This window comes from Paraburkholderia sp. J7 (genome assembly GCF_905220155.1).
GTDB lineage: Bacteria > Pseudomonadota > Gammaproteobacteria > Burkholderiales > Burkholderiaceae > Paraburkholderia.
This window is the reverse complement of record NZ_CAJMYZ010000014.1, coordinates 1-55,758: the sequence shown is the minus strand read 5'-3', so window position 1 is coordinate 55,758 and position 55,758 is coordinate 1. Positions and strand designations below refer to the sequence as shown.

Genomic DNA, 55,758 nt, shown 5'->3' with positions numbered 1-55,758 from the left:
CTGCCTGCTGATGTGGCGGCGTACGTGGGTGGGTAGCGCCGTTGCCACGGCTGTCGAGCTTTGGCATCCGTCTTCGCGTTTTCATCTGGTCGGCAAGGTCTCGACATAACGCCGGGGGTCCCGCGCAGCCATCGTCGCCGCGTTGCACAACGTTTAGAATCTCTTCCGATCGGAAACCGTTGGAGCACACGGATGAAACTGCACCAGTTGCGCGTTTTGCTCGCGCTCGCGCAGCACGGCAGCATGCACGAGGCGTCGCGCAGCCTGCACATCTCGCAGCCCGCGCTTTCCAAGGCGATTGCGGAGCTGGAGCGCGAACTGGGCGTGACGCTCATGTCGCGCTCGGTGCGCGGCGTCAGCCTCACGAATTACGGGCGCGCGCTCGCGAAGCGCGCGAGCGTGGTCGAACAGGAATTACGCCACGCGCTCGAAGATATCGAAGGCATGCGCGGCCATGCCGAAGCGCAACTGAACATCGGCTTTTCCGCCGTGGCGTCGAGCGGGCCGCTGCCCGAATCCATCGCGGCGTTTCGCGTGCGCTTTCCGGGCGTGGAGGTGCACGCCTATGAAATGCGGCCGCAACAGATACTCGAAGGGCTGCGCGAAGGCCGCCTCGACCTCGCGCTCATCTCGACGAACAGCGGCCCCAGCACGAGCGCGTTTCAGTGGGAGCCGCTGTTCTCCGTGGGCATGGTGCTCGCCGCGCGCCCCGGCCATCCGCTTGCAGACACGACGCGCCTGCGCGATCTGCTCGAGGCCGACTGGCTCACGCTCGATCCGCTGGACGATCCCGGCAGCCCGCTTGCGAGCCTCATGCGCGTCAACCGCCTCGACATGCCCAAGCGCATCGTGCACAGCGTGTCGAACCTGCTTGGCCTGCAGCTCGCGACCTGCACGGATGTGATCAGCATGTGGTCGGACTTCGTGTTCTACGGCATGAGCGGGCCGCTCGTCCTCAGGCGCGATGCATTGCACACGCTGCCCATTCGCGACGAGTTGCCCGACTTCCATGTGTTCATGGTGTACCGGTCCAAGGACCTGATGACCCAGGCGTGCACCGAGTTCAGCAAGGAAATTCGCCATCGCTGTCGCACGATGGTCCCGCCGCGCGCCGCCGCGCTCGGCACAGCGCGTGCGCGCAAAACGGCGGGCAGCGCAGCGAAGTCGCGCCTGGAACCGTGACGTTGCGCACTGCGCGGCTTAGCCTGCTGAGGCTTAACCTGCTTTAGCCCTGGCTCGCGCCCGCCTCGCGCGCTCGCGCGAGCACGTCGAGATTGCCCTCGCCGAAACCGTGGTGGCCGCTGCGCTGCACGACTTCAAAAAAGATCTCGCCGGGATGGCGTTTTGCAAACGTCTGGAAAAAGAGCCGCGGCACGCCGTCGTCGCCAATCTCGCCGTCGATCAGCACGTGACGCTTGCGCAATGCCGCCAGGTCCACGCCGTGGCCGGGCAAACGCGCGTCCACGGTGTCGTAGTAAGCGGGCGGCGGCTCGACGAATTCCACGCCATTGGCCATGAGCGCGTCGACGCTCGCGAGGATGTCGTTGCTCGCCAGCGCGATGTGCTGCACGCCTTCGCCGGGATGCTCGGGCAGATAGTCGTGCAATAGCTGCGTGCGCCGCGTGCCTTCCTCGTACACCGGAATGCGCAGCTCGCCATCGGGCGACACCATCACGCGCGACTCCTCGGACACATGCCAGTTCGCGTTGATCTCGTGAATCTCGCGGAAATGCAGCAGGTCGCGATAGAAGTCGAGCCATTCCCCAATGCGCCCCTCGCCCACCGTTTGCGTGAGGTGATCGACGCGCGTGAGGCCCGTGCCGCCGTGATCGAGATCGGTATGCGCCGTGGCGACGTCGATGGGCCGGAAGTCGATGTCGAAGATCGAAATGTCGCCCACGCCGCCGCGCTGGCCGCCGCGTCCGCGCCAGCGGTCGATGAAATAGAGGTGCGAATCGCCAATGCCCTGGATCGCGGGAATGTGCAGCTCCGCGGGCCCGAGGCGCTCGCCTTCGAACGCCCACGCGCCGAGCGAGATCGCGTGCTTGAACGCGCGCTTCGCATTGTCGACTCGCACGCCGATCGCGCAAATGCCCATGCCGTACTCCTGCGCGTAACGCGCGGCGAACGAGTCGGGCTCGGCGTTCAGCAGGAAATTCATCTCGCCCTGCCGGTAGAGCGTGACCGCCTTGCTCACATGGCGCGCGATCGCCTTGAAGCCTAACTGCTCGAAGCGGCGGCCGAGTTCGGCCGGCTCGGGCGCGGCGAACTCGACGAATTCGAGGCCGGCCATGCCGAGCGGATTGTCCGCCTGCGGCGGAGGATTAGAGGGGCTGGACATGCAATAGGCTCCTGACGCAAGCGCTGAAACGGGCACTTCGCCGCCACGGACGGGCGAAGCAGCGCGATTTTAACCATTTCGTTCATTTTGACGAAGACCGCCGTATGCGGGCGGTCCACGCGCCATCTCGGTGCAAACCCGCAAAGCGTTCGATAATCGCACGCACTTGGGCGATAATCGCGCAAAACGGCGCCGCCACGCATTGCCGGATAGCGTGGGCCGCCCTATGCTGCGACTCACGTTTAGCGCATACCGCAGCATGGCACATGCGCAAAAGTCTGGAGACAACTGATGACCCCAAGCCTCGACACCACCGGCTCGCCCGACACCGCCCCTCTTTCGCCGTCGCGCAGCCAGGCCCGCAAGGCGGCGCTCGGCAGCTTTGTCGGCGCGGTCGTCGACTGGTACGACTTCCTGCTCTACGGCATTGTCGCCGCGCTGGTCTTCAACGGGGCGTTCTTCCCTCAGGTCAGCAAATCGACGGGCACCCTCGCCGCCTTTGCGACTTTCGGCGTGGGCTTCCTGTTCCGCCCGCTCGGCGGGATCGTGTTCGGCCACTTCGGCGACCGGCTCGGACGCAAACGCATGCTCGTGATCACCGTGATGATGATGGGCCTGTCCACCGTGGCCATCGGCCTGCTGCCGACCTACGCGACGATCGGCTTGTGGGCGCCTGCGCTGCTCGTCGCGTTCCGCGCACTGCAAGGCTTCGCGGTCGGCGGCGAATGGGGCGGTGCGGCGCTCATGGCGGTGGAAAGCGCGCCGCGCGGCAAGAAGGCGTTCTACAGCAGCGGCGTGCAGGTGGGCTACGGCGTGGGCCTCGTGCTCGCCACGGGCATTGTCGCGATCCTGAGCCACCTGCTCGGCGAGGCGTCGTTCCGCTCGTGGGGCTGGCGCCTGCCGTTCGTGTTCAGCGTCGTGCTCGTGCTCATCGGCCTCTGGGTGCGCTCGAGCATGGACGAGTCGCGCGAGTTCGTCGAAAAGGTCGAGCACGGTCATCGCAAGCTCAAGATGCCGGTGATCGAGGCGCTCACGCGTCACCCGAAGGCCTTCCTCTATATCGTCGCGCTGCGTCTGGCCGAACTCTTCACGATGTATATCGTGACCGCCTTCGCGCTGAGCTATTCGACGAACAACCTCGGCATGTCGCGCGATCTCTTTCTCGGCATCGGCCTCTTCGTGGGCGCGCTCAGCTGCGTGACGATCCCCTGCTTCGCCTGGCTCGCCGACCGCCTCGGGCTGCGCCGCATCTATCTGATCGGCGCGTTCATCGGCTTGCTGAGCGCCGTGCCGTTCTTCCTCGCGCTCGAAGCGCGGTCCACGGTCTGGATCGTGATCTTCTCGGTGATGCTCGCGAACATCGCCCACGACATGGTCGTGAGCGTGCAGCAGCCGCTCTTCACCGAACTGTTCGGCGCGGAGTACCGTTACAGCGGCGCGGGTGTGGGCTACCAGTTCGCGAGCGTGGTGGGCGGCGGCTTCACGCCGTTCATCGCGGTGGCGCTGGTGGGCGTTGGCGCCGGTTCGTGGCACCTCGTCGCCGGGTATCTGGCGATTGGCTGCCTGATCTCGCTGATCGTGGCGGCGCGCATGAAACCGGCGTGAGCGCGCGCGCATCGAAGGCTCGCGAGCCGCAGGCGTTTGGCGCCTGCGGCTTTTTCCATGGTTTTGGCAACCTTGCGGCAGAGGGTCTTGTTCGCCAATGAAGAAACCGCCACTGGACCCGCGCGACTGGATTGCGGGGCTTGAAAAAGGCCTCGCGATTCTCGAAGCCTTCGACAGCGAGCACGCGCGCATGACCCCCACCCAGGCGGCGGAGCGCACGGGCCTCTCGCGCACCGCCGCGCGCCGCTATCTGCTCACGCTCGAATCGCTCGGCTATGTGTACACGGATGGCCGGCTGTACGGCCTCACGCCGCGCGTGCTGCGCGTGGGCTGGTCCTATTTCGATTCGGCGCGCCTGCCGCGCACCGTGCAGCCGTATCTGCAGCAGTTGAGCGCGACGCTCAACGAATCGGCCTATGTGAGCGTGCTCGATGGCTGGGACCTCGTGGTGATCGCGCGCAACGGCGTGTCGCGCGTGATGACCACGGGCTTCGTGCTCGGCGCGCGCGTGCCGGCGCCGCTCATCTCGCCCGGTGTGGTGCTGCTCGCGCACGAGGCCGACCAGGACGCGGTTTCCGCGTGGCTCGATACGGTCGAACTAACGCCCTTCACGCCGCATACCATCACGAGCGGCGCGCGCCTGCGCGAGAAAATCGGGCGGGCGCGCGTGGATGGCTATGCGCTCATCGAGCAGCAATTGCAGGTGGGCGTGCGCGGCATTGCGGTGCCGCTCAGGAATCGCAACGGCGAGGTGGTCGCCGCGCTCAGCACCAACATGCCGATGGGCGATGAAAGCCCGGAGGCCGCGCTTCAGCGCGTCTTGCCGCATTTGCAGGAAAGCGCGCTCGCCATGCTCAACGTGCTTTGACTGGCGCTAACGTGCTCTAGCGCTGCGTTGGCGCCCGTCATGCGCGCACCCGCAAGCGCGCGCCGCCGCCGGACGGGTAGCGGTCCGCCTACCCGTAACCCGACTTCGCCCATCCCTTCGAACCGGCACCATCGCAGCGCAATTGCTTGCGCCCGCAACGGTCACCACGCACTTCGACGTTAGAAGTCCACCGCATCGCGAATGATCGGGCACGTCATGCAATGGCCGCCGCCGCGCCCACGCCCCAGCTCCGCGCCCACGATACTCACGACTTCGATGCCAGCCTTGCGCAGCAGCGTGTTCGTATAGGTGTTGCGGTCGTAAGCGAACACGACGCCAGGCGAAGTGCAAACCAGGTTCGCGCCGCTGTCCCACTGCGTGCGTTCGCGCTGGTAGTCGTTGCCGCCCGCTTCCACCACGCGCATTTTCTTGATGCCGAGCGCGGCACTCACGACCTCGACGAAGGACTTTTTCTCCTGATGCAATTCCACACCCGCCGGGTGATCGCTGGGCCGGTACGTGAAGGTGCGGGTACGCGCGAGGAAATCTGGCGCGATCAGGACGCAATCGCGATCTGCGAACGTGAAAACCGTATCGAGGTGCATGGCCGCGCGAATTTTTGGCATGGCCGCGACGATCACCTGCTCGGCCGCGCCCTTCTTGAACAGTGTGGCGGCGAGCTGGCTGATCGCCTGACGCGACGTACGCTCGCTCATGCCAATCAGCACGGTCTTGTTGCCGATGGGCATGACATCGCCGCCTTCGAGCGTCGCCATGCCGTGATCTTCAGTGGGGTCGCCCCACCACACGTTGACCTTGCCCGCGAAGTCCGGATGAAAACGGTAGATCGCCGCCGCCAGGATCGTTTCCTCATGGCGCGCGGGCCAGTACAGCGGATTGAGCGTCACGCCGCCGTAAATCCAGCACGTGGTGTCGCGCGTGTACAGCGTGTTCGGCAGCGGCGGCAACAGATATTCGGTGGACCCGGCCGCTTCGCGCACGACCTTGAGCGCAGCGCCGCCGTGCGATTCGGGGAAGTCGTAGATCGACAGGCCGCCAAGCAAGGTCTCAGCCAGCTTGCGATCTTCGAGTCCTTCCAGATAGCTGCGCAGTTCGTCGATGAAACCCAGTCCAACCTGGTTCGGCACGATCTGATTGTCGAGTATCCACTTCTTGCCTTCGGGCACGGCAACGGTTTCGGCGAGCAGGTTGTGCATCTCCACGACCTCTACACCCCGGTCGCGCATCTTCGTGACGAAGTCGAAATGGTCGCGCTTGGCGTTGTCGACCCACAGCACGTCGTCGAACAGCAGCTCATCGCAATTGCTCGGCGTGAGACGCGAGTGCGCCATGCCGGGCGCGCACACCATGACCTTGCGCAGCTGGCCGACTTCGGAATACACCCCCAACGCACTGTCTTCCTTCGCCTTGCCCTTGCCGCCCTTCGGGGCCTTTTCTAATTTGTCTGCTTTCTCGCTCTTTTCACTCTTCCCACCGCCCTTTGCCTTGGACATATCGATCTCCGCTCGTTCTCATTAGATTGCCATGGCGCCCGTGGCCAGCGCCACGACACCTACGATCGCCGCGACAGCCGCCACGATGAAAATGACCCAGTCGCTCGTACGCTGGAAAACCTTCAGCTTGCGTTCGCGCCGCGCGAGGAAATACAACACGGTGCCAGGCGCATAAAGAATCGCAGAAAGCAGGATGAACTTGAGCCCTCCGGCAACGATCATGAACAACGTGTAGATCACGGCGACCGCTGCCAGCGCGAGATCGCGCTTGCGCTCTTCGGGCCGCAATTCGTAGCTTTCACCTCGGTTCGAAACCATGAACCCATAGGCCGCGACGAAGAGATACGGAATCAGCGACATCGAACTCGTGAGGTTGAGCATCAGCGAGAACGCATCGCGCGAAAAATACGTGCTGGCCACCAGCAGTTGCACGACGATATTGGTGATCCAGAGCGCATTGGCCGGCACGTTGTTGGCGTTTTCGCGTGCGAACACGGCCGGCATGTCCTGATTGCGCGCCGCCGCGAACATCACCTCGGCACAGATGAGCGACCACGCCAGATACGCGCCCAGCACGGAAACAATTAGACCGACGCTCACAAAGATGCCGCCCCACGGTCCGACCACGCTTTCGAGCACCGCCGCCATGGAGGGCTGGCGCATGCCCGCCACGTCCGCGCGCGGCAGCACGGCGAAAGGCAGCATGGAAACGAGCACCATGAGCGCTGTCACGCCGGCGAAGCCCATGATCGTTGCGCGCCCAACGTCCGCGCGCTCCTTCGCGTAGCGCGAATACACACTCGCACCTTCGATGCCGATGAACACGAACACGGTGACCAGCATCGTCGCGCGAACCTGCTGAATGAGCCCGCCCTCTTGCGCCGCGGACTGGATATTCAGCTGGAAGGTCCCGTACTTGAATACGAACAGGAGAATGACGACGAACACCAGGATCGGGATGACCTTGGCGAATGTCACGATGGTGTTGATGAACGCGGCCTGCTTCACGCCGCGCAGAATGAGAAAGTGAAACAGCCAGATGCCGATCGAAGCCACGACGATCGCCGTAACCGTATTGCCGTCGCCGAAAACCGGGAAAAATGCGCCCAGCGTGGACTTGATCAGCACCCAGTACGAAACGTTGCCAATGCAACTGCCGATCCAGTAACCGAACGCGGAGAGGAAGCCGGGATAGTCGCCGAAGCCCTCTTTGGCGTACATGAACACGCCGGCGTCGAGGTTCGGCTTGCGCTCCGCGAGCGACTGAAAGACGCGTGCGAGCGTGTACATGCCCACGCCCGCCACGAGCCACGCAATGGCCGCGCCGACCGGCCCCGTTGCATTGGCGAAGGTTCGCGGCAGAGAAAAGATCCCGGCGCCCACCATGCCCCCGACTACCATCGCGGTCAACTGCACGCGACTCATCTTCTGCCCGGTATCGGCCATCGGTTTCCTCGCTTTGTTCAGAACTTCGCTTTATCGAGAGACCAACCCCACCTGCGTTCACTTCATCGGGTCACGCGCACCGAGTTGTTGCCGAGCAATACACGCACACGGTCGCCCGGCACGAACTGCTGATCCGCATCCTGGACCACCGACATCAATTGCCCCGAATCCAGGCGCACCACGATCTCAAGGCCCGCGCGCTGCGTGACGCGCTGCTCCACGGCATTGCCCGCCGCGCCGCCCAGCACAGCACCGCCTATGCCCGCCGCAACCGAACCCGTGCCGCGCCCGATGTTGCTGCCTGCCGCGATGCCGCCAAGCGCGCCACCCGTGATTGCGCCAATGCCGGTCGGACCGGGCTGGATGGTGACGGGCCGCACGGATTCGACCGCTCCGAGTTCGACCACGAACACCTGCTGCGCCTGAGCCGGCGTGAAGGTGGAACCCGAAGTGGGCGCCTCGCAGCCGGAAAGCGCAAGCGAGCCAACTACGGAGCCAAGAAGTGCTGCAGCGAGATATCGCATGACATTCCCCTGATGCGGCGCATTGCGGATTCGCCAATTCGTTCGACCTGTTTGCTAACGATTGCACGCACACTCATTAGCGAACATTCAGCCAATACGTGCCCGGCGACGCTCCTTTTGCCATCCATCCTCCGGACACCTGACGAACATTATGGAATACGATTCGCACATGATGCATTCAACGTGACATTCGCTCGAGAATCGTTCAGCAATTCAATGTGGCGCGCATTTTCAATCCGCGATTTCCCGCGCTCGCATTACGACAGATCGAAGATCGGATAAAGGCTCGAACATGAAATCGACGGATGACCAGAAGTTGTCGCTGCCGGTACTCACAGCCATGGTCGTGGGGTCCATGGTCGGCGCGGGCATCTATTCGCTGCCGCGCAACTTCGCGCTCGAAGCGGGCCCGACAGCCGCCGTTGTCTCATGGTGCATTGCGGGAGGCGGCATGTATATGCTGGCCCGAGTCTTCCAGCTGCTTGCGGAAATCCGGCCCGACCTCGACTCCGGCATCTTTGCCTATGCACGCGACGGCTTTGGCGGCTACGCCGGCTTCCTCTCCGCGTTCGGCTACTGGATGGCCGGTTGCTTTGGCAACGTCTCCTATTGGGTGCTGATCAAATCCACGCTCGGCGCATTCGTGCCGGCATTTGGAAACGGCAATACGCCGATTGCCATTGCGGTTTCGTCACTCGGCATTTGGGCATTTCACTGGATGCTTTTGCGGGGCATTCAGCAGGCCACGCTCATCAATGCGATTCTTACTGTCGTGAAGATTTTGCCGATTTTCGTTTTTATCGGTATTTTGAGTGTCTACGCAAGCGCGGAGCCATTCACGAACAATCTCGCGGAAAGCGCCGGGCGGCTTTCCACGCAGGTCAAGGGGACGATGCTCGTCACGGTATTCGTGTTTCTCGGCATTGAAGGGGCGAGCGTGTATTCGCGCTACGCGAAAAAACGCTCCGACGTGGGCGCTGCCACGATACTCGGCTTCGCCTTCGTGCTGTTGCTGCTCGTGCTCGTCACGCTGCTGCCCTACGCGCATCTCATGCGCGCGGACATCGCGGCCATGCGGCAACCTTCCATGGCGTCGGTGCTTGGCGCCGTGATCGGCTCGCCAGGTGCGGTGTTCATCGGCGGCGCGCTCATCGTCTCCGTGCTCGGCGCTTACCTTGCATGGTCGCTGATCTGCGCGGAAGTGCTGTATGCCAGTGCGAAAGCGAACGCCATGCCCGCCATCTTCGCGCGCCGCAACGCGCGGCAGCTTCCCACCGCCGCAATATGGCTCACGAGCAGCGTGGTGCAGGGCTTCGTCATCAGCACGTACTGGTCCACCGACGCGTTCTCGCTCATGCTGCGCCTCACCAGCGCCATGGCGCTCATCCCTTATTTTTTTGTGGCGACTTTCGGGCTCAAGGCGATCCGTGCGCTCCCGCAATCGGCCATGAGCACGAGAAAGCGCACGCAGAGCTATGCCACAGCGGCCGTCGCCACGATTTATACGCTGTTCCTGCTTTACGCTTGCGGGGTGGAACTGCTCGTCATGTCCGCGCTCTTATATGGACCCGGCAGCCTGCTTTACATGTGGGCGCGACGCGAGCGCGGGCAGGCGCTTTTTTCCCGGCCCGAGTGGTGCGCATTTCTCGTGGTGATGGGCGGCGGACTCGTTGCGATCTTCGGGCTGAGCGCCTCTGCCTGGCGTTAGCCGCGCACCGTTGCGCCTGCCCGCATCCGTCGGTCTCCTGACTGCTTTTCGCCTCACCGCCGCCATTCAAACGTTCCAACGTTCGACAGCGAGGAACCATGCCTATCAGCTACGCGCTCCGCAAGGCGCAACTCGCAGCGGTCGAGCAGCGCGCGATGAAAGTTTCCATTTACGTCGTGTGCCTCGGTTTCGCGGCCAACATCGGCTATGGCTTCTTCGTGCAGTCCGACACGCTGCTGCTGACCGCCATTTTCTATCTGCTCAATCTCGTGAGTTCCGCGCTCGGATTGCTCGCGGCCACCGTGGTCAGCCGGCCCGCGACGACCCGCTTCGAATATGGATATTGGTTTCTCGAGCCGCTTGTGAATGGCATAAACGGACTCATGATGCTGCTCGTTTGCGTGTATGGCCTCGTGAACGGGATCGAGGGGATCCGCTCGGGCGGCCACGTCGTGAATGCGCGCGGCGTCATGCTGATCAGCCTCGCGAGTTGCGTGATCTGCTTGGCCATGGTGGTCTATAAAAAACGCGCGGCCGCGCAGATCAATTCCAAGCTGCTCAAAACCGACGGCTGGAAATGGATCATGAAATTCACGTTCAGCGCGGCCACGCTGCTCGGCTTTTTCGTCTATTCGATCTTGCCCGAAAGCGTTCACTATCTCTGGGCGCGCTATGTCGACAGTGCAATGACCGCGGGACTGTCGCTGATATTTCTCTCCGCGCCAGTGAAAATCGTGCGCACGAGCTTTGCCGAATTGCTGCACATGAGCCCCGAAGAGAACAATCCGCGCGCGGAGATCGAGAAAACGCTTTCAAAGTTCGAACGCGAGCTTGGCATTCTGCGCCATCACACGCACGTCATCCAGGCGGGCCGGCGTAACTTTGTCGAAATCAGCGTGCTTGTCGGCGCAACGTCCGCGTTAAGCGATCTCGCCTCGCAGGACAGATTGCGCGAACAGATATGGGAAACACTCAGCACGAATCCGCTGGAGAACCGGCTCATCATGCAGATCACCGCGGACCCGCGTTGGGAAGACGGACGCCAGCCTGGATGACGCGCGCTTCACCAGCGCGCGATCTGCGCGCTCAACTCAGCTACGCGTTCGCGTCGTGCCCTTCAGTACGAAACGGCGTGCAGCATCCGTCCCGGCACCCACTACGATGGCATGCCTGCGCCGCCGCCAGGCATGATCAGGTCAGCCAAAGTCGCGACGGTTAGCCGCCCAGCTTGATAATGGCCATCGTCAGCAGAATGCCGAGCGCGATCATCGCGATACCTGCCTTCATCGCCCCCGCGCCGGTGTAGCGCCCCAGCGCAAAGCCGGCGATGAAAAGCATCACGAGTGTGAGCACGCGCGAGGCGATGAGCGCCGTTGTCACGTCCTTGACGACGAGAAACGGCAGCGCGACGGGAAACGTTCCCAGGACCACAAGCAGAAAAATGCCCAGCGCGCCGACGAAATCCCCTCTCACGAAGTTCGCCCGAGGCGGCAGCGTTGGGGCTGCCGCGAGGCGCACGCGGATCCGCTCGAGGTCGGCATCTTCGACGAGCGTAGCCATTTTTTCGGGCAATGCATCGCGCAGCGCCCGTACGGCAACCGACGGGTCCTGCTCGCGCTTGACGGTCTGCGCGAGTTGCAGACGCTGCCCCCGATCGGCGAGCGTCCGTACGAGATACATCACGGCGTCGGCGAGGCCCCACGCAAGATTGCACCCGAGCGCGGCGAAGAACATCTTGTACCCCTCGTCTTCGCCTGCGGTGACCGCCTTGACGGCGCCGACGAACGTCAATGCCATGAACAGACCAAAACATATTTCGCAGACACGGTCGACGGTATTGAGAATCGGTTCGCGCTGTTCGGGCTCGGCGCGTCCGGCCGGCATGATCGTGCTCATATGGCCTCGACTCGAAGTAGGCAACGCGACGTTGCGCTAGCTGCCAACGGGGGATGTTGCTACGAGAAGTATATGAAAGAGTCGGCAGTTCGGTACCCCGATCTTGATGGACCGGGAACGCCGGGGCCATCGAAGGAGGCCCGCGACCGTCTGGATGCGGCCGCGCCGTCCATGGCATGCCGAGTAGACGTTCGCAAGCACGTCACGCTCTGCAATATGACGGTTGTGCGTCATGCGGGTCCCACGGGGCGCTTTCTTCAGTCCTGCATTAAGCCAATAGAGAAAATCCCCGCACGCGGCCAGCGTCTCCGCCACTCCTCAAGATCTGGACTCCTTTAGATCGTCGATACGCTGTCGATAGCTGCGCAGCAAGCAGGCCTTATCGCTACACGCATTGCGAACATCGCGAAGCCATGTCCGTTGCTCCGCTCGCAACCGCGCCTTGTTTGCCGACACACTGACCCGTTGGTTATAGATTTCAGTGAGCCTCTTGTCGACACGGGAAAGCTCGGCGTCCCCGCAAACAAGCTGTGCCTGAATGGATATGAGCTTGCTGCAATCGAGACTGCTCATCAACGCGGCCTTCGCATCCGGTTGTGCTTCCAGCCGCCCTGGCTTGCAGAGCCCCTGAAGCGACTGGCATGCGCCATCGCGCCGAACCCATGCCATGTCTTGCGCACCGTATTGCTTGACGAAACGATTGATGGCAGCGTGACTGACGCCCCTTTGCATGGCGTTCGCGGCGATTATTTCGTTGCAAAGCGAGTCTTCGGCATAGGTTTGCCCCGCTTTCCGATAGCAACTATGAAACCCGAGCAGACCGCTGCCAAGGACACTTCGGCGTTCGCCTGAGGCAAAGAGGATGGAAGCACAGGCGGACGCACACCTGGCGTCGCTCGGAACCAGCGTGTGGACGCGCACTTTGTCCATGGCATCGACGACACGGAATGCCGCTTCAACATTTCCCCCTGGACTGCTTAAAACGAATACGACCAGTCCATCACCATCGCGGTCGGCCCTGCTCGCAAACGTTAGAAATTTCCGGGCATCGCCGTCCTCGATCCGCCCCTCCCCGATGATCATCTTTAGTTTGAGCTGAGGTTGGTAATAGATACGGAAGTCCATCCCTCGCGCAATGCCGGGAAGCATCGGAGCAACCAGACACATGCAGAAAAGAAGCCGCCAGATCAAGCTTCGTGTCGCGGTCTGCCTTGCTTCCAGAGAACGCATCGGGCTCTCCCGTGTGCGAGAAGTCGTCCAGCCATCACCCGACGCGACAGTGGATAGCCAACATTGCACGCTGGCAGCTACCCCTCAGGCCTGTCCACTTCTCAACTACGTCTACGATACCGCGGCTCTTGTTTCAGTCCACCAAAGCAGTCTCATCCGCTGTGGCGCTTTAAGGGTTCGGCCGAACCGCGCCATCGCGCCCCAAGCCGTACTGTTCAGCGTCTTCACAACTGTACCGGTACTGTACCGCGCACTGTCGATAAACTGATCTCCATCGAATCTGCCTTCTCTTTCCGGAGCCCCTCGCATCATGCTGCCCGAAATGCTCAGTGCGCTGCCCGCCGGCATGCTCTTCGTCGTGGTCACGACCATCACGCCCGGCCCCAATAACACCATGTTGCTCGCTTCCGGCGTCAACTTCGGCTTTCGCCGCACGGTGCCGCACATTCTCGGCATTAGTGCAGGCGTGGTCGTGCTCATGCTCTCGGTGGGTTTCGGCCTGGGTCAGCTGTTCCGGCACATTCCGTCGCTCTATGTCGTGCTGGAAGTCGCAAGCATTGCGTACCTGCTCTATCTTGCGTGGAAGATCGGCACCTCGGGCGACCTCAAGGTAAAGAGCGGCGAGCATCGGCCCATGCGCTTTCACGAAGCCATTGCGTTCCAGTGGGTCAATCCCAAGGCGTGGATGATGGTGCTCACGGCCGCCACCACGATCCGCCTTTCCGCGAACTTCGGCACCAATACGATGGCGATGGCCTTTCTGTTCTACGTGATCGGCCTGCCGTGCATCTGCATCTGGGCCGCGTTCGGCACCAGCATGCGCCGTTTTCTCTCGAACTCGCGGCGGCTGCGTCTGTTCAACATCGCCATGGCGCTTTCGCTGATCGTTTCGCTGTATCCGATGTTCGCGCACCTGCTGCAGCGCTAATACGAACCGCCGCCTTTCAGTGTAAACACCGGTTCAACCGCTACAATCGCAAGCGGGAAACATGGGCGGCGGAGTCACACTTTGTCTGAGTTTGAAGCGGGTTTTATTCTCACCCGCCATTGGCGCGATACGGGCGAACACACCGAGGTCGACTTCTGGCTTGCGACCGACGCGGGGCCGCGCCAGCTGCGCCTGCGCCCCCAGCCCTCTGTGGCATTCGTGCCGGCCGCGCAGCAAGCGGCGGCCCGCGCCGCACTGAAGGGCGACGCACGCACCGAACTCCGCCCGCTCAATCTGTGTGACTTCCAGCGCCGTCCGGTGCTTGGGCTCTACTCGCCGCAATATCGCGCCCTCGCTGGGCATGCGAAACGCCTCGCGAAAGCGGGCGTCGACGTCTACGAAGCCGATATCCAGCCGCCGGACCGCTACATGATGGAGCGCTTCATCACCGCGCCCGTGCTGTTTCGCGGCGACGCCGTCGACTCCAGCGCAAGCGGCGTGCTGCTCGACGGCGAGATGAAACCCGCCAACGGCTATCGCCCGCGCCTGAAACTCGTGTCGCTCGACATCGAAACGAGCGCACAGGGCGAGCTGTATTCCATTGCGCTCGAAGGCTGCGGACAACGCCAGGTCTACATGCTCGGCCCTGCAAACGGCGACGCGAGCCAGATCGATTTCGATTTCGAATACTGCGAAAGCCGCGCGCAAATGCTCGAACGCCTGAACGCGTGGATGGCCCAGCACGACCCCGACGCCATCATCGGCTGGAATCTCGTGCAGTTCGATTTGCGCGTGTTGCACGCGCACGCGCAGCAAACCGGCGTGCCTCTGCGCCTTGGGCGCGGCGGCGAGGTCATGGAGTGGCGCGAGCACGGCATGCGCGAGAATCACTTCTTCGCAGGCGCGGCGGGCCGCCTCATCATCGACGGCATCGAGGCGCTGCGCTCGGCCACCTGGAGCTTTCCGTCGTTCAGCCTCGAATACGTCGCGCAGGCGTTGCTCGGCGAAGGCAAGTCCATCGACAACCCGTATCAGCGCATGGACGAGATCCAGCGCCGCTTCGACGAAGACAAACCCGCGCTGGCTCGCTATAACCTCAAGGACTGCGAACTGGTCACGCGTGTGTTCGAGAAAACCGAACTGATCGCCTTTTTGCTCGAACGCGCGTCCGTCACGGGGCTGCCCGTGGATCGCAGCGGCGGTTCGGTCGCCGCGTTCACGCACCTGTATTTGCCCAAGATGCACCGGCTCGGCTATGTGGCGCCTAACATCGGCGACGTGGTGGGCGAAAACAGCCCCGGCGGCTTCGTCATGGACTCGCGCCCCGGCATCTACGACTCGGTGCTCGTGCTCGACTACAAGAGCCTTTACCCCTCAATCATCCGCACGTTTCTGATCGATCCCGTCGGGCTCATCGAAGGTTTGAGCGATCCCGACGACGAGGTGTCCGTGCCCGGCTTTCTTGGTGCGCGCTTTTCCCGCGAGAAGCACTGTCTGCCGGAAATCGTGCGCCAGGTGTGGGAAGAGCGAGAAAACGCGAAGCGGCACCACAATGCCCCGCTCTCGCAGGCGCTCAAGATCATCATGAACGCCTTTTACGGCGTGCTCGGCTCGACCGGTTGCCGTTTCTTCGACCCGCGCCTCGCCTCTTCGATCACGATGCGCGGGCACGAGATCATGCGCAGAACGCGTCAACTCATCGAGTCGCAGGGCTACGACGTGATCTACGGCGACACCGATTCGACCTTCGTCTGGCTCAAGCACGCGTACAGCGAAGCCGACGCCACACGCACCGGCAAGCAGCTCGTCGAGCACGTCAATGCATGGTGGAAGGCCGAACTGCGGGAACGCTTCGGCCTCCAAAGCGCCCTGGAATTGCAGTTCGAACGCCATTACTCGCGCTTTCTCATGCCCACGGTGCGCGGCGCGGAAGAAGGCAGCAAAAAGCGCTACGCCGGGCTAACGCTCGCGAAGAGCGGCGGCGAAGAAGTCGTGTTCAAGGGCCTCGAAACCGTGCGCACCGACTGGACGCCGCTCGCGCAGGAGTTCCAGCGCGAACTGTACCGGCGCATTTTCCAGCGCGAGCCCTACGTGGAGTACATCCGCGACTATGTGCGGCGCACGCTCAATGGCGAACTGGACGACCAGCTCGTCTACCGCAAGCGCTTGCGCCGGCCGCTCGTCGAGTACCAGCGCAACGTGCCGCCGCACGTGCGGGCCGCGCGTGTCGCGGACGAGTTCAATCGCGCGAAAGGCCGTCCGCTCCAGTATCAGAACGGCGGCTGGATCAGCTATGTGATGACGACGGCCGGGCCCGAGCCGCTCGAAACGCTGAGCTCGCCGCTCGACTACGCATTCTATGTGAGCCGCCAGCTACAGCCTGTTGCGGACGCGATTCTGCCGTTCCTGCGCGAGGATTTCGACACGCTGATGTCGGGGCAGCAGAGCTTGTTCTAAACACGCGCCCTACCGCGCACGCTCGATGAATCGCCACAGCGCATCGTCCGTCGAATACGGCGCGTTGAAGCGAAACCATGCGCTCGGTGCGTCGTCAGGCCGGAAATAGGAGCCGGGCGCGAGCCAGATGCCGTCGCGCAGCGCCGCCGTGGCAATCGCGCCGGCCCGTTCGGGTTCGATCGCGAGGCGCGCCCACACGAAGAGCCCCGCGCGCGGCCGGTGGAAGATTTCGAGCCCCAGCGCATCCAGCCGCTCCTCCACGCACGCATGCGCGGCCTTCAGGCGCTCGTTCACCAGCTCGACATGCCGTGCGTGGCGCCCTTCGAGCAGCACCTTGTCGACCATGCGCTCGATGGTCGCCGACGACGTGAGCCCCACCGCCATCTTCGCGCGCGCCAGTTCGCGCAGCACATCGCGCTCGGCGACCACATAGCCGCAACGCAGCGAGGGCGTGACCGTCTTCGAAAAGCCGCTGACGTACACCACGCGCTGCAGGCCCTCCATCGCGGCGAGCAACGGGGCGCCCGGCGGCGCGAGTTCGCGGCTCACGTCGTCCTCGACGACCCACATGCGCTGGCGCTCGGCGATCTGCAGCAAGCGGAACGCGTTGGACATCGCATACGTCGCGCCGGTGGGATTCTGCAGCGTCGTGTTCACGAAGATCGCCTTGGGCTGATGCGCGGCCACCTGGCGCTCGAGCGCCTCGATGTCGAGCCCGGCCGGCGTGCGCGGCACGCCGTGCACCGTGAGCCCCGCGAGCTTGAGGATCTGCAGCAGATTGCAGTAGCCGGGGTCTTCCACGAGCACCGTGTCGCCGGGCCGCAAAAGCGTGCGCACGATCAGATCGAGCCCCTGCGTCGCGCCTTGCGTGAGCAGGACGTTCGACACCTCGACGGGCAGCCCCTGGCGGTCCAGCTGCGCCGCAATGCGCTCGCGCAGCGGCGCGTAGCCGTAAGGGTGCCCGTAGTCGCCAAGACGCACGGCCGGCACCCGGCTCATGGCGCGCAGGGCGTGCTGCAGGCCGCTTTCGTTGATCCACTCGCCCGGCACCCAGCCGCAGCCCGCCTTGATCGGCACCGAATGATCGGCGAACACGTCAGAGAGCAGCCACGTGGCCGTGAGCGTGGGCGGCTGCCAACCCGCCGCGCTCGCCCGCGCCGACTCGGTGCGCTGCGCCACGCGATAGCCCGAGCCGCGCCGCGCGACCACGAAGCCCATCGAAACGAGACGGTTGTACGCCTCGGTCACTGTATAGGTCGAAAGCTCGTGCGTTTGCGCGAGCTGCCGCACCGAGGGCAACAGCGCCCCGGCGCGCAGCGTTTGCGCATCGATTGCGCGCGTGAAGCCCTGTACGAGCTGCTCGACAAGCGTAGTTGCTGCGCCGCGGCCGCGCTCCAGTTCGAGTTCGATCATGGGAAAAGCAAGCGTATAGTGCGAGGGAAAACCCGAACGACCCGGGCGCCGACCAATACAGTTGGCGAGAATTGTCCAGCACGGTTTGCAGATCAGTATAGAGACTGTCTATGCCGTGGTTCAAGCCCCGGCGCTACAGTTGAGCCAAACCCACCTGAGGAGAAGCACGCATGACTTCGCGCCCCGTCATCGACGATCTCTCGTCGTTCTGGATGCCCTTCACCGCCAACCGCCAGTTCAAGGCCGCGCCGCGCCTGCTCGAATCGGCCAAGGGCATGTACTACCGCACGACCGACGGCCGTGAGGTGCTCGACGGCAGCGCGGGCCTCTGGTGTGTGAATGCGGGCCATGGGCGCGAGGAAATCGTCGCGGCGATCGCCCAGCAAGCCGCCAAGCTCGACTTCGCCCCTACGTTCCAGATGGGCCACCCGCTCGCGTTCGAAGCCGCGCAGAAGGTTGCCGAGATCATGCCGGCCGGGCTCGACCGCGTGTTCTTCACGAATTCCGGCTCGGAGTCGGTCGACACCGCGCTGAAGATCGCGCTTGCCTACCATCGCGCACGCGGCGAAGGCCAGCGCACCAAGCTGATCGGCCGTGAGCGCGGCTATCACGGCGTGGGCTTCGGCGGCATCTCGGTGGGCGGCATCGGCCCGAATCGCAAGGCGTTTTCGGGCCAGCTGCTGCCGGCCGTCGATCATCTGCCGCACACGCACGATCTCGAACACAACGCGTTCTCGAAGGGCCAGCCGGGCTGGGGCGCGCACCTCGCCGAGGACCTCGAGCGCATCGTCGCGCTGCACGACGCTTCGACCATCGCCGCCGTGATCGTCGAGCCCGTGGCGGGTTCGACCGGCGTGCTGATTCCGCCGCAGGGCTACCTGCAGCGCCTGCGCGAGATCTGCACGAAGCACGGCATCCTGCTGATTTTCGACGAAGTCATCACGGGCTTCGGACGCCTCGGCAAGGCCACGGCCAGCGAGTATTTCGGCGTCACGCCCGACATCATCACGATGGCCAAGGCGATCAACAACGCCGCCGTGCCGATGGGCGGCGTGGCCGCGAGCCGCACGATTCACGACACGATCGTGAACGCCGGCGCGCAAGGCGCAATCGAGCTGTTCCACGGCTACACCTATTCGGCGCACCCGCTCGCCGCCGCCGCCGCGATCGCGACGCAGGACCTGTATCGCCGCGAAGGTCTGTTCGAGCGCGCCAACGCGCTCGCGCCGAAGTTCGAGGCCGCCGCACACGCGCTGCGCGGCGAAAAGCATGTCAAGGACGTGCGCAATCTCGGCCTCGTTGCCGGCATCGAACTCAATTCGCGTGACGGCGCGCCCGGCGCGCGCGCTTATGAGGTTTTCGTGAAGTGCTTCGAGGCAGGTGTGCTGATCCGCTTCACGGGCGACATTCTCGCGTTCTCGCCGCCGCTCATCGTGACGGAAGAGGAAATCGCGCGCCTGTTCGGCACGGTGCGCGACGTGCTGGCCACGGTGCAGTAATGCGCTAAAGCGCGAGCCATCGCTCGCGCCGGCTTTCCGCCTGCTTTCATTTGGCAATACGCCGCAAGGGCGGCCCGGGTTCGGGCCGCCTTTTCTTTTTTCGGCCGCCAGGTTCCGCAGCCTGACGCGCGAGGGACCGGGATCAAGCACGGAACACGCCATCGGCGTATTGTTGCCCTATCCGCCATAGCAATCGCGATTGCGGCGCGTGCGCATCGACCGACGTGCGCTGCGCCAGGAGGGAATCTCATGAAGATGCCAGTCCGTATCGGCACGCATATCGAGGGCATCCACTGGATCGCCGAATATGTGGAAGCGACGCATCAAATCCGCGTGTTCCGCGACGGCCGCGTGGTCGATACGATCCCCGCGCCCGCAGCGATGTTCGGCGAAGAGCGCGACGCGGGTTCGGCCAGCGACGCCGCGAGCCGCGCCGAGGAAGCCGCACTGCTCGCCTGTCTGCGCCGCTATGTCGCCGACGTGCAGCCTGAAGAATAGGACTCTTGAGCATTTCCCCTGCCGATTCCCCTTCTCGCAAGGAGCGCGCGCCGATGAACGAGCGCAACGATCACTTCTCGCCCCAGCTCATCGAAACCGACGCGCTCATCATCGGCGCGGGACCGGTGGGACTCTTCCAGGTGTTCGAACTCGGTCTGATGGAAATACACGCGCACGTAGTGGATTCGCTGCCCGTGGTCGGCGGCCAGTGCGCCGAGCTTTACCCCGACAAGCCGATCTACGACATTCCGGCGGTGCTGATGTGCACCGGGCAACAGCTCGTGGATGCGTTGATGAAGCAGATCGAGCCTTTCGGCGCGACGTTCCATCTCGGCCAGGAGGTGCAGATCGTCGAGCCGCGCGCGGACGGCCGCTTTTTCGTGCAGACGAGCAAGGGTACGCAGTTTCTTGCGAAAACGGTGTTCATCGCGGCAGGCGTGGGCTCGTTCCAGCCGCGCACGCTCAAGCTGAGCGGTATCGAGCGATACCGCGACACGCAGTTGTTCTATCGCTTGCGCGATCTCGAACGCTTTCGCGACAAGGACATCGTGGTGTGCGGCGGCGGGGATTCGGCGCTCGACTGGGCGCTGCAACTCGTCGACGTCGCGCAGAGCGTGATCCTGCTGCATCGGCGCGAGGGCTATCGCGCTGCGCCGGCAACGGTCGCGAAAATGCACGCGCTATGCGAAGAATGGCGCATGCAGTCGATCGTCGGCCAACTGACCGGCTTCGACGACGAAGGCGGCAAGCTCACGCGCATCAAGGTGACGGGCGGCGACGGCGTCACGCGCTCGCTGGAACTCGACTACCTGCTCGTGTTTTACGGCTTGTCGCCGCAACTCGGGCCAATCGCGCAATGGGGCCTTGAAATCGAGCGCAAGCAGTTGCCGGTGGATACGGCGCGCTTCGAAACGAGCGTGCCGGGCATCTTTGCCGTCGGCGATATCAACACGTATCCGGGCAAGAAGAAGCTAATTCTTTCAGGTTTTCATGAAGCCGCGCTCGCCGCATTCGGCGCCGCGCATCATGTGTTTCCCGAGAAGAAAATCCATCTGCAGTACACAACGACCAGCACGCGCCTGCACAAGGTGCTCGGCGTGGAGTCGCCGGTGTTCGACTGAACGCGGGGCGAGTGCCCCGCGTCGCGTTCAAACAGCCTGCTTAAGCCTGTTCAGCGTCCTGCTCGCGGAAGATGCGGTCTGCCAGATGGAACGCCGAGTTCGCCGCCGGCACGCCGCAATAGATCGCGGTTTGCAGCAGCACTTCCTTGATTTCGTCGCGCGTGACGCCATTGTTGCGCGCGGCGCGCAAATGCAGCGCGAGTTCCTCGCTGCGGTTGAGCGCCACCATCATTGCGATCGTCAGCAAGCTGCGCGTGTGGCGCGGCAAGCCATCGCGCGTCCAGATTTCGCCCCATGCATAGCGCGAAATGAAATTCTGGAATTCCTCGGTCACTTCCGTGCGGTTGGCAAGCGAGCGATCGACGTGCGCGTCGCCCAGCACCGCGCGGCGCACTTTTATGCCCGCTTCGTAGCGTTCTTCGTCGTTCATCACGCCTCCAGCAGGAAATCGACCACGATCTTGTTGTACTCGTCCGCCAGTTCGACGTTCGAGATATGCGCAGCGTTGAGTTCGACATAGCGCGCACCGGGCACCGACTCGGCCAGTTCGCGGCCTTGTGCGGGTGTTGCGGCCAGATCGTGCGTACCCGAGATCACGAGCGTGCGCGCCTTGATCGACGGCGCCTCGCCGCGCAGGTCGGCGGCGTTGATCGCTTCGCAGTTCGAAGCATAGCCGTCCTTGTCGGTATGCACGAACACGTCGCGCACTTGCGACATCACGAGCGCATTGTTCGCGATGAATTCGGGCGTGTACCAGCGCGGCAGCACGGCGTCGGCGAGCGCGAGCATGCCTTCGCTGCGAGCCTTCGCTGCGCGCGGCACCCACACTTCCGGCGAGCCGATTTTCGCGGCCGTGTTGCAGAGTACCAGGCGATCGATACGGTTGGCATAGCGCGCGCCGAGGCCGACGCCGGTCAGACCGCCCATCGAAACGCCTGCGAAGTGCGCGCGCTCGATGCCGAGCTGGTCCATCAGTCCGATCACGTCGCCGGTCAGTTGCTCGATCGTGTACGGGCCCTGCGGCGCTGCCGAGTGACCGTGGCCGCGCGTGTCGTAGCGCAGCACGCGGAAGTGCTTCGTGAACGCCGTGATTTGCGGCGTCCACATCGACACGTCGCTACCGAGCGAATTCGACAGGACCACCCATGGCGCCGAGCGGTTCTCCGTACCGTCGATGCGGTAGAACAAATGCGTGTCGTTGACGGCTGCGTAAGGCATGCGTGTTACTCCTCGTGTGTCTTCTATGATCAATGGGACGGGCGTTGTTTTGCACTCGCTTCGTGCGATGCGAGCACCGCGTCGACGAAAGTGTGCGCCTGCCCCACGTAGTTAGCCGGATCGAGCAGCGCCTTGAGGCGCGCTTCGTCCAGAAGTCGCGTAACGGCGGGATCCTCCGCGAGGACTTCATACAACGTGCGGCCGCTTTGCACCGCCGATTTCGATGCGTGCTCAACGAGATGATGCGCGTCCAGACGCCCGATCTGATCGCCGAGCGCGAGCATCACCGCTTCACCGAGGATGAGTCCGTGCGTGATGTCGAGATTCGCCGCGAGCCGTTCGGGCCGCACTTCGAGTCCAGCCGTGATTTGTTCGATCTGCGCGAGCGCGCCGCCGGCAAGGCGCGCGAGATCGGGCAGCGCATCCCACTCCGCTTGCCAGCCGCCGAGCGCGCGCTCGTGTTCCTGAACCATGCCCGCGAACACCGTTGCCACAAGGCCAGGCGCGCGCGTGGCAGCCGTCAGGACCGCTGCGCAACCCACGGGGTTGCGCTTGTGCGGCATGGTCGAAGAACCGCCCTTGCCCGCCGCCGCCGGTTCGCCCAGCTCACCGACTTCGGTCTGCATTTGCAGGGAGATGTCACGCGCGATCTTGCCGAGCGTGCCGATGAGCATGCCGAAGAACGACGCGGCTTCGGCAATGCGGTCGCGCTGCGTGTGCCACGGCAGCGCAGGCGACGCGAGGCCGAGTTCTTGCGCGAGCGCGGCGCTCACCTTCGGCGCCGCGTCGCGCAAGCTTGCGAGCGTGCCGGCCGCGCCGCCGAACTGCAGCACGAGCGCGCGCTCGCGCAGCGCGGCGAGTCGTTCTCGATGGCGCAGCATGGCGTCGAGCCATTGCGCGAACTTCATTCCGAGCGTGATGGGCAGCGCCTGCTGGAGCCACGTGCGGCCTACCGCCGGCGTCGCGCGATGCGTGCGCGCGAGGTCCGCGAGCGTCGCGCAGAGCGCATCGATACCTCGCTCGATCAGCGCAAATGCATCGCGCAACTGCAGCACGGTAGCCGTATCGATGATGTCCTGGCTCGTTGCGCCCCAGTGAACGTATTTGGCGGCTTCAGCGTCGGCGGCCTTCACGCGCGCCGTGAGCTGCTTGACGAGCGGGATCGCCAGATTGCCGCCCAGCGCCGCGTCGCGTGCGAGCGCCGGCGCGTCGAGCTGGTCCGCCGCGCAAGCCCGGGCGATCGCGGCCACCGCCGACTGCGGAATCACGCCATGCGCAGCGGAGGCGCGCGCGAGCGCCGCCTCGACGTCCAGCATGCGTTGCAGCGTGGCTTCGGGAGACCAGACCGCATTCATCGGCTCGGTCCCGCAGATCAGGCTCGTGAGGCGTTCAATCATGGAGTATGGCGCGTAGAAAAAAGCGGGCGTTCAGAGAGTACCGATGGAACGAAGCGGGCGCGGCAACCGTCGACGAATGCCGACGGTTGCCGCGCCACGCACGTGCGAACGACGCACGTCGACAGACAGTTTACGCTGCGCGACGGTTTTGCGTCGCGTCGATCAGCGGCACGCCGGCAAGCTTCTGCAGCGCGTCGAAGTCGATGTCCGAATAGATCTCGCGCACGGCGAGGCCTTCGGGCGTCACGTCGAACGCGGCGAGGTCCGTATAGACGCGGCCCACGCAGCCCACGCCCGTGACCGGGTACGAGCATTCGCTCACGAGCTTGCTTTCGCCTTGCTTGGTCAGCAGCTCCATCATGACGAACACCTGCTTCGCGCCGAGTGCGAGGTCCATCGCGCCGCCCACGGCCGGAATCGCGTCGGGCGCGCCGGTGTGCCAGTTCGCGAGGTCGCCCCCCACCGATACCTGGAATGCGCCGAGCACGCAGTAGTCCAGGTGGCCGCCGCGCATCATCGCGAACGAGTCGGCGTGATGGAAGTACGCGCCGCCAGTGAGCAGCGTCACGTGCTGCTTGCCTGCGTTGATCAGTTCGTCGTCTTCCCGGCCGGGTGCGGGCGCCGGGCCCATGCCGAGCAGGCCGTTCTCGCTGTGCAAGAAGATTTCCTTGCTCGGATCGAGGTGGTTGGCCACCAGCGTCGGGACGCCGATGCCGAGATTCACATACGCGCCTTCGGGAATGTCCGCGGCCACGCGCTTGGCCATTTCATCGCGATTCAGTCGTTTCATTGCCTCTCTCCGTTCCTTCAGGCTGCCTGGCCGCCATGCTGCTCGTGCGCTTGATGGGCCGCTTGCGGCACCTCAACGACGCGCTGCACGAAAATGCCGGGGGTCACGATCACTTCAGGATCGAGTTCGCCGAGCGGCACGACTTCCGAAACCTGGGCAATGGCGACCTTCGCCGCGCTCGCCATGATCGGGCCGAAATTGCGCGCCGTCTTGCGATAGACCAGGTTGCCCCAGCGATCGCCCTTATACGCCTTGATGAGCGCGAAGTCGGCGTGCAGCGGCGCTTCGAGCACGTAGTGGCGGCCGTCGATCAGGCGCGTTTCCTTGCCTTCGGCCAGCTTCGTGCCGTAGCCCGTAGGTGTGAAGAAGCCGCCGATGCCGGCGCCCGCGGCGCGGATGCGCTCGGCCAGATTGCCCTGCGGCACGAGTTCGAGCTCGATTTCGCCGGCGCGATAGAGCGCGTCGAACACATACGAGTCGGTCTGGCGCGGGAACGAGCAGATGATCTTGCGCACACGCTTCGCCTTGAGCAGCGCAGCAAGACCAGTGTCGCCGTTGCCTGCGTTGTTGTTGACGATGGTGAGGTCGCGCGCGCCCTGCTCGATGAGCGCGTCGATCAGTTCGGCGGGCATACCGGCCGTGCCGAAGCCGCCGATCATCACCGTGGCGCCGTCATGCACATCGGCCACGGCGGCTTGAAGCGAGTCGAAAATCTTGTTGATCATGCCTGTTCCTGAAAGCGATGCGCATCGCGGAAGGTCCACGTCACTCGATCGCGAAAAGTTCTATATACGAACACTGATTCGTTTAGCGAACGTCCAGCGCATTATCGGAGTGGATTCAAGCGCTTGTCAAGGCGGGTCTACCCACGGGGTGCCCACACAGGCAATCTACTTCATGTCTGCGCGGGTACGCGCGGATTCGTGCATGGACGCACTTTTTGCCGCGCTTTCAGGGCAGCTTGGGCCGTGGGCACATACCCCAATATCCGGAATTCCAATTCGTCGACTAGTCTTTATCTGATTTCGACATAGTGCCGCGCCGCCCTCGCCTTCATGCAAGACCTCGATCTGAATCTCATCCCCTTTCTCGTGGCCATAGAGGAAACGCGCAATGTGAGCCGCGCCGCCGAGCGGCTCGGTGTGAGCCAGCCGCGCGTGAGCACAGCGCTCGGCAAGCTGCGCGAGTATTTCGGCGATCCGCTCTTCGTGCGCACCTCGCGCGGCATGGAGCCCACGCCTCGTGCGCTCGGCCTCATTCCCGCCGCGCGCGACGCGCTGGTGCGTATCGAGAAGGGCATGCTGCAAGCGCAGGACTTCGATCCCGCCACGAGCACCCACACGTTTTCCATCGCACTGTCCGATGTCGGCGAGATCGTGTTTCTTCCGCGCCTCCTGCAGGTGTTCGCTCAGCGCGCACCGAAGGCAAACCTGCGTTCGGTGTCGTTGCCGCCAAGCCAGGTCGAGCGCGGCCTCGAGTCGGGCGACATCGATCTCGCGGTCGGCTATTTCCCCGATCTAGGCGGCAACAACTTCTTCCAGCAGCGCCTCTTCACGCACCGCTTCATCTGCATGATGCGCAGCGGCCATCCGCTTGCGGGCAAAGCCATGACGATCGAGCAGTTTCTCGCCATGGGCCATGCCGTCGTGCGCGCCGAAGGGCGCAGCCAGGAAGTGCTGGAACAGTATCTGGAGAAGCGGCGCATGCGCCGCCGCGCGGTGCTTGAAACGCCTCACTTCATGAGCTTGCCGTTCATTCTCACGCGCTCCGACCTCATCGCGACCGTGCCTCATGCGATCGGCTTCGCCTACGTGTCCGAGCATGCATCGATCACGCTCGTCGAGCCTCCACTGCCATTGCCGCGCTTCGATCTCAGGCAGCACTGGCATCGCAAGTATCACAACGCGCCGCGCGGCGAATGGCTGCGCAGCGTCGTGGCGGAACTCTTCAACGACGCCCTGGACGAATGGCCAAAATGATGGCCCCTCGCGCCGAGCACGACAAAACATGAAACAATGGGCGCTCGTGGAGCACGCCAAAGCGGCGTCGCGCCACATGACAGGAGCCCATGCATGAGCGAAGAAAAAAAGGCCGGAAAAGCAAAGCCACGCAAGAGCGCAACGAGCGCTGCCGTAGCGTCCAACACGCGCCCGTCACGCGCCGAAGCCGAGGACGCCGTGCGCGTACTGCTGCGCTGGGCCGGGGACGACCCCGCTCGCGAAGGGCTGATCGATACGCCGGGCCGCGTCGTGCGTGCCTATGAGGAGTTCTTCGCGGGCTATGAGGTCGATCCACGCGAAATCCTGTCGCGCACCTTCTCGGAGGTGGACGGCTACGACGAAATGATCGTGTTGAAGGACATTCGCTTCGAGAGCTACTGCGAACATCACATGGTGCCGATCATCGGGCGCGCGCACGTGGCGTATCTGCCGGAGCACCGCGTGGTAGGCATCTCGAAGCTCGCGCGCCTCGTCGACGCATTCGCGAAGCGCCTGCAGATCCAGGAGAAGATGACCGCGCAGATCGCCGACACGCTCAATGAAATTCTGCAGCCCAAGGGCGTGGGCGTGATACTCGAAGCGGCGCATCAATGCATGTCCACGCGCGGGGTGCACAAGGCAGGCGTGGAGATGGTGACGTCGCGCATGCTCGGCACGTTCCGCACCGACCCTTCCACGCGCCGCGAGTTTCTCGCGATCGTCGGCAATTCAAGCTCGATGAGCGTCGCGAATACCTGAATACCCCGCACGCGGAAAACGAACGGGACGGCATGTCCCGTTCGCCGCCTCACTTCATCGGGCTTTCGTCACCCCGCTCGATCTCGCGAATCTTGCCCTGGCGCACGCTGCTGCCCGGCGGCACGCTATGCGTGAGCCACACGTTGCCGCCAATCACGGAGCCGCGCCCGATCGTCACGCGGCCGAGAATCGTCGCGCCCGCATAGATCACCACGTCGTCCTCAACGATCGGATGGCGCGCATTGCCCTTCACGAGCGCCCCGTCGAGGTCAGCGGCGAAGCTCTTCGCACCGAGCGTCACGGCCTGATACACGCGAACGCGCTCGCCGATGATCGCCGTCTCGCCGATCACGACGCCCGTGCCGTGATCGATGAAGAAGCTCGATCCGATCTGCGCGCCCGGGTGAATGTCGATGCCCGTGGCCGAATGCGCGATCTCATTGATGAAACGCGCGAGCAGCGGCACGCCGAGGCGATGCAGCGCATGCGCGAGCCGATGATGCGTCATGGCCCACACGCCCGGATAGCACAGCAGGATCTCGGTGATGTGCTGCGCGGCCGGGTCACCCGTGAACGCCGCCTGAATGTCGCTCACGAGCAGCGCGCGAATATCGGGCAGTTGCCGGCCGAACTCGCGCGCGACTTCGAATGCGCGCACGCGCAGTTCGTCGTCGCTCGCCTGCGAGTTTTCCGGCAGGAAGCGCAACGCGCGGCGAATCTGCTCGGCAAGCAGTCGCAGGGTGCTGTCGAGCGTATGACCGACGTAGTAATCAATGCTCTCGTCGGTCAGGTCGGGCGCACCGTAGTGCGTGGGAAAGAGCGCGGCGCGCAAGCCGGCCACGATGTTGACGACCGCGTCGCGCGATGGCAATTCGCGGATGCCGAGTGGATGGCGCGTGCGGTGCCGTTCTTCACGCGACGCACGCAGATCGGCGACGATCTGTTCCAGGCCCCAGTCGGGGGAAGCAGCTTTGGACATGGTGATGCGGCAGCAGACGCAAGGTCTGCGCAGGAGTGAGTGTATCGACCCCAGAGATTACCGCGTTTTGCGCGAGTTCGCCGAAGCACTCTCGGCGGGCGACGCCCGCAGGGCGCGCGCGTTCACAGCGTGACCGTGCTCGCGTCGATCCAGCGCACGGCCCAGTCGCGCGCGTGGGCGATAGCGGCCGCTTCATCGGCGAAGCGCAAATCGGCAGGGAAAAACCGGTTGGCGACGAGTTCGCCATCGCTCGATCGCGATATCACCACATAAGGTTGATACGTGCCGTCACCGGCGCGCGCCGGTGCGCAATTCAGCAAATAGCCACGATGCGTAAATGCAGCGTCGAAGTGCATGTGTGTCACCCGCCCTGACTGCCTCGTCCATTTTTTGTGGCGCGTGCATTCAGGATCGTGTGGCAAAGCCACGCCATGGGCCCTCGCCCGGCCCATTAATCGAAAGCGCGCCAACTCGTTGAAAGAGGATCATACTCCTGGGAAAAAGGCCAAACCAACGAAAAAAATGCAAAATCGCTGGAGGCGTTCTCCTGGCGAACCGGCTTGCTTTTCAACCCGATTCAAGGGTGCGGCGCTGCAGCGGAACAGCGTTTGCGGACTTGCCTGCTGAACGCAGGCACCCCGATCTTCCAAGGAGGAAGAATCATGAATCGTCCCGACGACATGCAAAAAGCGAATGTGGGAGACGTGAGCGCGTCGCCGTCGCGGCCGCGCAGCGCCGAACTCCACAACGACCGCACGCACGATAGCTCGGTCGACACCGATGGCAAGAACCGCGAAGCCGCGCGCCTCGCGGGCGATGGCTACATCTGCCCGGACGAAGTGACGACCACGAACGCCACGCTCGTCAACAGCGTGCCCGAAGCCGGGGACGGCCTCGCGGGCTTCGACAGCCGCAAGGACGTGCACCGACTGCCGATCGCGCTCGAGTCCGGATACGAACTCGTCGACCTCGGCATGAGCGCGCCCGAAGCGCCCAGCGACTTCTTCGACTGGCAGCGCGACGCCGAGCGCGAAGCGGGCGTGCGCCGCAGCCCCGGGCGCCTGCACTTCGCGCTCAACCACATGCGGCCGACGCGCGTGATCGAGCTGCTGCGCAAGCCCTGAACGATGGTTCGCCGCCCGTTGTGCGGCGAACCATTTGCGATTATCCAGGCGATATCGACGCACTGGCGGATTCAGACAGCATTCAGTCGAGTGCGGTTAAAAGTGGAAATGAAAAGCCTGAAAATAAATGAAAGCGGATAAATCGACGGCATTATCCCGGCGAGTTGCACGCTTTTGCCGCTTTTGAAATGACGCCGGGCTTTATTTCAGTGCCGATGCAATGCTTTGGTGCAGACCGGTGCGCTTGTTCAGGAAATGCAGAAATTCTCTCCAATGTCACCGAAATCCGACAGAAATGACCCCACAAGGCGGAAGGATTGCAGACGAGGGGGGATCGGACAGGAATTTAGTGATAAATTCTTACATCATAAGAAGCGAGGAGCGAGTGTCCAAGGGCTTGCCCCGCGATCTCGCCCAGCGCTGATGGAGAGTGTTGAACGTGCCTCTACATTTTATTGAGCAGATGTCGCCCGTGCTCGACGCGCCCGAAGAGGCAGCGTGGTTCGACGCGGTGGCGAAGCTCGCCAGTTCGTGGGGATTCAGCCAGCTCATGCTGGCTATCCTGCCGCGCCCGGGCATGAGGCTCGAGGACGCGTTTATCCGCACGAACTATTCGGCCGCCTGGCGGCAGACGTACAACGACCACGGTATGGCCTACTTCGACCCTACCGTGTCGCATTGCACAACGCGCTCGGCGCCGCTCATCTGGTCGCCGGAGCTTTTCGCGACCGAGCAGCAACAATCGATGTATGAAGAGGCCCGCTCGTACGGGCTGCGCGCGGGCATCACGCTGCCGATCCATGGCCCGCGCCAGGAAGTGGGCATGCTGTGCTTCGTCAACGACGCCAATCCCACGGACAACTTCTGGGACGACGTGAACCGCGCGTTGCCGAATCTCGTGCTGCTGCGCGACCTCGTGCTGGACACAAGCCAGCGGCACCTGAACGACCACGCCCAGTCGCTGATTCCCAAGCTCACGCCACGGGAAAAGGAATGCCTCAAGTGGACTGCGCTAGGCAAGTCCACTTGGGAAATTTCTCACATCCTGAATTGCTCTGAGGCCGTCGTGAACTTCCACATGAAGAACATTCGCGGGAAGTTCGGCGTCAACTCACGGCGGGCGGCCGCCGTGATTGCGACGCAGATGGGTCTTATTGACCCGGGCTAAGCACCATCGGTGCTTCGCCGCGCAACACGCGCTCGGCACGGCCAAGGTCGCCGTCCGAAATCGTCTTGTTGAAATACAGCCCGAGCAGGATCGACACCGGCGGCGGAATCTCCGCGCCCGACTCGAACCGGCTGCCGCGCGACTGCGTCACGCCGAAGCGCGCCCAGAAGCGGCGCTGGCTTTCTTTCTTCTTCTTCCGATACGCAATGATCAGGACGCGGTCGACGACCGAAGACAAATCTCCGGAGGACGACATGGTGCTCGCACCCGAGTGCCATTGATTGCCCATAAGTTCCATGATGACTCTCGCTGTCAGATATGCCTGATGAGTGACTGCCGCGGAACTGATTCTCCTTAAGAGGCCCTATCTGCGCACCTACCTATCTAGATAGGTGTTTTTTTATATTCATAACGCATAGCTTTCGAACCGTACTGCCGCGCTTCCACACAAATCGGGAGAGTTGTCATGCAAGCTGCGATACGGATCGGACAGAGACAGGATTTCGACAATGAGGACATCAATGAGATGTACCGGCTGCGCGCGCGCGTGTTCCGCGACCGCATGGGCTGGGACATTCCCACCATCGCGGGGATGGAAATCGACGGCTACGACGCGCTCGGGCCCCATTACATGCTGATTCAGGACGGCACGGGCCACGTGCGCGGCTGCTGGCGCATGATGCCCACCGAGGGCCCGAACATGTTGCGCGACACCTTCCCGCAACTGCTCCAGGGCAAGGCTGCGCCCACGGCTCGCAACATCTGGGAGCTGAGCCGCTTCGCCATCGAGTCGGGCAACGACCAGGCTTTCGGCTTCGCCGACGTGACCATGAACGCGATGCGCGCCGTTGTCTCGTTCGCCGACCGCTCGGGCATCAGCAGCTATGTGACGGTCACCACGACGCCCATGGAGCGCCTGCTGCGCCGCACGGGCATCGAACTGACCCGGCTTGGCGCGCCGATGCGCATTGGCGTGGAAAATGCCGTCGCGCTGGAAATCGCGATGAGCCAGCAAACGCACCACGCGCTATTCGGCGCGATGGCGCACGCCGCTTGAGCATGGCTCCGCGCATAGACGGATTCGCGCAGGCTGGGTGCTGCGGATTTCCGCGCTCAGCGATGTGGACTGTTGTTTTTGTCTGACAAATTAAAAATAAACACCCTGGCGCGCCGCCTGAACCCAAACGTGCCCGGCCTTAATCGGCTTTGACCTCGTCGGCCCTCGGCTCGCCGCTTTTCTGCGCCACCGAGGCGCTCCGGCTGAAGCGGATGTGGGAAATGCGCCCCACGCACAGCGCCGCTGCGAGCGCGGCGCAGCCGGTCAAGCCAATTCCCAGATGGATCGCGTCGACCAGCACGTGGCGCACGGCATCGATCAGCGCCGCGCCGTCGAGCCCCGCCGCCTTCATCTGCGCAACCAGGCCCTCGCGCAGCGACGGGTCGATCAGCACGCGCGGATCGGCGAGCTGAGGCTGCCAGCGCTGCTGCAGTGGCGCGCCGATCACCGCCAGCGCATCCCCCACGCCGGCCGCATAGCGATGGTTGACGATCGTCGCCACGACGCTGGTGCCGAGCATGCCGCCAACCATGCGCGAGGATTGCAGCAAGGCGGTCGTAATGCCAAAACGCTCGCGCCCGGCAATCTCCTGGCCGAACACGTTCAGATTGTTCAGAATGAAGCCGAGCCCGATACCCACGGCCGACATCGCCAGCTCGAGCCAGAGGTGCTCCGTGTTGCGGGACGCGAAGGCAAGACCGGCGGATGCCGCGACCAGCAGACTGAAGCCGACCGTCAGAATCGTCGTGGGCTTGCGCAGCCGGATCACGATACGCGTATTGATCAGGCTGCCTAGCGCGATACAGGCGGCGATCGGCGTGGCGAGCAGGCCCGCCTGCTGGGGCGACAGCCCGAAGCCGCCCTGCAGGAGCAGCGGCGCGAAAAAGATCAGCGAGAACATCACGAAGCCCGAGAGCGTCGAGAGCGTGAATAGCGTCACGAGTTGCGGGTCGCGGAACAGGTCGAGCGGAATGATCGGGTGCGTCGCGCGGCGTTCGCAGGCCAGCAGCAGCGCCGCGCCGGCGAGTACCGCCACCGCCAGCGCGGCGTTGCCGGTCGTCAGGCCGCTCTTGGGCACCGCCTCGATCAAGGTCTGGAACGCGCCCAGCACCAGCGCGACGAGCGCGGCACCCGTCCAGTCGATGCGCACGTCGCCGGTACGCGCCGGCTGGTAGCGCGGCAGATGCGCCCAGATGAAATAAAGTGCAAGCACGCCAACCGGCAGATTGACGAGAAAGGTCGAGCGCCAGCCAAAATGCTCACTGAGCCAGCCACCCAGCGACGGCCCCGCCGCCGTGCCGATGCCGTAGGCGGCCGCCATGACGACCTGCCAGCGCACCCGCGCGCGCGGGTCGGGAAAGAGATCGGGAATCGAGGCGAACGCCGTGCCCACCATCATCCCGCCGCCTACGCCCTGCAACGCGCGCGCCGCCGCGAGAAAACGCATGTCGGTCGCGAGTCCGCACAGCACGGAGGCCACCGTGAACACGATCACGGCGGCAATCACGAAGCGCTTGCGGCCGAAGTAGTCGCCGAGCCGGCCGAACACGGGCACCGTCACGACCGAGGCCAGCAGGTAGGCGCTCGCGATCCAGGCATAGAACTCGAAGCCGTGCAGTTCGGCGACGATCGAGGGCAAAGCGGTGCTGACAACGGTTTGATCGAGTGCGACGAGCATGTTGACGAGGCCGATGCCGAGCATGGCCAGCAACGCGTCGCGAAACGGCAGGTTAGCGGAGGAAGATTTCACGGGAGGGGAAGACTGCGCGCAGCGAAAAAGAGGCAACGATAGCGGTATGACGGTGCGCGTGCAACATGACGAAATAGCAAATGGACTCCTGGCAGCCCTGCGGTATTCCGACGCAACCCACTTGATCTTCCTTCCCGCTCCTTCCACATTTCATACAGTCCGACTGCATATTTACTTGCGATCCATTAAGCTTTTCGCCAGTCACGACACGGCGCGCCCACCTCGTCATGGCATCACCCGAGGCCGCGCGAATTCTCGATCCCACTCACAGAGGAGGTCTTATGTATAAACGCATTCTTGTCGCCGTCGACGGCAGCGCCACGTCGCGCCGCGCGTTCGAAGCCGCGCTCGACCTGGCGAAGGCCATGGGCTCGACCCTGCAGCCGTATTACGTGATCGAGAACACGCCCATGTATTTCGACGCGCCCGGCTACGATCCTTCGATCCTGCGCAACCAGATGATCGCCCAGGGCAACGAACTCGCAGAGGACATGAACAAGGCGATGAGCGAGCGCGGCGTGCAAGGCGCCATGCTCACGGGCGAAGCCTCCTCGCTCGACGACGTCCCGACGCTCGTGCTCAACGCCGCGAAGACCGAAGGCTCCGACCTGATCGTCATGGGCACGCACGGCCGCCGCGGTTTCCAGCGCCTCATTCTCGGCAGCGTTGCCGAACGCTGCGTGCGGCAGTCCACCCTGCCTGTCCTCCTCATTCCGTCAGCCGCGGGAAATGCCGACCAGTAGTCACATTACGTGCACGCTGTTTTGCACGTTATTGAAGAGTCGCTTGCGCTCCGTCAGACGGCGCGCAAGCGCCTTCTGACAAGGCGCAACACCAAGCATCTCAAAAGCGCGTCACTTTGCCACCAATCTGAGATTCGACCCCGGTAGACAATGCCTGGACAGAGATCAAAGGAGCATTGTCGATGCTGAATCCTAACGTCGTTTCCCATACCACTGTGCGCCGCAGCAATCGCACGCCCGTGACGGCACCGCGCACGTCCACGCGCTGTTCGGTTTGCGCCATGCGGCACCTGTGCATGCCCCAGGGCCTCACCCTCGACGACCTGCCCAAACTCGAAGCGCTGATCTGCTCCGCGCGCAGCGTACGGCGCGGCGAAGCCGTGTACCGCGCCGGCGACGCGTTCGACAATCTCTACGTCGCGCGCTCCGGCTCGCTCAAGACGGTCATGGCGCATCGCGACGGCCGCGAGCAGGTCACCGGCCTGCGCCTGGCCGGCGACCCGCTCGGCCTCGACGGCATCAGCACGGGCTTTCACACCTGCAGCGCCGTGGCGCTCGAAGACAGCTCGGTCTGCATCATTCCCTACTCGGCGCTCAAGCATTTGTGCCGCGAAACCGGCGCCATGCAAGACCGGCTGCACCGCCTCATGAGCGAGCAGCTCATCCGCGAATCGTCGCAAATGATGGTGCTCGGCTCGCTCTCCGCCGACGAACGCGTTGCCGCGTTCCTGCTGGACGTCTCCGAGCGCAACGGCCAGCGTGGCTACTCGCACGCCGAGTTCAACCTGCGCATGACGCGTGAGGACATGGGCAGCTATCTCGGCATGACGCTCGAAACGGTAAGCCGCACCCTGTCGAGATTTCAAAAGCGCGGCCTGATCGACGCACAGGGCAAACTGATCCGCATCATCGATCTCGAAGGTCTGCGGCACCTGTAATTCGCGGCAAACCCCGGGCGAGCCGCCCATCTGGGTTGCCCGTGCCGCGCCTCACCGGCGCGGCATCGCCGTTGGCACAACTCCTGCGCAGCGTTAAAGTCTCGTTCTACGCCTACGCAAGGAGAATCGCCGAAATGCCTCTCCCGCAATCGCCTACGCTCGCTGCCCGCCTTGAAGCGGCGCGCAGCACCAGCGACGCACTCTTCAACGTCGTCAAGCCCGAGTTTCTCTACGAGCGGCCTATTCGCGAACGTCACCGCATCGTGTTCTATATCGGTCATCTGGAAGCATTTGACCGTAACCTCTTCGACAAGCGCCTGTTCGATCTACCCTCCGCCGATGCGCGTCTCGACCAGCTGTTCGCATTCGGCATCGATCCCGTCGATGGCGGCCTGCCGACCGATACGCCCGCCGACTGGCCCGAACTCGCCGAAGTCCTGGCCTACGGACGCGACGCCCGCAGCCGCATCGACGCACAGCTCGCGACGCTCGACTTGCCGCCCGACGCCTCGAATCACGACACGCCGGGTCAGTTGCTGAATGTTGCAATCGAACATCGGCTCATGCATGTCGAAACACTCGCCTACATGCTCCACCAGTTGCCGTTCGAGCAAAAGCAGACGCCCGCCGCCGCGGGCATACACACCGACCCGCTCCATATGGTCGAGGCCGGGACCGTGCAGGTGCCCGCGGGCCGCACGGAACTCGGCATGACCGCCGAGCGTGGACTATTCGGCTGGGACAACGAATTCGGCGAGCAGCAGGTCGACGTACCGGCATTCGAGATCGACCGCTACATGGTGACGAACGGCGCGTTTCTCGCCTTCATCGAGGACGGCGGCTACACCAGGCGCGAACTCTGGAACGACGCCGACTGGGCCTGGAAGGAAAGCGCGCATGTGGCGCACCCCGTGTTCTGGTCGCGCGGCCCCGAAGGCTGGCGCCTGCGCACGATGTTCGAAGACATCGCCTTGCCGCTTGCGTGGCCCGTGTACGTGAGCCACGCCGAAGCCAGCGCGTTTGCGCGCTGGCGCGGCATGGCGCTGCCGAGCGAGGCGCAGTGGCAGCGTGCGGCGCACGGCGCGCTGCCCGGCCACACCGACAACTTCGATTTCCGCAACTGGAACCCGGTGGCCGTCGATGCCACGCCCCACAGCGCCAGCACGTGGGGCGTAGAAGGCCTGTACGGCAACGGCTGGGAATGGACCTCCACGCTCTTCGGGCCGCTGCCCGGTTTCAAGGCGTTCCCGTTCTACGAGGGCTATTCGGCTAACTTCTTCGACGGTCAGCACTACGCAATGAAAGGCGGGTCGCCGCGCACCGCGCAATGCATGTTGCGGCCGACGTTCCGCAACTGGTTCCAGCCGCGCTACCAATACGTTTATGCGGGTTTTCGCTGCGTTCGGGATTGATCGATCCCCTTGCTCAAACGCAAGCGCGGCAGCAGCGCGCGCCGTAACGAAGTCCAGGTCTGGGTGATGGGACCGCCGCCCCTCACCTAGCCTTTCCCCGCAGGAAAGCACGCTTCACGCATCCTCAATTTTCGCGCTCGCGAAAATCTCCCACACTTGCCATCACGCCTCTTCCGTACCGTTCGTACGGATTTGCGCCCCGACCGCGGCTCATGGCGCGGCATCAAAAATTCTGGAGACAGCATGAACAGCCATCCCCTGGACCTCGGCGGCAACGCGCCGGGCGAAGCGCCACGCCGCCCGCTAACCGCGCAAGCCCCGCTTCAAAGCCCCCAAGGCGTCACGCTCAGCAGCTTCATGGACGATATGCCCGTGGGCGCGCTGCATCGCTTCGTGGTGTGGGTGATCGGCATTGGCCTTTTCTTCGACATGTACGAGATCTTTCTCGTCAGCTCGATCGGCGCCGCGCTGCAAAACGAGTATGGGCTCGATGCGCACAGCCTCGCGTTCAAGCTCCTGCTCGCCTCGGCCTTCGTCGGCATGTTTTTCGGTTCGCTCTTTCTCGGCAGTCTCGCCGACCGCATCGGCCGGCGCCGCGCCTTCCTGTTCACGCTCGTGTGGTACAGCGCGTTCTCGCTGTTCGCCGCGTTTTCCGTGAACGCCACCATGCTCGTGGTCTGCCGCTTTCTGACCGGCGTGGGCGTGGGCGCGATCTATCCCGTGGCGGACACGTTCCTCTCGGAGATTCTGCCGAAAGAAAAGCGCGGCCGGCTCGCTGCGTGGGCCTATACCACTTCGTATGTCGCAGTGCCGCTGGTCGGTTTCCTCGCGGTCTGGCTCAACCCGCTGCATCTGGGCGGTATCGCGGGATGGCGCATCATTCTCGCCATCGGCAGCCTGGGCGCCCTGTTCGTGCTGGCCGTGCAGCATCGCCTGCCCGAAAGTCCGCGCTGGCTGCTGGCGCAAGGCCGTGCCAACGAAGCCTATGCGATGCTGGGCCGCTTCGCCCAAAGCGCCGGCGCGCAGATGCCCACGCGGTTCGCCGAACCGCAAACGCGCCAGCACCCGCTGCGCCTCTGCGAGCGCATTGCCGTGCTGCGTCGTGCACCTTATGACAAACGGTACCTCATGCTCGTCGTGTTTCACCTGTTCCAGGCCTTCGGCTACTACGGCTTCGGCACGCTTGCAGGCGTGGTCGTGAAAAGCCGCGGCATCGACGTAACCGGCAGCACGCTGTTCGTGGCGCTCTCGTTTCTCGGCTACCCGATCGGCTCGCTGCTCTCCGTGCCGCTGCTCAACTGGATCGAGCGTCGCACACTCGTGATCGCCTCGCTCATTTCCATTGCGATTTTCGGGCTTGGCTTCGCGTATTCCGGGCAGCCTGCGTTGATCGTATGCTTCGGCGTACTGACGACCTGTGCGTCGAATGTATTCAGCAACGCCTATCACGTGTACCAGGCCGAGATTTTCCCGGCCAGCGTGCGATCGACCGCAATCGGCAGCACGTACTCGCTCTCGCGCATCATGAGCAGCGCCCTGCCGTTCATCCTGTTGCCGGTGCTCACGCAGCACGGCCCGATCGCGATGTTCGGCGTGATCTCCGCCGCGCTGGCCATCGTCGCCGTCACCCTGCGTGCGCTTGGCCCGCTCACTACGCGCCGCAGCCAGGACGAAATCAATCCGGTCTGACCGGCTGATACCTCGAGCGCTGCTCGATCATCGGGGCGGCCGCCGCGTCATGCGGGGCCGCCCCGGTTTTCATTGCACTGCGCGCGCCGACATGTAGTCGAACAGGCTCAAGATGTCCGAGCTCGGCGCACTATCCGCCTTCATCCCCACCCACAGCGTGCGCGTGGCCCACATGTCCGCCAGCTTGATCTTGACGACGCCGGCGTTGCCGCGCTCGTCGCTCACCGCGTCGCGCGGCAGCACGCCGATACCGAGCCCCGCTTCGATCATGCGGAACACACCGTCGAAGTTCGAAGCCTGGATGCGCAGCTTCAGCGACCGTTCGATGGCGAACGCCGCGTCCGTCATGCGCGCGAGCAGCGAGCTGCCGTCGCTCAGGCCCACGTAGTCTTCGTCGAGCGTATCCGCGAAACGGATGACGTCGAGTTCGGCAAAGCGATGGTTGCGCGGCACGAGCAGCACGAGTTCGTCCCGGCGATAGAGCCGACGCTCGATGCCGGGCGCGGGCACGTTGTCGGCGAACACCCCGAGGTCGGCCTTGCCTGCGCCGAGCGCCTCGACGATTTCGTGGCTCAGCCGTTCTTCGAGGCTGACCTTGATGCCTGGATGCTCATTCAGGAAGCACGCGAGATCGACGGGCAGGAACTGCACGATCGCCGACGTATTCGCCCACATGCGCACATGCCCGCGCACACCGGCGGCGTAGTCGCTCATTTCAGTGGCCATGCGATTCACCTGATCGACCACGCGCGTGGCGTGCTCGAGCAGCGCGTGACCCGCAGGCGTGAGATCCACACCGCGCGCGCGGCGAATGAACAAGGCGCAATCGGTCACGCTTTCAAGTTCGGCAATGCGCTTGCTGACGGCCGAAAGCGTGAGCTGCCCGTGCTCGGCGGCCTTGGTGAGGCTGCCATGTTCCGCGACGAGCAGAAAGACCCGCAGCGACTGCAGATCGAAGTGAAGTGGATTGACCATGATGAATGGGGCAAGGCCGCGCGAGAGACGATTGTCCTGCATCGCGGGCTCGGGAGGAAGTACGGAGCGTTGGGTGGAGAGGCGGACGTGCCGGAATGCACGTCCGCGTACCGGCCACGCGGGCCGGCGTGCTCGCCGCTGCGCCGGCGCCCCCCGGTTCAACGGCGAAAACTGGCGAAATGGCTGGGTCGGCCTAAATCAGCTCGGAGATTTCGATGAGGTTCAGGTCCGGGTCGCGCACATAAACGGAGCGGATTTTCTGCGTCGCGCCTGTGCGCTCCACCGGACCTTCGACGATCGGCCAGTGCTTTTGCGCGAGATGCGCGATCACCGCGTCGAGCGGCACCGAAGCGATGAAGCACAGATCGAGCGCGCCCGGCACCGGCACATGCGCCTTCGGCTCGAATTCCGCGCCGCGCACATGCAGATTGATCTTCTGGTTGCCGAAACGAAACGCAAGCCGCCCCGCGCCGAAGGTTTCCAGCTGCATTTGCAGCACTTCCGTATAGAAGTGCTTCGTGGCCTCGGAGTCCACGCAGGTCAGCACCAGATGGTCGAGGTGATCGATCAACGCCATTCTTCGCTCCTTGTCATGAAAACGCCCGCTGTACGGGCATGCCTTGCGCCAGTTCGGGAACCGGATGCAGGTCGAGTCGGCGGCCGGCCTTCAGAATCTGGCTCGGCACGTCGTGGCCGATCAGGCCAGGCAACAGCGCGGCGGCGTCGAGCACGGCGGCAAGATTGACACCGGTGTCGTAGCCGTCGAGTTCGAGCATGTGCACGAGTTCTTCCGTGCACACGTTGCCGCTCGCACCCGGCGCGTACGGACAGCCGCCCAGGCCGCCAAGCGAGGCGTCAAAGCGCACGATGCCCGCATCGAGCGCGGCGAGCGTATTGGCAAGCGCCATGCCGCGCGTATTGTGGAAATGCAGCGTAAGCTCGAGCGCGCCAAACGCCTGCGAAGCGCGCTCGCACAGCGCACGCACCTGGGCCGGATACGCCATGCCGGTCGTATCGCACAGCGTGACGCCCTGCACGCCCAGTTCGGCGAAACGCCGCATCCAGCCGAGCACGTCTTCAACGGGCACGTCGCCTTCCATCGGGCATCCCATTGCTGTGGAGAGCGAAACATTGATCGCCACGCCCGTGCCGCGCACCGCATCGATCACGTCACGCAGCTGCGCGAACGACTGCTCGCGCGTCATGCGCAAGTTGGTGCGATTGTGGGTCTCGCTCACCGACATCACGAGATTCACTTCATTCACGTTGCACGACAGCGCGCGCTCGGCGCCGCGCACGTTCGGCACGAGCACCGTGTAGACCACGCCCGGCACGCGCTCGATACCGTGCATCACCGCCTCGGCGTCGCGCAGTGCGGGAATCGCCTTGGGCGAGGTGAACGAGGTCACCTCGATCTTCGCGTAGCCACATGCGCTCAGGCGATTGATCAGCGCGATCTTGTCGTCGGTGTCGATGAACGCGGCTTCGTTCTGGAAGCCATCGCGTGTCGCGACTTCGTTGAGATACAGCACTTTGCCCTTGAAGCTTTCGTTATATCCGATTCCCATCTCGCCGCTCTCCGTTCAGATCACGCCGCGCTCGCGCCATGCTGCGCGCGTTGCGGCGTCCACGCCTATCGATTCCAGCACCATGTCGGTATGCTCGCCGAGCTTCGGCGCGCTGCGCTCGATCGTGCCGGGTGTTGCGCACAGCTTGGGCACCACGCCCGGCACCTGCACCGCTGTGCCGTCGGGCAAGGTGTCGTCCACGATCATTTCGCGCGCGTGGTAATGCGGATCGGCCGCGATGTCCGCGACGTCGTAGATCCGCCCTGCCGGAATGCGCGCTTCGTTGAGCGCCGCGAGCACCTCGTCGAGCGTCTGGCGCGCGGTCCACTGGCCAATCGCGGCGTCGATGCGCTCGACCTGCGCGACCCGTCCGTCGTTCTGCGCGAGCGCGGGATCGTTGCCGAGATCCGGGCGCCCGATCAGCTCCATCAGGCGCCGATAGATGCTGTCGCCGTTGCCCGCGATCAGCGCGTACTTGCCGTCGCGGCAGCGGTAGGCATTGCTCGGAGCGATGCCGGGCAGGCTGCTGCCGGCCGGCTGGCGCACGGCGCCGAACACCGAATACTCGGGCAACAGGCTTTCCATCATGTTGAAGACCGACTCGTACAGCGCGACGTCCACGACCTGCCCCTTGCCGCCCTGCTGCTCGCGGTGCCGCAGCGCGAGCAGGATGCCAATCACGCCGTGCAGCGCGGAGAGCGAATCGCCGATCGAGATGCCCACACGCACCGGCGTGCGCTCGGGCTCGCCGCTCAGGTGACGCAGGCCGCCCATCGCTTCGGCGACCACGCCGAAGCCGGGCCGGTCGCGATACGGGCCCGTCTGCCCATAGCCCGAGACGCGCAACATGATGAGGCCGGGGTTGATCGCGCTGAGTTCGTCCCAGCCGAGGCCCCAGCCTTCGAGCGTGCCGGGGCGGAAATTTTCGATCAGCACGTCGGTTTGCGCGACGAGACGGCGAATCACGTCCTGCCCTTCGGGCGTGCGCAGATCGAGCGTGATGGACTCCTTGTTGCGCGACTGCGCGGCCCACCAGACCGACGTGCCGTCGTGCAGCAGACGCCACTTGCGCAGCGGGTCGCCCACACCGGGCGGCTCCACCTTGATGACGCTCGCGCCGAATTCGGCGAGCATGCGGCCGGCAAACGGACCCGCGATGAGCTGCCCGAGCTCCAGCACGCGGATTCCTTCGAGTGGTCGTGGCATGGCTGTGTCTCCTCACTGACTGCGACTGACTGTGGGAGACATGATGAACCCGACCGCACCCTTTGATAATCGATGCTTGCTCAATCTGGCTTGAGCAAATGGAAAGGCTGCGAGAGCACTGGAGGCGCCGGTCGGTTTCGCATCCTGCTCGGCATTGCTGTGAATTTCCTCATCGGAAAGTCAGCTGGCGGATCGGGCAAACCACCCTGACGCCCGGTGCGCGACAATACACGTACTGCCCCTCTTTCGCTCAGGCCGGAAACCATGCACGTCGTTTTTCTCGATCGCGCGACACTCGCGCCCCAGACTCAGCTTCGCCCGCTGCCATTCGATCACACACTGGAAACGTTCGAGCGCACCGCGCCCGATGAAGTCGCCGCACGCATCCGCAACGCCGATATCGTCATCACGAACAAGGCGTGCATCACTGAAGAGGCGCTGGCCGGCGCGGCACGCCTGCGCATGATCGCCATCGCGGCCACGGGCACGGACAACGTCGATCTGCCTGCGTGCGCGGCGCGCGGCATCGTCGTGAGCAACGTGCGCGACTACGCCGGCAACAGCGTGCCGGAGCATACGTTCGCGCTGATATTCGCGCTGCGCCGCAGCCTGGCCGCGTATCGCGACGCCGTGCGCGCCGGCCGCTGGCTCGAATCGGGGCAGTTCTGCTTTTTCGATTATCCGATTCGCAATCTCGCGGGTTCGACGCTCGGCGTCATTGGTGACGGCGCACTCGGGCAAGCGGTCGCACAAATGGGGCGCGCGCTCGGCCTGCGCGTGCGGTTCGCCGCGCGCAAAACGCGCAACGACGCGCAAGCGGGCTATGTGCCGCTCGAAACGCTGCTAGAGGAAAGCGACATCATCACGCTGCACTGTCCGCTGACGGCGGAAACACGGGATCTGATCGACGCGACGGCGTTCGCGCGCATGAAGCGGCGGCCCTTGCTGATCAACACGGCGCGCGGGGGACTCGTGAACGAAGCAGCGCTGGTGGATGCACTGCAATCCGGCGCGATTTCAGGCGCGGGTTTCGATGTCGTGACGCAGGAACCGCTGCCTGCCGATCATCCGTTCCAGGCCATCGTCTCGCACCCGGCGTTCATCCTCACACCCCACGTTGCGTGGGCGAGCGATGAAGCCATGCAGACGCTTGCGGATCAACTCGTCGGAAATATTGCGGCTTATTACGAAGGCAAGCCGCGCAATGTGGTCACTGCGGTGGTCACTGCGGTAGTGACTGCGCGTTGAGCGCAAGGCGCGGCAATCGCATCGGGATTGCCCGCGCCTGAAACATCAGGCCATTTCCGGCTGCTTCGCGTGCCAAAATTCATCGACGGCTTGCTTGGCCGACTGCTCGACCACGCTGAGCGCCATCAGCACATCGATCTTCAGCTTGGGAATGGCAAGCTCCACAGAAGGCAGCTTCGCCGTTTCCACTTGTGCATCGACACCTTCCATAACCGCGCGGCACAGCCATTGCGTGTCCGTCGCGTCTGCTTTCGCATCGACAGTGACTCGAAAGCCACGATACTCGACTGCCATATACTTCTCCCAAAACCTGACAAAACGTAATGCTCGCCCCGCCGGACGGCGGTAAGGGGGCGACTATATCACCTCTTTCGTGATGCTTCAGCGAGGTCCGCAGGAAGTCATGAAGCATTCACGAAAAAAACCGCGCCCCCATTCACGCCCTGTTTTAAAGGGCAATTCTGCGGGCGCAACCTCAATCGGGTCGGTTCGGACTTCTGCGCATCAGCTCGCGAGCGTGGCCCGCATCGAAGCCTGCCGCATCGTGCGCCAACCCACGATCGCGAGCGAAACACCCGAGATCACGGCGGCAACCGAAACGTAATACGCGGGCGCGAGCGTATCGCCCGTTACGTGAATCAGCACCTCGGCAATCGTCGGCGCGAAGCCGCCAAAGAGCGTCACACCAACGCTATACGCAATGGAAAGCCCCGCCGAGCGCACACGCACAGGAAAGATTTCCGACATCAACGCGGGCATCGGGCCCGAATAAGCTGCCTTGAAGATGCCCGCCGCGCCCTGGAGCACGAGCAGCCAGCCAAGCGTGGGGTGGCGCTGCAAGAGCGCAAACATCGGATAGGTGAGCGAAGCAAGCAGGATCGACGTGGTCAGCATGATGCGAATGCGCCCGATGCGGTCCGAAAGCGCACCCATGACCGGTGAGAGCACGAACTGCAGGCCGCCGTTGAGCACGACCACGCCGAACGACGTCGCCGCCGCCATATGGAGCTGCTTCACCGCGTACATCGGCATGTAGAGCTGGAGGATATACACGCCGACGGTGGACTGCGCAACGATGCCCACCGCAAGCAGCAGGTTCACCCATTGGCGGCCGAGCCCCGGCTCCTTCGTTGCGTGCGCATCTTGTGTGCTCTGCGCCTGCTGGTTCGCGAGAAATTCGGGCGTCTCGTCCAGATGCGAGCGGATATACCAGCCCACCGGCCCGAGCACGAGCCCGAAGAAGAACGGCACGCGCCAGCCCCACGCCTGCAGTTGCTCGGGCGGCAGCCACCATGCGAGCACGCCGCCGAACGACGCCGCGAGAATCGCGGCCGCGCCCTGGCTCGCGAACTGCCAGCTCGCGTAGTAGCCGCGCTTTGCGGCGCTGTGCTCGACCATGAACGCCGTCGCGCTGCCGAATTCGCCGCCCACCGCGAAGCCCTGCACGAGTCGCGCAAGCAGGATCAGAAGCGGCGCCGCGATGCCAATCGACGCATACGGCGGCATGACCGCCATGGCGAGCGTGCCGGCCATCATGAGCGCGATGGCAAGCGTGAGCGCCGCCTTGCGCCCCTTGCGATCGCCGTAGATGCCCAGCACGATCGCGCCGAGCGGGCGCATGAGGAAGGAAATGCCGAAGGTGCCGACCGCGAGCAGCGTGGAGAGCCATTCGTCGTGCACGGGAAAGAACTGCTTCGCGATCATGGGCGCGAAGTAGCCGTACACGAGAAAGTCGAACCACTCAAGCGCATTGCCGATCGACGAGGAGAACACGATGCGGCGCACCATGCCGCGGCTGAGCGGCGCTCTCGAAACCGTTGAACCGGTCTCCATGTCAGTCTCCTCCATTTTTATTTGGTCTACTCATTGTTGGCCGTGAACCGCGAGCGAGACATTCCCGCTCGCGGCACACGTTGCGCGCCGCTTAAAAGCCCGCTGCGAGCCCGTCGCGACGCGTATCGCTCGCGGCCACATAGCCGCGTTCGGGGTCGTTGCGATCGAGCTTCCAGATGAACTGGCCCGAGCCGAAGTCCATGTACGGATCGTCGATGCCCTTGATCTCGTGGCCGAGCCCTTGCAGCGCGCGCGCCGTCTGCGGGTTGAAGGTCGATTCGATATCGAGCGTGAAGTCGCGGTTGACCTTCCAGCGCGGCGCGTCGCACGCGGCCTGCGGCTGCTGGCCGTAATCGAGCATGCGCACGACCGACTGCAAATGCCCTTGCGGCTGCATGTCGCCGCCCATCACGCCGAAGCTCATGACCGCCTCCTCGCGGCCGTCCACCTGCTGCGTGAGGAACGCCGGAATGATGGTGTGGAACGGGCGCTTGCCGCCTTCGACGACGTTCGGCGAGACCGGGTCCATCGAAAAGCCGCAGCCGCGGTTCTGCAGCGCGATACCCGTGCCCGGCACGACCACGCCCGAACCGAAGCCCATGTAGTTCGACTGGATGAAGCTCACCATCATGCCGTGCTCGTCCACGGCGGAGAGATAGATCGTGCCGCCCGAGCGCGGCATGCCGAAGTCGAACTGCGTTGCGCGCTTCGGGTCGATCAGCTTCGCACGCTCCTTGAGGTAGGCGTCGTCGAGCATCTGCTCGGGCGTGACTTCCATCGAACGCGGATCGGCAACATAGCGATAGACATCGGCGAACGCGAGCTTCATGGCCTCGATCTGCAGATGCTGCGATTCGAGGCTGTCGAGCGCGAGCGAGCCCATGTCGAACTGTTCGAGAATGCCAAGCGCGATGAGCGCGGCAATGCCCTGCCCGTTCGGCGGAATCTCGTGCACGGTGTAGCCGCGATAATTCTTGCCGATCGGCTCGACCCACTCCGGACGATAGTTGCGCAGGTCGTCCAGCGTGAGCGCCGCACCGCCTTCGCGCGCGAACGCGGCGATGCGCTCGGCGAGTTCACCTTCGTAGTAGTCGCGCGGGCCGTGTTTCGCGAGGCGCCGCAGTGTGGCGGCATGGCCGGGGAAGCACACGCGCTCGCTCACTTCAGGCGCGCGGCCGCGCGGCATGAAGGTCTCGGCAAAGCCCGGCTGATTGTGCAACTCGGGAATCGCCGCCTGCCATTTGCGCGTGACGATGGTCGCCACCGCATGGCCGCGCTCCGCGATCTCAATGGCCGGCTCCATGAGGTCCGCGAACGGCAGCTTGCCGAACTTCGTATGCAGCGCTTCCCAGCCCGCGATCACGCCCGGCACGGTTACCGTGTCCCAGCCGCGCTTGGGCTGCTTCGCGAGGCCGTTCTCCTCGCCGTATTTGCGGCGGAAATAATCGACGCTCCACGCCGCCGGCGCATTGCCCGACGCATTCAGGCCGTGCAGCTTCGCGCCGTCCCAGACGAGCGCGAAACAGTCGCTGCCAAGGCCATTCGATACCGGCTCGACCACGGTAATGGCGGCTGCGGCGGCGATCGCCGCGTCGACGGCATTCCCGCCCTTCCAGAGCATGCGCAGTCCGGCCTGCGCGGCGAGCGGATGCGAGGTGGAAACGATATTGCGGGCGAACACCGGCAGGCGCGGCGTCGGATAGGGGTTTTGCCAGTTGAAGCGCGTCATGGAAGCTCGAATTCCGGTAATGAACGAAAGCAGCGGCTCGCGCCCCGCCGCATTCAGTTGCGGCGCGCACGGCTCACGCCGATCTATCGATTATCTTGAAGGATCTGGCAAAAAAATATTAATATTTTATTCTCGTTACTTAAGTTTTATTTACATGCTCACCCTACGCATGCTGCGCACTTTGCAGGCCGTCGCGCGCAGCGGGTCGTTCGCCACGGCCGCCGAGAAAACCGCGCTCACGCAGGCGGCCGTGAGTCTGCAGATGCGTGGACTCGAGGAAGCGCTCGGCCGCCAGATCTTCGACCGCCGCGCGCGCCAGGTCGCCCTCACGCGCGAAGGCCGCGAGATCTGCGCGAAGGTCGAGCACATTCTCGCGCTGATCGACGAGTTGCCCGCCAGTGCCGGCGACACCATGCGAGGCTCGATCATCATCGGCGCGGTGGTGTCGGTGATCGGCGCGCTCTCGCTGGCCGTCGCGCATCTGAAAACCGGCCACCCGGAACTCGAAGTGCGCCTCACCTCGGCGCGTTCGAACGAACTGGCGCGCATGGTCGAAGACGGCGACGTGGACCTCGCCGTCGTGGTCGGCAGTGCCGATGGCTCGCTGCACGAGTCGCTCGCGTGGTCGCCGCTCTACGAAGAACCGCTGATGCTTGTCACGAGCCGCGCGACGCCCGGCGACGATGCGCGCCGCATCCTGCGCGAGCGCAGCTTCCTTCGTTTCGACCGGCGCGTGCCGACGGGCGTCGTGATCGACCACGCGCTGACCGAGTTAGGTATCGAACCGCTCGAATATCTGGAACTGAACTCGATCGAAACGATCGTCTCGCTGGTGCGCAACGACGTGGGCGTGAGCGTGCTGCCCGTCTTGCAAGGCGGCAAATGGCGCAGCGATCCGAATTTGCGGCTCGTCCCTCTACCCGGGCGGCCGTTCCTCCGCACGGTGGGCATGATTCACCGGAAAGCGCACAAGCAGACGTTGCTCACACAAACGATTGCAGACATGCTGCGTCGGTGACAGAACGCGTTGCTGCGACCATCTGTCATGCACATTCCTCAGTGGCCTATGAACAGGCGCGTCGCGGGCGCACAACCATGTCGTTAGAGCCGCGCCTGGGTTGACCCGACTCAACCCGAAAGTAAAATGAAAGCTCTGAAAAACAAGAGCAGTCGAGGCTACCCGCCTCTCATCGCTCGACAGGCCCCGCTCTCGCTCTTACCGGAGCATGAGAATTAGTTAGTCATCCAAACTTACTTGCCGGAGAAAAACGCATGAAAGTCAGAACTCGCACCGTTGCCGTCGTCGCCATCGTGATCAGCGCCCTGTTTGCGGGCCAGGTGTTCGCACAAACCGCCGCACCGGCAGGCAACGAAGGCCAGCCCCCCGCCACGGTGACGCACAGCGACCCGATCGTTCAAAAGCGCATGGAAGTTCGCGAAGCCAACCGGCAACAGCGCGCCCGGACCGCGGAAGCGCGGCAGACCTTCAAGCAGGAAGCGCGCGATGCACGAACCGAGCGCAACCAGTCGGCGCAAGACTCGCGCGCCCGCGCCCAAGCCGCGCTCGACGCGCACTAAGCACGCTAAGCGCACGAAGCGCGTCTCCCAACGCGTTCGCCCCGAAGCTGGACGCCTGGCGTGGTGCCTGCCACGCCAATCGCGTAAGCTAACGTCGTTGCACGCCCACTCGCGAAGCCCCGCGCTTCGCGCCTCGAAGCGGGATCGACACGGAAAAGCGAACGCTCCATGCAAAGATCGCTCATCGCGCTGACTGCAAACGGGTTGCCGAAACTGAGCGCCACGACGCTGCGGCTATGCGCCATCGCGCTTGCCACCTGTCTTGCCGCGTGTCAGGAATTGCCGCCGCTCGGCGAGCGCACGCAAACCACGGCGCTCACGGCAGAGCAAGCGCGATCGACTCAACTTGGCGCGGCCGTAGCGTCCGAACTCGCGACCCACCCCGACTTCACCGGCATCGACGCGCTCCAGAATCCGCTCGACGCCTTCGCCTCGCGCGTGGCGCTCGTGCGCGCCGCCCAGCGTACGCTGGACGTCCAGTACTACATCTGGCGAGACGATCTCACCGGCACGCTGCTGCTCGAAGAACTGCGCGAGGCCGCCGACCGCGGCGTGCGCGTGCGCCTGCTGCTCGACGACAACGGCATTCCGTCCTCGCTGGACCCCACGCTCGCCGCACTGAACGTGCATCCCAACATCGAGGTTCGCCTCTTCAATCCGTTCGTCACGCGCAGGCCCAAATACATCGGCTTCGTCACCGACTTCTCGCGCCTGAACCGGCGCATGCACAACAAGTCGCTCACGGCGGACGGCGTGGCGACCATTCTGGGCGGACGCAATGTCGGCGACGAATATTACGGCGCGACCGACGGCGTGGTGTTCGCCGATCTCGACGTGCTGGCCATCGGCCCCGCCGCCACCGACGTTGCGCACGACTTCGACCGTTACTGGGCCAGCGCCTCGTCGTACCCCGCGTCGCAAATCCTGCCGTACACGGCGCCCGATGCGCTCGACACGCTCGATCGCGCAGCGCTTGCCGCGCGCACCGACCCGGCCGCCGCGGAATACATCGAATCGCTGCGCAAGACCACCGACGTACGCCGTCTGCTGGACGGCACGCTGCCGCTCGAATGGGCGAAGACGCAACTGGTCAGCGACGACCCGGCGAAAGCGCTAGGCACGGCGCCCAAAGACACGCTGATCCTCAGCCAACTGCATGAGATCGTGGGCGATCCGCACCGTGAACTCGATCTGGTTTCGCCGTACTTCGTGCCGGGCAAGGTGGGCACGGAATACTTCACCCAGCTTGCCGCCCAGGGCGTGACCGTGCGCGTGCTGACGAACTCGCTGGAAGCCACCGACGTTGCCGCCGTTCATTCCGGCTATGCGCGGCGCCGCGTGGCGCTGCTCGAAGGCGGCGTGGAGCTGTTCGAGCTGCGGAGCGCGGCCGGCAAAGAGAAGGGCAAAGGCGCTGGCAGCGGTCCGTTTGGCAGCTCGGGCTCGAGCTTGCACGCCAAAACCTTCGCCGTGGATGCGGAGCGCGTATTCGTCGGCTCAGTGAATTTCGACCCGCGTTCGGCCAACCTCAATACCGAACTCGGGCTCGTGATCGACAGCCCCGTGCTCGCCACCCAGATCGAAAAAGCGTTCTGGACGCGCGTGCCGCAGCTCGCCTGGCAGGCGCATCTGGACGAAAACGGCAAGCTCTACTGGACACGCCTTGACGGCGATACGGTCGTTCGCTACGACACCGAGCCGAACACCAGCTGGAACCAGCGCATGAGCGTCTGGTTCTTCTCCATCCTGCCTATCGAGTGGCTGCTATAGGCCACGGCGCGCCACGACAGGCGTGCATTGGCGTCAAAAGGGTTATCCCCTATTTCACCGAAGTTGTCTATTCAACATGATGCGGACATCCCCCTTATCCGGAGCCGTCCGTGGCCATGCCTGAATCCGTCGCCAGTCTCGAATCCGATGGGCGCAAGTTGCTGGAAACGCGCTCGATCGACTACATCCCCGAAGCTGAGCGTCACGGCAGCCTGTTCAGCCAGTTCACGCTCTGGCTTTCCGCGAACCTCCAGGTCACGGCGATCATTACCGGCGCGTTGGCCGTCGTGCTCGGCGGCGATGTTTTCTGGTCGCTCGTCGCGCTATTGATTGGACAACTCATTGGCGGCGCGGTCATGGCGTTGCACGGCGCGCAGGGCCCGCAACTCGGCCTGCCGCAGATGATTTCGAGCCGCGTGCAATTCGGCGTCTACGGCGCGGCCATTCCGATCGTGCTGGTTTGCATCATGTACGTCGGCTTTTCCGCGAGCGGCACGGTGCTCGCCGGCCAGGCCACCGCGCAACTGCTCAACGTTTCCGATACGGCGGGCATTTGCCTGTTCGCGGCGCTCATCGTCGTGCTGACGCTGCTCGGCTATCGCTCGATTCACTTCGTTGGCCGCATTGCCAGCGTGATCGGCGTGCTCGCGTTCATGTTCATGTTTGCGCAGCTCTTCGCGCACCATGACGTCGGCGCGCTGCTGGCCAACCGCCATTTCTCGATTGCGAGCTTCCTGCTTTCCATGTCGCTTTCGGCTTCATGGCAGATCGCATTCGGCCCCTACGTTGCCGATTATTCGCGCTACTTGCCGCGTTCGACTTCGCCCGCGCGCACGTTCCTCGCGGTCGGGCTCGGCTCGGTAATCGGCGCGCAGGCCGCGATGGTGTTCGGGGTGTTCGCCGCCGCGCTCGCGGGGCACGCATTCGCGCATCACGAAGTGGCCTATATCGTCGGCCTTGGCGCGAGCGGCGCGGTGGCCGCGATGCTCTACTTCAGCATCGCCTTCGGCAAGCTCACCGTCACCACGCTCAACGCGTATGGCAGCTTCATGTCGATGGCGACGATCGTGAGCGCGTTTCGCGCGAAACGCGCGATCTCCACGCGCCACCGTTTCGTCTACGTCATCGGCATGGTCGGCATCTCGACGCTCGTCGCGCTCGCGGGCCGCCACTCGTTTCTCAAGGAATTCACGGCGTTTATTCTGTTTCTGCTCGCGTTTTTCACGCCGTGGAGCGCGATCAATCTCGTGGACTTTTACTGCTTCACGCGCTCGCGCTACGACGTGCCGGCGCTCTCGAACCCCGACGGCCGTTATGGCCGGTGGAACACCAAGGCCATTGGCATCTACGTGCTCGGCGTGCTCGTGCAATTGCCGTTCATCTCGACGAGCTTCTATACGGGGCCTTTCGTCGATGCACTCGGCGGCACGGACATCTCGTGGATCCTCGGCCTGATCGTGCCGGGCGCGCTCTATTACGCCGCCATGCGCCTTACGCCGCCGGTCATTCCTGAACGCCTGATCCTGCCGGTCGAGCAGGAGTAAAGCCAGCGGCGCGAAGCGCCGCCCTCCCTCATCGTGCCAGCTACGCTGCGGCTAACTTCAGGCCGCAGCTTCGTTCAACGTCTGGATGGCCTCCAGCGCGCCGCCCACCATCTCGCGCAGCACGGGCTGGACTTTCTCCGCAAGCGCGGGGACATAATCGAACGGCGCCGCTTCGTTCATGTAAACGGACTGGCACATTTCCAGCTGGATCGCATGCACGCCGTCCTGCGGCGCGCCGAAATGGCGCGTGATGTAGCCGCCCTTGAAGCGTCCGTTCGCGATCCACGTATAGCCGCTCGCCGCCGCCGCGCGTTCCGCGCGCGCCTGCACCGCGGCGTTCACCGTGCGTCCATCCTGAGTGCCGATGTTCAGGTCGGGCAACTTGTTGTCGAACAGACGCGGCAGCACGCTCGCAATCGAATGCGCCTCCCACAGCAGCACATTCGCGTGCGCTGCGCGCAGGCGCTTGAGTTCGGCGGCGAGCGTGTCGTGATACGGCTGCCAGAATGTCTGCACGCGACGCTGGCGTTCCGGCGCGTCGGGCACACAGCCGTCGCGATAGAGGGGCTCGCCGCGAAACGTTTCGGTCGGGCACAGCGACGTGGTGGTCTGGCCGGGATAGAGACTCTCGTCGTTCGGCGGCCGGTTCAGATCGATCACATAGCGCGAAACGCGTGCGCCGAGCACGGTCGCGCCCAGCTCCTTCGCAAAGGCGTAAAGGCGATCGAGATGCCAGTCCGTATCGGCAACGGTCAGCGCCGCGTCCGTGTACTGGCCGTGCATCGCGGCGGGAATGTGCGTGCCCAGATGAGGGATCGAAATGATGAGCGGCGCCGTGCCGCGTTCCAGCGAAAAGATATCGGTCATCGAAAGTAGTCTCGTGAATGGCGGGTGCGTTTAACCCCCGCGTTCAACCCTCGGCCAGCAGCCTGGCGAGCGCCGCGCGATAGTCGGCGTAAAGGCGCGCTTCGTCGCGATGGCGGCGCGCCTCCACGACCTTCACGCCGCCCGCGTAGACGTCGAGCACCGGCGTTTCGCCATGCTCGCAGAAGACGACCGACGAGAGCCACGTGAGCGGCTTCTGCCCGGCCAGATTCGGATGCTCGGCGTCGAGCACGATCCAGTCGGCGCGCGCGCCTGCCTTCAAGGCACCGACCTTGCGCCCGGTCGCCTGCGCGCCGCCTGCGAGCGCGCCTTCGAAGAGCCGGTCCGCCACTTGCGCCTGATGCGGCGCAGCCAGCACGTTGCGCTCGCGCCGTGCGAGCCGCTGACCGTATTCGAGCAGGCGCAGCTCCGAGCGCCAGTCCACGCCGATATGGCTGTCCGAGCCCACGCCGAACGCGCCGCCGGCGTCGAGATACTCGCGCGCGGGGAAAATGCCGTCACCGAGATTCGCTTCGGTCGTGAGGCACAGGCCCGCAATCGCGCCGCTTTGCGCGAGCGCGGCAGTTTCGCGCGCGTCGACGTGGGTGGCGTGAACGAGGCACCAGCGCGCGCTCAAATCGAAACGATCGAGCAGCCATTGCACCGGCCGCGCGCCTTCGGTCGCGAGACAAGCCTCGACCTCGGCAGTCTGCTCGGCAATGTGAATATGCACCGGCGCGCCCGGAAGCGTGCGGTCGAGACCTTCCAGCAGCGCGCGCAACGAGTCGTGCGAAACCGCGCGCAGCGAATGCGGCGCAACGCCGTAGCGCAGTGCGCCATGCTCGGGCCGCCATTCGCGCAGCGACTCGACGATGCCAAGCAACTGTTCCGGTGTGTTGATGAAGCGGCGCTGATCGTCGCGCGGCGCCTGCGCGCCAAAGCCGCTGTACTGATAGAGCACGGGCAGCATCGTCATGCCGATGCCGGTGACGTCCGCCGCGTCCACCACGCGTTGCGCCAGTTCGGCGGGGCTCGCATAGCGCTGGCCATCCTTGCCATGATGCACGTAGTGGAATTCGCAAACCGACGTGTAACCCGCCTTCAGCATCTCGACATAGAGCCAGCGCGCGATCGCGCCGAGATCGTCGGGCGTGATGCGCGCGGCGAAGCGGTACATGAGGTCGCGCCAGCTCCAGAAGCTGTCGGTAGGATTCGCGCGATATTCGGTGAGACCCGCCATGGCGCGCTGAAACGCATGCGAATGAAGGTTAGGCATGCCAGGCGCAAGCGGACCTGCCGCGCGGGCAACGCCTTGAGGCGCCTGCGCCAGGTCGGGGGTCACGCTGCGCAGCGTGCCCGCCGCGTCCCATTCGAGCAGCACGTTGCGGCGCCAGCCGTCGGGCAAGTACGCGTGCTCGGCAAAGAGCGCGCGCGAAGTCGGATTCGTTTCGATGGTGTGATTCATGCGTGAAATAGCGCTCAAACGCGACGCTCGAATGCGCGACGCTCAAAAACGGTCTCGCCGCCGCGCACCACACGTGCGCAGAGCGGACGCCCGATCCAGTAGGCCAGTTCAGCAAGCGACCGCACCGTCCACACAGCGAAGTCTGCGGGACGGCCGGCCGCGAGCGTGCCATGACGCCCGGCGTCGCCGAAAGCCTGCGCGGCATGCCGCGTCACGCCCTGCAACACCTCGGGCACCGTCATGCGGAACAGCGTGGTCGCCATGTTCATCATGAGCAGCAGCGAGGTCGTGGGCGACGTGCCGGGATTGCTGTCGGTGGAAATGGCGATCGGCACCTCGTAGCGCCGCAGCAAGTCGAGCGGCGGAAGTTGCGTTTCGCGGATGAAGTAGTAAGCGCCCGGCAGCAGCACCGCCACCGTGCCCGCTTCTTTCATGGCGGCGACGCCCGCTTCGTCGAGAAACTCCAGATGGTCGGCCGACAATGCACCGTGACGTGCGGCAAGCGCCGCGCCGCCGCTATTGGAAAGCTGCTCGGCGTGCATCTTGACCGCGAGCTTGCGCCGCGCGGCCGCCTCGAACACGCGCTCGCTCTGCGCGAGCGAAAAGCCGATTCGTTCGCAGAACACATCGACGGCGTCCACGAGCCCCTCGTCGGCGAGCGCCGGGAGCATGCGCTCGCACACTTCGTCGATATAGTCGTCGGCACGGCCCGCGAACTCGGGCGGCAATGCGTGCGCGCCGAGAAAGGTCGTGCGCACCGTGACCGGGTAGCGCTCGCCAAGCTGACGCGCAACGCGCAGCATCTTGCGCTCGCTTGCCAGATCGAGGCCATAGCCCGACTTGATTTCGACAGCCGTGACGCCTTCGGCGAGCAACGCTTCGAGGCGCGCTGCGGACTGCGCGAACAGCGTGGCTTCGTCGGCCGCGCGCGTGGCGCGCACCGTTGAGACGATGCCGCCGCCCTGGCGCGCGATTTCTTCGTAGCTCACGCCCGCGAGGCGCTGCGCGAATTCATCGGCGCGCTGACCGCCGTAGACGAGGTGCGTGTGGCAATCCACGAGACCGGGCGTGACCCAGGCACCGCCCAGGTCCTCGCGCGGCCACTCGGCGAACGGCGCGGGCAAGTCGGCAGCGGCGCCGAGCCACGCGATCTTGCCGTCTTCCACTGCAATCGCCGCATGCTCGACGGTGTGGCCCGGGTCGCCATGCGGGCACAGGTTGAGGTTTTGCCAGAGAGTGCGTTTCATCAGGTATGCACAGCATCGCGCGATGCCGTTTCCGTAGTGTCTTGCAGTGGCGCGTCCAGCACATCCAGCGCCACGGCGAGCAACGCTCCCGCGCCGCGCGTTTCGATGTGCAAGGGACGTTGCGCGTCGAGCGTATCGATGCGCAGCGTGTCGCCCGCTTCGAGGCGCACGCGGCGTTCCGCGTCCACGCGCACGTCCTGCTCGCCTTGCGCGCAGTACAGCAATACCGTTTGCGCATGCATGCTGCGCGGCCCGTTTTCGCGCCACACTTCGAGCGTGCCGCGCGCCGCACCACGGCGCACCATCAGGTTGAAGTCGCGCGTGGCGCCGCTCACGAGGCGCGCATCGATCGCGGCTTCCCCCGCGAAACGCGCAACGTCGAGAGGCTGCGTGAGCGCATGCGTGCGGCCCGCTTCGTCGAGCAGCATGCCCGCCCCTTCGAGCAGCACCAGCGTACGATCAACGCCCTCGAAACGCGAGAACGGCCCCGCCTGCGCGACATCGGCCACGCTCACGCGCCACGCGAACGTGTCGAGCGACGCGCCAGCGTGCGAGGCCACATGCGCCACCGCGATTTCGCGCGTGACGCCGCCGCCGTTCTTCCACGGCGACGCCACGAGCGCCGCGCCACGCAGCAGCGTGAGCCGCGCCGCCTGCACCGCGCCGCCTGCCACTTTATGGCC

At 64.2% G+C, this 55,758-nt stretch carries 52 protein-coding genes (1 of these 52 only partly in view); 25 read left to right on the top strand and 27 right to left on the bottom strand.

Annotation, left to right across the window (positions count from 1 at the left end; translation table 11 throughout):
* Together hutC and U5A58_RS22655 are read left to right on the top strand one after the other, a co-directional pair.
* Positions 1-109, top strand: partial view of a histidine utilization repressor gene (gene hutC, locus U5A58_RS22660; protein ID WP_321963091.1) — the 3' portion only. Its footprint begins 641 nt before the window's first position; only the last 109 of its 750 coding nucleotides appear in the window; its start codon lies off the left edge, out of view; the stop codon is at positions 107-109.
* An 83-nt stretch (positions 110-192) separates the two neighbouring features.
* Positions 193-1,182, top strand: a complete 990-nt coding sequence (locus tag U5A58_RS22655; RefSeq protein WP_321963090.1) for a LysR family transcriptional regulator — start codon at positions 193-195, stop codon at positions 1,180-1,182.
* A gap of 43 nt (positions 1,183-1,225) precedes the next feature.
* Here the strand turns inward: U5A58_RS22655 and U5A58_RS22650 are convergent, their stop codons facing one another.
* Positions 1,226-2,341 carry a 4-hydroxyphenylpyruvate dioxygenase family protein gene (locus tag U5A58_RS22650; RefSeq protein WP_321963089.1) on the bottom strand — a complete coding sequence of 372 codons (1,116 nt, stop codon included), beginning with the start codon at positions 2,339-2,341 and terminating at the stop codon, positions 1,226-1,228.
* A 291-nt stretch (positions 2,342-2,632) separates the two neighbouring features.
* Between U5A58_RS22650 and shiA the strand changes: the two genes are divergently transcribed.
* Complete coding sequence (gene shiA / locus U5A58_RS22645; RefSeq protein WP_321963088.1) at positions 2,633-3,946, top strand: shikimate transporter; 1,314 nt, start codon at positions 2,633-2,635, stop codon at positions 3,944-3,946.
* A gap of 97 nt (positions 3,947-4,043) precedes the next feature.
* The gene (locus U5A58_RS22640) at positions 4,044-4,814 is read left to right on the top strand and encodes an IclR family transcriptional regulator domain-containing protein (RefSeq protein ID WP_321963087.1); all 771 of its coding nucleotides are present in this window, start codon (positions 4,044-4,046) and stop codon (positions 4,812-4,814) included.
* Positions 4,815-4,993: 179 nt separating this feature from the next.
* Here the strand turns inward: U5A58_RS22640 and U5A58_RS22635 are convergent, their stop codons facing one another.
* The 3 genes from U5A58_RS22635 to U5A58_RS22625 all read right to left on the bottom strand — a co-directional run bounded on the left by U5A58_RS22635 (position 4,994) and on the right by U5A58_RS22625 (position 8,298).
* Positions 4,994-6,184 carry an arginine deiminase gene (locus U5A58_RS22635; protein WP_233271811.1) on the bottom strand — a complete coding sequence of 397 codons (1,191 nt, stop codon included), beginning with the start codon at positions 6,182-6,184 and terminating at the stop codon, positions 4,994-4,996.
* Between the two features lie 165 nt (positions 6,185-6,349).
* A complete protein-coding gene (locus U5A58_RS22630) occupies positions 6,350-7,774 on the bottom strand; it encodes a basic amino acid/polyamine antiporter (RefSeq protein WP_321963085.1) in 1,425 nt (474 codons plus the stop codon).
* 62 nt (positions 7,775-7,836) lie between these two features.
* Entirely contained in the window at positions 7,837-8,298 is a 462-nt protein-coding gene (locus tag U5A58_RS22625; protein WP_321915450.1) for a hypothetical protein, read from the bottom strand.
* 292 nt (positions 8,299-8,590) lie between these two features.
* On the opposite strand from U5A58_RS22625, the gene U5A58_RS22620 reads away from it, so the two are divergent.
* Together U5A58_RS22620 and U5A58_RS22615 are read left to right on the top strand one after the other, a co-directional pair.
* Positions 8,591-10,006, top strand: a complete 1,416-nt coding sequence (locus U5A58_RS22620) for a basic amino acid/polyamine antiporter (RefSeq protein WP_321963084.1) — start codon at positions 8,591-8,593, stop codon at positions 10,004-10,006.
* A gap of 98 nt (positions 10,007-10,104) precedes the next feature.
* A complete protein-coding gene (locus U5A58_RS22615) occupies positions 10,105-11,061 on the top strand; it encodes a cation diffusion facilitator family transporter (RefSeq protein ID WP_321963083.1) in 957 nt (318 codons plus the stop codon).
* A 160-nt stretch (positions 11,062-11,221) separates the two neighbouring features.
* Here U5A58_RS22615 and U5A58_RS22610 read toward each other — a convergent pair whose 3' ends face one another.
* Together U5A58_RS22610 and U5A58_RS22605 are read right to left on the bottom strand one after the other, a co-directional pair.
* Positions 11,222-11,902, bottom strand: a complete 681-nt coding sequence (locus tag U5A58_RS22610; RefSeq protein WP_321915453.1) for a VIT1/CCC1 transporter family protein — start codon at positions 11,900-11,902, stop codon at positions 11,222-11,224.
* A gap of 318 nt (positions 11,903-12,220) precedes the next feature.
* On the bottom strand, positions 12,221-13,132 hold the full coding sequence (locus tag U5A58_RS22605) for a lysozyme inhibitor LprI family protein (protein WP_321963082.1): 912 nt from the start codon (positions 13,130-13,132) through the stop codon (positions 12,221-12,223).
* 310 nt (positions 13,133-13,442) lie between these two features.
* Here U5A58_RS22605 and U5A58_RS22600 point away from each other — a divergent pair, with 310 nt between their 5' ends.
* Together U5A58_RS22600 and U5A58_RS22595 are read left to right on the top strand one after the other, a co-directional pair.
* Positions 13,443-14,060, top strand: coding sequence for a LysE family translocator (locus tag U5A58_RS22600; protein WP_321963081.1), 618 nt, complete (start codon positions 13,443-13,445; stop codon positions 14,058-14,060).
* Between the two features lie 81 nt (positions 14,061-14,141).
* Positions 14,142-16,517 (top strand): DNA polymerase II, encoded by a 2,376-nt coding sequence (locus tag U5A58_RS22595; RefSeq protein WP_321963080.1) that lies wholly within the window; start codon positions 14,142-14,144, stop codon positions 16,515-16,517.
* A gap of 9 nt (positions 16,518-16,526) precedes the next feature.
* On the opposite strand, the gene U5A58_RS22590 is transcribed toward U5A58_RS22595, so the two are convergent.
* A complete protein-coding gene (locus U5A58_RS22590) occupies positions 16,527-17,930 on the bottom strand; it encodes a PLP-dependent aminotransferase family protein (RefSeq protein ID WP_321963079.1) in 1,404 nt (467 codons plus the stop codon).
* Positions 17,931-18,100: 170 nt separating this feature from the next.
* Here U5A58_RS22590 and U5A58_RS22585 point away from each other — a divergent pair, with 170 nt between their 5' ends.
* The 3 genes from U5A58_RS22585 (at position 18,101) to U5A58_RS22575 (ending at position 21,048) form a co-directional block, all read left to right on the top strand.
* Positions 18,101-19,429 carry an aspartate aminotransferase family protein gene (locus U5A58_RS22585; RefSeq protein ID WP_321915458.1) on the top strand — a complete coding sequence of 443 codons (1,329 nt, stop codon included), beginning with the start codon at positions 18,101-18,103 and terminating at the stop codon, positions 19,427-19,429.
* 249 nt (positions 19,430-19,678) lie between these two features.
* On the top strand, positions 19,679-19,927 hold the full coding sequence (locus tag U5A58_RS22580; RefSeq protein ID WP_201695812.1) for a hypothetical protein: 249 nt from the start codon (positions 19,679-19,681) through the stop codon (positions 19,925-19,927).
* Between the two features lie 53 nt (positions 19,928-19,980).
* Positions 19,981-21,048, top strand: a complete 1,068-nt coding sequence (locus U5A58_RS22575; protein WP_321963078.1) for an NAD(P)/FAD-dependent oxidoreductase — start codon at positions 19,981-19,983, stop codon at positions 21,046-21,048.
* A gap of 40 nt (positions 21,049-21,088) precedes the next feature.
* On the opposite strand, the gene pcaC is transcribed toward U5A58_RS22575, so the two are convergent.
* From pcaC to U5A58_RS22550, 5 genes are all read right to left on the bottom strand, one after another.
* Positions 21,089-21,478 carry a 4-carboxymuconolactone decarboxylase gene (pcaC, locus tag U5A58_RS22570; RefSeq protein WP_321915460.1) on the bottom strand — a complete coding sequence of 130 codons (390 nt, stop codon included), beginning with the start codon at positions 21,476-21,478 and terminating at the stop codon, positions 21,089-21,091.
* A complete protein-coding gene (pcaD, locus tag U5A58_RS22565; RefSeq protein ID WP_321937149.1) occupies positions 21,478-22,266 on the bottom strand; it encodes a 3-oxoadipate enol-lactonase in 789 nt (262 codons plus the stop codon). The genes pcaC and pcaD overlap by 1 nt, the downstream gene beginning before the upstream one ends.
* A gap of 29 nt (positions 22,267-22,295) precedes the next feature.
* On the bottom strand, positions 22,296-23,663 hold the full coding sequence (locus tag U5A58_RS22560) for a 3-carboxy-cis,cis-muconate cycloisomerase (protein WP_321963077.1): 1,368 nt from the start codon (positions 23,661-23,663) through the stop codon (positions 22,296-22,298).
* Positions 23,664-23,793: 130 nt separating this feature from the next.
* Positions 23,794-24,453 carry a 3-oxoacid CoA-transferase subunit B gene (locus U5A58_RS22555; RefSeq protein WP_321963076.1) on the bottom strand — a complete coding sequence of 220 codons (660 nt, stop codon included), beginning with the start codon at positions 24,451-24,453 and terminating at the stop codon, positions 23,794-23,796.
* Between the two features lie 17 nt (positions 24,454-24,470).
* A complete protein-coding gene (locus U5A58_RS22550) occupies positions 24,471-25,178 on the bottom strand; it encodes a 3-oxoacid CoA-transferase subunit A (protein ID WP_321963075.1) in 708 nt (235 codons plus the stop codon).
* A 330-nt stretch (positions 25,179-25,508) separates the two neighbouring features.
* Here U5A58_RS22550 and U5A58_RS22545 point away from each other — a divergent pair, with 330 nt between their 5' ends.
* Together U5A58_RS22545 and folE are read left to right on the top strand one after the other, a co-directional pair.
* Positions 25,509-26,432 (top strand): LysR family transcriptional regulator, encoded by a 924-nt coding sequence (locus tag U5A58_RS22545; protein WP_321963074.1) that lies wholly within the window; start codon positions 25,509-25,511, stop codon positions 26,430-26,432.
* A gap of 93 nt (positions 26,433-26,525) precedes the next feature.
* Positions 26,526-27,191 (top strand): GTP cyclohydrolase I FolE, encoded by a 666-nt coding sequence (folE, locus tag U5A58_RS22540; protein WP_321937146.1) that lies wholly within the window; start codon positions 26,526-26,528, stop codon positions 27,189-27,191.
* Between the two features lie 49 nt (positions 27,192-27,240).
* Here folE and epsC read toward each other — a convergent pair whose 3' ends face one another.
* Both epsC and U5A58_RS22530 read right to left on the bottom strand, forming a co-directional pair.
* On the bottom strand, positions 27,241-28,170 hold the full coding sequence (gene epsC, locus U5A58_RS22535; RefSeq protein ID WP_321946493.1) for a serine O-acetyltransferase EpsC: 930 nt from the start codon (positions 28,168-28,170) through the stop codon (positions 27,241-27,243).
* 122 nt (positions 28,171-28,292) lie between these two features.
* On the bottom strand, positions 28,293-28,526 hold the full coding sequence (locus U5A58_RS22530) for a hypothetical protein (protein ID WP_321915468.1): 234 nt from the start codon (positions 28,524-28,526) through the stop codon (positions 28,293-28,295).
* 306 nt (positions 28,527-28,832) lie between these two features.
* Between U5A58_RS22530 and U5A58_RS22525 the strand changes: the two genes are divergently transcribed.
* Both U5A58_RS22525 and U5A58_RS22520 read left to right on the top strand, forming a co-directional pair.
* Positions 28,833-29,294 carry a DUF3005 domain-containing protein gene (locus U5A58_RS22525; RefSeq protein ID WP_415774277.1) on the top strand — a complete coding sequence of 154 codons (462 nt, stop codon included), beginning with the start codon at positions 28,833-28,835 and terminating at the stop codon, positions 29,292-29,294.
* A gap of 463 nt (positions 29,295-29,757) precedes the next feature.
* A complete protein-coding gene (locus tag U5A58_RS22520; protein ID WP_321963229.1) occupies positions 29,758-30,462 on the top strand; it encodes a LuxR family transcriptional regulator in 705 nt (234 codons plus the stop codon).
* On the opposite strand, the gene U5A58_RS22515 is transcribed toward U5A58_RS22520, so the two are convergent.
* Complete coding sequence (locus U5A58_RS22515; protein ID WP_415764775.1) at positions 30,446-30,760, bottom strand: XRE family transcriptional regulator; 315 nt, start codon at positions 30,758-30,760, stop codon at positions 30,446-30,448. The two genes, U5A58_RS22520 and U5A58_RS22515, sit on opposite strands and share 17 nt — an antisense overlap.
* A gap of 168 nt (positions 30,761-30,928) precedes the next feature.
* Here U5A58_RS22515 and U5A58_RS22510 point away from each other — a divergent pair, with 168 nt between their 5' ends.
* The gene (locus U5A58_RS22510; RefSeq protein WP_321915469.1) at positions 30,929-31,519 is read left to right on the top strand and encodes an acyl-homoserine-lactone synthase; all 591 of its coding nucleotides are present in this window, start codon (positions 30,929-30,931) and stop codon (positions 31,517-31,519) included.
* Between the two features lie 139 nt (positions 31,520-31,658).
* Here the strand turns inward: U5A58_RS22510 and U5A58_RS22505 are convergent, their stop codons facing one another.
* Positions 31,659-33,221 (bottom strand): MFS transporter, encoded by a 1,563-nt coding sequence (locus U5A58_RS22505; RefSeq protein WP_321963228.1) that lies wholly within the window; start codon positions 33,219-33,221, stop codon positions 31,659-31,661.
* A gap of 329 nt (positions 33,222-33,550) precedes the next feature.
* Between U5A58_RS22505 and U5A58_RS22500 the strand changes: the two genes are divergently transcribed.
* The 4 genes from U5A58_RS22500 to U5A58_RS22485 all read left to right on the top strand — a co-directional run bounded on the left by U5A58_RS22500 (position 33,551) and on the right by U5A58_RS22485 (position 38,051).
* Positions 33,551-34,012 carry a universal stress protein gene (locus tag U5A58_RS22500; protein ID WP_321915470.1) on the top strand — a complete coding sequence of 154 codons (462 nt, stop codon included), beginning with the start codon at positions 33,551-33,553 and terminating at the stop codon, positions 34,010-34,012.
* Positions 34,013-34,194: 182 nt separating this feature from the next.
* On the top strand, positions 34,195-34,950 hold the full coding sequence (locus U5A58_RS22495; protein WP_415764778.1) for a helix-turn-helix domain-containing protein: 756 nt from the start codon (positions 34,195-34,197) through the stop codon (positions 34,948-34,950).
* Between the two features lie 134 nt (positions 34,951-35,084).
* Entirely contained in the window at positions 35,085-36,362 is a 1,278-nt protein-coding gene (locus U5A58_RS22490; RefSeq protein ID WP_321963073.1) for an SUMF1/EgtB/PvdO family nonheme iron enzyme, read from the top strand.
* A 243-nt stretch (positions 36,363-36,605) separates the two neighbouring features.
* The gene (locus tag U5A58_RS22485) at positions 36,606-38,051 is read left to right on the top strand and encodes an MFS transporter (protein WP_321963072.1); all 1,446 of its coding nucleotides are present in this window, start codon (positions 36,606-36,608) and stop codon (positions 38,049-38,051) included.
* Positions 38,052-38,120: 69 nt separating this feature from the next.
* Here U5A58_RS22485 and U5A58_RS22480 read toward each other — a convergent pair whose 3' ends face one another.
* The 4 genes from U5A58_RS22480 to U5A58_RS22465 form a co-directional block, all read right to left on the bottom strand.
* Complete coding sequence (locus U5A58_RS22480) at positions 38,121-39,026, bottom strand: LysR family transcriptional regulator (RefSeq protein ID WP_321963227.1); 906 nt, start codon at positions 39,024-39,026, stop codon at positions 38,121-38,123.
* Positions 39,027-39,219: 193 nt separating this feature from the next.
* Complete coding sequence (locus U5A58_RS22475; RefSeq protein ID WP_321963071.1) at positions 39,220-39,603, bottom strand: VOC family protein; 384 nt, start codon at positions 39,601-39,603, stop codon at positions 39,220-39,222.
* A 13-nt stretch (positions 39,604-39,616) separates the two neighbouring features.
* Positions 39,617-40,594, bottom strand: coding sequence for a hydroxymethylglutaryl-CoA lyase (locus tag U5A58_RS22470; RefSeq protein WP_321963070.1), 978 nt, complete (start codon positions 40,592-40,594; stop codon positions 39,617-39,619).
* 15 nt (positions 40,595-40,609) lie between these two features.
* Positions 40,610-41,800, bottom strand: coding sequence for a CoA transferase (locus U5A58_RS22465; RefSeq protein ID WP_321963069.1), 1,191 nt, complete (start codon positions 41,798-41,800; stop codon positions 40,610-40,612).
* A gap of 264 nt (positions 41,801-42,064) precedes the next feature.
* On the opposite strand from U5A58_RS22465, the gene U5A58_RS22460 reads away from it, so the two are divergent.
* Positions 42,065-43,048, top strand: coding sequence for a D-2-hydroxyacid dehydrogenase (locus tag U5A58_RS22460; protein ID WP_321963068.1), 984 nt, complete (start codon positions 42,065-42,067; stop codon positions 43,046-43,048).
* Between the two features lie 45 nt (positions 43,049-43,093).
* On the opposite strand, the gene U5A58_RS22455 is transcribed toward U5A58_RS22460, so the two are convergent.
* The 3 genes from U5A58_RS22455 to U5A58_RS22445 all read right to left on the bottom strand — a co-directional run bounded on the left by U5A58_RS22455 (position 43,094) and on the right by U5A58_RS22445 (position 46,610).
* Positions 43,094-43,342 carry a hypothetical protein gene (locus U5A58_RS22455; protein ID WP_321915477.1) on the bottom strand — a complete coding sequence of 83 codons (249 nt, stop codon included), beginning with the start codon at positions 43,340-43,342 and terminating at the stop codon, positions 43,094-43,096.
* Between the two features lie 210 nt (positions 43,343-43,552).
* Entirely contained in the window at positions 43,553-44,881 is a 1,329-nt protein-coding gene (locus U5A58_RS22450) for an MFS transporter (protein ID WP_321963067.1), read from the bottom strand.
* A gap of 91 nt (positions 44,882-44,972) precedes the next feature.
* Entirely contained in the window at positions 44,973-46,610 is a 1,638-nt protein-coding gene (locus U5A58_RS22445) for a gamma-glutamyltransferase family protein (RefSeq protein ID WP_321963066.1), read from the bottom strand.
* Positions 46,611-46,764: 154 nt separating this feature from the next.
* Here U5A58_RS22445 and U5A58_RS22440 point away from each other — a divergent pair, with 154 nt between their 5' ends.
* From U5A58_RS22440 to U5A58_RS22425, 4 genes are all read left to right on the top strand, one after another.
* Positions 46,765-47,628: a LysR substrate-binding domain-containing protein gene (locus tag U5A58_RS22440; RefSeq protein ID WP_321937139.1), complete on the top strand. Its 864-nt coding sequence runs from the start codon at positions 46,765-46,767 to the stop codon at positions 47,626-47,628.
* Positions 47,629-47,882: 254 nt separating this feature from the next.
* Positions 47,883-48,188, top strand: coding sequence for a hypothetical protein (locus tag U5A58_RS22435; protein ID WP_321963065.1), 306 nt, complete (start codon positions 47,883-47,885; stop codon positions 48,186-48,188).
* A 168-nt stretch (positions 48,189-48,356) separates the two neighbouring features.
* A complete protein-coding gene (locus U5A58_RS22430; RefSeq protein ID WP_321963064.1) occupies positions 48,357-49,955 on the top strand; it encodes a phospholipase D family protein in 1,599 nt (532 codons plus the stop codon).
* A gap of 116 nt (positions 49,956-50,071) precedes the next feature.
* Positions 50,072-51,499, top strand: a complete 1,428-nt coding sequence (locus U5A58_RS22425; RefSeq protein ID WP_321963063.1) for a cytosine permease — start codon at positions 50,072-50,074, stop codon at positions 51,497-51,499.
* 57 nt (positions 51,500-51,556) lie between these two features.
* Here U5A58_RS22425 and hutG read toward each other — a convergent pair whose 3' ends face one another.
* From hutG to U5A58_RS22405, 4 genes are read right to left on the bottom strand one after another with little or no spacing between them, the layout of a single operon-like run.
* Entirely contained in the window at positions 51,557-52,366 is an 810-nt protein-coding gene (gene hutG / locus U5A58_RS22420; protein ID WP_321963062.1) for an N-formylglutamate deformylase, read from the bottom strand.
* Positions 52,367-52,409: 43 nt separating this feature from the next.
* Positions 52,410-53,828 carry a formimidoylglutamate deiminase gene (locus U5A58_RS22415; RefSeq protein ID WP_321963061.1) on the bottom strand — a complete coding sequence of 473 codons (1,419 nt, stop codon included), beginning with the start codon at positions 53,826-53,828 and terminating at the stop codon, positions 52,410-52,412.
* 14 nt (positions 53,829-53,842) lie between these two features.
* A complete protein-coding gene (gene hutI, locus U5A58_RS22410) occupies positions 53,843-55,075 on the bottom strand; it encodes an imidazolonepropionase (protein WP_321963060.1) in 1,233 nt (410 codons plus the stop codon).
* A complete protein-coding gene (locus U5A58_RS22405) occupies positions 55,075-55,749 on the bottom strand; it encodes a HutD family protein (protein WP_321963226.1) in 675 nt (224 codons plus the stop codon). Before U5A58_RS22405 ends, hutI begins: the two co-directional genes overlap by 1 nt.
* Between the last annotated feature and the right edge of the window lie 9 nt (positions 55,750-55,758).

Excerpts from the sequence above, each read along its gene's own strand:
- U5A58_RS22500 (WP_321915470.1), top strand. The coding sequence starts at position 33,551 with ATGTATAAACGCATTCTTGTCGCCGTCGACGGCAGCGCCACGTCGCGC.
- U5A58_RS22580 (WP_201695812.1), top strand. The coding sequence starts at position 19,679 with ATGAAGATGCCAGTCCGTATCGGCACGCATATCGAGGGCATCCACTGG.
- folE (WP_321937146.1), top strand. The coding sequence starts at position 26,526 with ATGAGCGAAGAAAAAAAGGCCGGAAAAGCAAAGCCACGCAAGAGCGCA.
- U5A58_RS22545 (WP_321963074.1), top strand. The coding sequence starts at position 25,509 with ATGCAAGACCTCGATCTGAATCTCATCCCCTTTCTCGTGGCCATAGAG.
- U5A58_RS22550 (WP_321963075.1), bottom strand. The coding sequence starts at position 25,178 with ATGATCAACAAGATTTTCGACTCGCTTCAAGCCGCCGTGGCCGATGTG.
- shiA (WP_321963088.1), top strand. The coding sequence starts at position 2,633 with ATGACCCCAAGCCTCGACACCACCGGCTCGCCCGACACCGCCCCTCTT.
- U5A58_RS22520 (WP_321963229.1), top strand. The coding sequence starts at position 29,758 with ATGTCGCCCGTGCTCGACGCGCCCGAAGAGGCAGCGTGGTTCGACGCG.
- U5A58_RS22475 (WP_321963071.1), bottom strand. The coding sequence starts at position 39,603 with ATGGCGTTGATCGATCACCTCGACCATCTGGTGCTGACCTGCGTGGAC.
- U5A58_RS22635 (WP_233271811.1), bottom strand. The coding sequence starts at position 6,184 with ATGGTGTGCGCGCCCGGCATGGCGCACTCGCGTCTCACGCCGAGCAAT.
- U5A58_RS22530 (WP_321915468.1), bottom strand. The coding sequence starts at position 28,526 with ATGCACTTCGACGCTGCATTTACGCATCGTGGCTATTTGCTGAATTGC.
- U5A58_RS22525 (WP_415774277.1), top strand. The coding sequence starts at position 28,833 with ATGAATCGTCCCGACGACATGCAAAAAGCGAATGTGGGAGACGTGAGC.
- U5A58_RS22455 (WP_321915477.1), bottom strand. The coding sequence starts at position 43,342 with ATGGCAGTCGAGTATCGTGGCTTTCGAGTCACTGTCGATGCGAAAGCA.
- U5A58_RS22515 (WP_415764775.1), bottom strand. The coding sequence starts at position 30,760 with ATGGAACTTATGGGCAATCAATGGCACTCGGGTGCGAGCACCATGTCG.
- hutI (WP_321963060.1), bottom strand. The coding sequence starts at position 55,075 with ATGAAACGCACTCTCTGGCAAAACCTCAACCTGTGCCCGCATGGCGAC.
- U5A58_RS22575 (WP_321963078.1), top strand. The coding sequence starts at position 19,981 with ATGAACGAGCGCAACGATCACTTCTCGCCCCAGCTCATCGAAACCGAC.
- U5A58_RS22600 (WP_321963081.1), top strand. The coding sequence starts at position 13,443 with ATGCTGCCCGAAATGCTCAGTGCGCTGCCCGCCGGCATGCTCTTCGTC.
- U5A58_RS22415 (WP_321963061.1), bottom strand. The coding sequence starts at position 53,828 with ATGAATCACACCATCGAAACGAATCCGACTTCGCGCGCGCTCTTTGCC.
- U5A58_RS22465 (WP_321963069.1), bottom strand. The coding sequence starts at position 41,800 with ATGCCACGACCACTCGAAGGAATCCGCGTGCTGGAGCTCGGGCAGCTC.
- U5A58_RS22555 (WP_321963076.1), bottom strand. The coding sequence starts at position 24,453 with ATGAAACGACTGAATCGCGATGAAATGGCCAAGCGCGTGGCCGCGGAC.
- U5A58_RS22630 (WP_321963085.1), bottom strand. The coding sequence starts at position 7,774 with ATGGCCGATACCGGGCAGAAGATGAGTCGCGTGCAGTTGACCGCGATG.
- hutG (WP_321963062.1), bottom strand. The coding sequence starts at position 52,366 with ATGACCGATATCTTTTCGCTGGAACGCGGCACGGCGCCGCTCATCATT.
- U5A58_RS22625 (WP_321915450.1), bottom strand. The coding sequence starts at position 8,298 with ATGCGATATCTCGCTGCAGCACTTCTTGGCTCCGTAGTTGGCTCGCTT.
- U5A58_RS22585 (WP_321915458.1), top strand. The coding sequence starts at position 18,101 with ATGACTTCGCGCCCCGTCATCGACGATCTCTCGTCGTTCTGGATGCCC.
- U5A58_RS22440 (WP_321937139.1), top strand. The coding sequence starts at position 46,765 with ATGCTCACCCTACGCATGCTGCGCACTTTGCAGGCCGTCGCGCGCAGC.
- U5A58_RS22490 (WP_321963073.1), top strand. The coding sequence starts at position 35,085 with ATGCCTCTCCCGCAATCGCCTACGCTCGCTGCCCGCCTTGAAGCGGCG.
- pcaC (WP_321915460.1), bottom strand. The coding sequence starts at position 21,478 with ATGAACGACGAAGAACGCTACGAAGCGGGCATAAAAGTGCGCCGCGCG.
- U5A58_RS22640 (WP_321963087.1), top strand. The coding sequence starts at position 4,044 with ATGAAGAAACCGCCACTGGACCCGCGCGACTGGATTGCGGGGCTTGAA.
- U5A58_RS22650 (WP_321963089.1), bottom strand. The coding sequence starts at position 2,341 with ATGTCCAGCCCCTCTAATCCTCCGCCGCAGGCGGACAATCCGCTCGGC.
- U5A58_RS22510 (WP_321915469.1), top strand. The coding sequence starts at position 30,929 with ATGCAAGCTGCGATACGGATCGGACAGAGACAGGATTTCGACAATGAG.
- epsC (WP_321946493.1), bottom strand. The coding sequence starts at position 28,170 with ATGTCCAAAGCTGCTTCCCCCGACTGGGGCCTGGAACAGATCGTCGCC.
- U5A58_RS22590 (WP_321963079.1), bottom strand. The coding sequence starts at position 17,930 with ATGATCGAACTCGAACTGGAGCGCGGCCGCGGCGCAGCAACTACGCTT.
- U5A58_RS22495 (WP_415764778.1), top strand. The coding sequence starts at position 34,195 with ATGCTGAATCCTAACGTCGTTTCCCATACCACTGTGCGCCGCAGCAAT.
- U5A58_RS22605 (WP_321963082.1), bottom strand. The coding sequence starts at position 13,132 with ATGCGTTCTCTGGAAGCAAGGCAGACCGCGACACGAAGCTTGATCTGG.
- U5A58_RS22485 (WP_321963072.1), top strand. The coding sequence starts at position 36,606 with ATGAACAGCCATCCCCTGGACCTCGGCGGCAACGCGCCGGGCGAAGCG.
- U5A58_RS22445 (WP_321963066.1), bottom strand. The coding sequence starts at position 46,610 with ATGACGCGCTTCAACTGGCAAAACCCCTATCCGACGCCGCGCCTGCCG.
- U5A58_RS22460 (WP_321963068.1), top strand. The coding sequence starts at position 42,065 with ATGCACGTCGTTTTTCTCGATCGCGCGACACTCGCGCCCCAGACTCAG.
- pcaD (WP_321937149.1), bottom strand. The coding sequence starts at position 22,266 with ATGCCTTACGCAGCCGTCAACGACACGCATTTGTTCTACCGCATCGAC.
- U5A58_RS22505 (WP_321963228.1), bottom strand. The coding sequence starts at position 33,221 with ATGCTCGGCATCGGCCTCGTCAACATGCTCGTCGCACTCGATCAAACC.
- U5A58_RS22620 (WP_321963084.1), top strand. The coding sequence starts at position 8,591 with ATGAAATCGACGGATGACCAGAAGTTGTCGCTGCCGGTACTCACAGCC.
- U5A58_RS22655 (WP_321963090.1), top strand. The coding sequence starts at position 193 with ATGAAACTGCACCAGTTGCGCGTTTTGCTCGCGCTCGCGCAGCACGGC.
- U5A58_RS22480 (WP_321963227.1), bottom strand. The coding sequence starts at position 39,026 with ATGGTCAATCCACTTCACTTCGATCTGCAGTCGCTGCGGGTCTTTCTG.
- U5A58_RS22560 (WP_321963077.1), bottom strand. The coding sequence starts at position 23,663 with ATGATTGAACGCCTCACGAGCCTGATCTGCGGGACCGAGCCGATGAAT.
- U5A58_RS22470 (WP_321963070.1), bottom strand. The coding sequence starts at position 40,594 with ATGGGAATCGGATATAACGAAAGCTTCAAGGGCAAAGTGCTGTATCTC.
- U5A58_RS22425 (WP_321963063.1), top strand. The coding sequence starts at position 50,072 with ATGCCTGAATCCGTCGCCAGTCTCGAATCCGATGGGCGCAAGTTGCTG.
- U5A58_RS22615 (WP_321963083.1), top strand. The coding sequence starts at position 10,105 with ATGCCTATCAGCTACGCGCTCCGCAAGGCGCAACTCGCAGCGGTCGAG.
- U5A58_RS22435 (WP_321963065.1), top strand. The coding sequence starts at position 47,883 with ATGAAAGTCAGAACTCGCACCGTTGCCGTCGTCGCCATCGTGATCAGC.
- U5A58_RS22450 (WP_321963067.1), bottom strand. The coding sequence starts at position 44,881 with ATGGAGACCGGTTCAACGGTTTCGAGAGCGCCGCTCAGCCGCGGCATG.
- U5A58_RS22430 (WP_321963064.1), top strand. The coding sequence starts at position 48,357 with ATGCAAAGATCGCTCATCGCGCTGACTGCAAACGGGTTGCCGAAACTG.
- U5A58_RS22610 (WP_321915453.1), bottom strand. The coding sequence starts at position 11,902 with ATGAGCACGATCATGCCGGCCGGACGCGCCGAGCCCGAACAGCGCGAA.